39 protein-coding genes and 1 pseudogene are annotated in these 49004 nt (G+C 66.6%); 20 read left to right on the top strand and 20 right to left on the bottom strand.

Annotated features, from left to right (window positions below; translation table 11 throughout):
* Positions 1-328 precede the first annotated feature (328 nt).
* Positions 329-2695: a DNA polymerase II gene (locus DIE12_RS34505; protein ID WP_124487115.1), complete on the top strand. Its 2367-nt coding sequence runs from the start codon at positions 329-331 to the stop codon at positions 2693-2695.
* A 115-nt stretch (positions 2696-2810) separates the two neighbouring features.
* Entirely contained in the window at positions 2811-3938 is a 1128-nt protein-coding gene (locus DIE12_RS34500; protein WP_124487116.1) for a molecular chaperone DnaJ, read from the top strand.
* Between the two features lie 45 nt (positions 3939-3983).
* Here the strand turns inward: DIE12_RS34500 and DIE12_RS34495 are convergent, their stop codons facing one another.
* The 6 genes from DIE12_RS34495 to DIE12_RS34470 all read right to left on the bottom strand — a co-directional run bounded on the left by DIE12_RS34495 (position 3984) and on the right by DIE12_RS34470 (position 9567).
* The gene (locus DIE12_RS34495; protein WP_044848816.1) at positions 3984-4889 is read right to left on the bottom strand and encodes a LysR family transcriptional regulator; all 906 of its coding nucleotides are present in this window, start codon (positions 4887-4889) and stop codon (positions 3984-3986) included.
* Positions 4890-4968: 79 nt separating this feature from the next.
* Positions 4969-6213, bottom strand: coding sequence for an acyl-CoA dehydrogenase family protein (locus DIE12_RS34490; protein WP_044848815.1), 1245 nt, complete (start codon positions 6211-6213; stop codon positions 4969-4971).
* Between the two features lie 38 nt (positions 6214-6251).
* Entirely contained in the window at positions 6252-7010 is a 759-nt protein-coding gene (locus DIE12_RS34485; protein ID WP_124487117.1) for an SDR family NAD(P)-dependent oxidoreductase, read from the bottom strand.
* A 7-nt stretch (positions 7011-7017) separates the two neighbouring features.
* On the bottom strand, positions 7018-7782 hold the full coding sequence (locus tag DIE12_RS34480; protein ID WP_044848813.1) for an SDR family oxidoreductase: 765 nt from the start codon (positions 7780-7782) through the stop codon (positions 7018-7020).
* Between the two features lie 58 nt (positions 7783-7840).
* Positions 7841-8872 (bottom strand): phosphotransferase, encoded by a 1032-nt coding sequence (locus DIE12_RS34475; RefSeq protein ID WP_124523748.1) that lies wholly within the window; start codon positions 8870-8872, stop codon positions 7841-7843.
* 20 nt (positions 8873-8892) lie between these two features.
* Positions 8893-9567: a histidine phosphatase family protein gene (locus DIE12_RS34470; protein ID WP_124523746.1), complete on the bottom strand. Its 675-nt coding sequence runs from the start codon at positions 9565-9567 to the stop codon at positions 8893-8895.
* 210 nt (positions 9568-9777) lie between these two features.
* Between DIE12_RS34470 and DIE12_RS34465 the strand changes: the two genes are divergently transcribed.
* On the top strand, positions 9778-9933 hold the full coding sequence (locus DIE12_RS34465) for a DUF3309 family protein (RefSeq protein ID WP_124520972.1): 156 nt from the start codon (positions 9778-9780) through the stop codon (positions 9931-9933).
* A gap of 110 nt (positions 9934-10043) precedes the next feature.
* Here DIE12_RS34465 and DIE12_RS34460 read toward each other — a convergent pair.
* Positions 10044-10352 (bottom strand): annotated as a pseudogene (locus DIE12_RS34460) (hypothetical protein); the annotation flags it as partial.
* A 306-nt stretch (positions 10353-10658) separates the two neighbouring features.
* Here DIE12_RS34460 and DIE12_RS34455 point away from each other — a divergent pair.
* Entirely contained in the window at positions 10659-11942 is a 1284-nt protein-coding gene (locus DIE12_RS34455; protein WP_124487120.1) for an MFS transporter, read from the top strand.
* Between the two features lie 146 nt (positions 11943-12088).
* Here DIE12_RS34455 and DIE12_RS34450 read toward each other — a convergent pair whose 3' ends face one another.
* Positions 12089-13033 carry a LysR family transcriptional regulator gene (locus tag DIE12_RS34450; protein WP_124487121.1) on the bottom strand — a complete coding sequence of 315 codons (945 nt, stop codon included), beginning with the start codon at positions 13031-13033 and terminating at the stop codon, positions 12089-12091.
* 155 nt (positions 13034-13188) lie between these two features.
* Here DIE12_RS34450 and DIE12_RS34445 point away from each other — a divergent pair, with 155 nt between their 5' ends.
* The 8 genes from DIE12_RS34445 (at position 13189) to DIE12_RS34410 (ending at position 21331) form a co-directional block, all read left to right on the top strand.
* Positions 13189-14265, top strand: coding sequence for a 4-hydroxythreonine-4-phosphate dehydrogenase PdxA (locus DIE12_RS34445; protein WP_124487122.1), 1077 nt, complete (start codon positions 13189-13191; stop codon positions 14263-14265).
* 61 nt (positions 14266-14326) lie between these two features.
* Positions 14327-15499 (top strand): L-rhamnonate dehydratase, encoded by a 1173-nt coding sequence (locus DIE12_RS34440; RefSeq protein ID WP_124487123.1) that lies wholly within the window; start codon positions 14327-14329, stop codon positions 15497-15499.
* Between the two features lie 8 nt (positions 15500-15507).
* Positions 15508-16425, top strand: a complete 918-nt coding sequence (locus tag DIE12_RS34435) for a dihydrodipicolinate synthase family protein (RefSeq protein ID WP_124487124.1) — start codon at positions 15508-15510, stop codon at positions 16423-16425.
* Positions 16426-16523: 98 nt separating this feature from the next.
* On the top strand, positions 16524-17816 hold the full coding sequence (locus DIE12_RS34430) for an MFS transporter (RefSeq protein WP_124487125.1): 1293 nt from the start codon (positions 16524-16526) through the stop codon (positions 17814-17816).
* 33 nt (positions 17817-17849) lie between these two features.
* Entirely contained in the window at positions 17850-18797 is a 948-nt protein-coding gene (locus DIE12_RS34425) for a YncE family protein (RefSeq protein ID WP_044847506.1), read from the top strand.
* A complete protein-coding gene (locus tag DIE12_RS34420; protein WP_124487126.1) occupies positions 18775-19731 on the top strand; it encodes an amidohydrolase in 957 nt (318 codons plus the stop codon). The genes DIE12_RS34425 and DIE12_RS34420 overlap by 23 nt, the downstream gene beginning before the upstream one ends.
* 126 nt (positions 19732-19857) lie before the next feature.
* Complete coding sequence (locus tag DIE12_RS34415; protein ID WP_124487127.1) at positions 19858-20814, top strand: hypothetical protein; 957 nt, start codon at positions 19858-19860, stop codon at positions 20812-20814.
* 67 nt (positions 20815-20881) lie between these two features.
* Complete coding sequence (locus DIE12_RS34410) at positions 20882-21331, top strand: N-acetyltransferase (RefSeq protein ID WP_124487151.1); 450 nt, start codon at positions 20882-20884, stop codon at positions 21329-21331.
* A gap of 132 nt (positions 21332-21463) precedes the next feature.
* On the opposite strand, the gene DIE12_RS34405 is transcribed toward DIE12_RS34410, so the two are convergent.
* From DIE12_RS34405 to DIE12_RS34390, 4 genes are all read right to left on the bottom strand, one after another.
* Positions 21464-24349 carry a bifunctional YncE family protein/alkaline phosphatase family protein gene (locus tag DIE12_RS34405; protein ID WP_124487128.1) on the bottom strand — a complete coding sequence of 962 codons (2886 nt, stop codon included), beginning with the start codon at positions 24347-24349 and terminating at the stop codon, positions 21464-21466.
* A 267-nt stretch (positions 24350-24616) separates the two neighbouring features.
* Positions 24617-26551: an SMP-30/gluconolactonase/LRE family protein gene (locus tag DIE12_RS34400; protein WP_124487129.1), complete on the bottom strand. Its 1935-nt coding sequence runs from the start codon at positions 26549-26551 to the stop codon at positions 24617-24619.
* A 456-nt stretch (positions 26552-27007) separates the two neighbouring features.
* Positions 27008-28315 (bottom strand): dicarboxylate/amino acid:cation symporter, encoded by a 1308-nt coding sequence (locus DIE12_RS34395; protein WP_124487130.1) that lies wholly within the window; start codon positions 28313-28315, stop codon positions 27008-27010.
* 487 nt (positions 28316-28802) lie between these two features.
* A complete protein-coding gene (locus DIE12_RS34390; RefSeq protein WP_044847510.1) occupies positions 28803-30008 on the bottom strand; it encodes an MFS transporter in 1206 nt (401 codons plus the stop codon).
* Between the two features lie 618 nt (positions 30009-30626).
* Between DIE12_RS34390 and DIE12_RS34385 the strand changes: the two genes are divergently transcribed.
* Positions 30627-32774 carry a TonB-dependent siderophore receptor gene (locus tag DIE12_RS34385; protein WP_185641039.1) on the top strand — a complete coding sequence of 716 codons (2148 nt, stop codon included), beginning with the start codon at positions 30627-30629 and terminating at the stop codon, positions 32772-32774.
* 275 nt (positions 32775-33049) lie between these two features.
* Here the strand turns inward: DIE12_RS34385 and DIE12_RS34380 are convergent, their stop codons facing one another.
* From DIE12_RS34380 to DIE12_RS34370, 3 genes are read right to left on the bottom strand one after another with little or no spacing between them, the layout of a single operon-like run.
* The gene (locus DIE12_RS34380; RefSeq protein ID WP_185500436.1) at positions 33050-33226 is read right to left on the bottom strand and encodes a DUF1289 domain-containing protein; all 177 of its coding nucleotides are present in this window, start codon (positions 33224-33226) and stop codon (positions 33050-33052) included.
* Positions 33227-33228: 2 nt separating this feature from the next.
* Entirely contained in the window at positions 33229-34524 is a 1296-nt protein-coding gene (dmeF, locus tag DIE12_RS34375; RefSeq protein WP_124487131.1) for a CDF family Co(II)/Ni(II) efflux transporter DmeF, read from the bottom strand.
* Between the two features lie 11 nt (positions 34525-34535).
* Positions 34536-34808, bottom strand: a complete 273-nt coding sequence (locus DIE12_RS34370; RefSeq protein WP_044847515.1) for a metal/formaldehyde-sensitive transcriptional repressor — start codon at positions 34806-34808, stop codon at positions 34536-34538.
* A 183-nt stretch (positions 34809-34991) separates the two neighbouring features.
* Between DIE12_RS34370 and DIE12_RS34365 the strand changes: the two genes are divergently transcribed.
* The 5 genes from DIE12_RS34365 to DIE12_RS34345 all read left to right on the top strand — a co-directional run bounded on the left by DIE12_RS34365 (position 34992) and on the right by DIE12_RS34345 (position 40063).
* On the top strand, positions 34992-35969 hold the full coding sequence (locus tag DIE12_RS34365) for a chromate resistance protein ChrB domain-containing protein (RefSeq protein ID WP_185641038.1): 978 nt from the start codon (positions 34992-34994) through the stop codon (positions 35967-35969).
* Complete coding sequence (locus DIE12_RS34360; protein WP_044847517.1) at positions 35966-37144, top strand: chromate transporter; 1179 nt, start codon at positions 35966-35968, stop codon at positions 37142-37144. The genes DIE12_RS34365 and DIE12_RS34360 overlap by 4 nt, the downstream gene beginning before the upstream one ends.
* A 66-nt stretch (positions 37145-37210) precedes the next feature.
* On the top strand, positions 37211-37639 hold the full coding sequence (locus tag DIE12_RS34355; RefSeq protein ID WP_044847518.1) for a chromate resistance protein ChrB domain-containing protein: 429 nt from the start codon (positions 37211-37213) through the stop codon (positions 37637-37639).
* A complete protein-coding gene (locus tag DIE12_RS34350) occupies positions 37626-38882 on the top strand; it encodes an MFS transporter (protein WP_124487133.1) in 1257 nt (418 codons plus the stop codon). The genes DIE12_RS34355 and DIE12_RS34350 overlap by 14 nt, the downstream gene beginning before the upstream one ends.
* 95 nt (positions 38883-38977) lie before the next feature.
* Complete coding sequence (locus tag DIE12_RS34345; RefSeq protein WP_124487134.1) at positions 38978-40063, top strand: YncE family protein; 1086 nt, start codon at positions 38978-38980, stop codon at positions 40061-40063.
* 267 nt (positions 40064-40330) lie between these two features.
* Here the strand turns inward: DIE12_RS34345 and DIE12_RS34335 are convergent, their stop codons facing one another.
* The gene (locus DIE12_RS34335; RefSeq protein WP_124487135.1) at positions 40331-42412 is read right to left on the bottom strand and encodes a hypothetical protein; all 2082 of its coding nucleotides are present in this window, start codon (positions 42410-42412) and stop codon (positions 40331-40333) included.
* Positions 42413-42651: 239 nt separating this feature from the next.
* Here DIE12_RS34335 and DIE12_RS34330 point away from each other — a divergent pair, with 239 nt between their 5' ends.
* Positions 42652-43770, top strand: a complete 1119-nt coding sequence (locus DIE12_RS34330; RefSeq protein ID WP_124487136.1) for a helix-turn-helix transcriptional regulator — start codon at positions 42652-42654, stop codon at positions 43768-43770.
* An 846-nt stretch (positions 43771-44616) separates the two neighbouring features.
* Here DIE12_RS34330 and fabF read toward each other — a convergent pair.
* Both fabF and DIE12_RS34315 read right to left on the bottom strand, forming a co-directional pair.
* Positions 44617-45909, bottom strand: a complete 1293-nt coding sequence (gene fabF, locus DIE12_RS34320; protein ID WP_124523744.1) for a beta-ketoacyl-ACP synthase II — start codon at positions 45907-45909, stop codon at positions 44617-44619.
* Between the two features lie 177 nt (positions 45910-46086).
* Positions 46087-46728 carry an acyl-homoserine-lactone synthase gene (locus DIE12_RS34315; protein ID WP_124487138.1) on the bottom strand — a complete coding sequence of 214 codons (642 nt, stop codon included), beginning with the start codon at positions 46726-46728 and terminating at the stop codon, positions 46087-46089.
* Between the two features lie 325 nt (positions 46729-47053).
* Between DIE12_RS34315 and DIE12_RS34310 the strand changes: the two genes are divergently transcribed.
* The gene (locus tag DIE12_RS34310; RefSeq protein ID WP_260427288.1) at positions 47054-47716 is read left to right on the top strand and encodes a LuxR family transcriptional regulator; all 663 of its coding nucleotides are present in this window, start codon (positions 47054-47056) and stop codon (positions 47714-47716) included.
* 44 nt (positions 47717-47760) lie between these two features.
* Here the strand turns inward: DIE12_RS34310 and DIE12_RS34305 are convergent, their stop codons facing one another.
* Positions 47761-48564 (bottom strand): transglutaminase family protein, encoded by an 804-nt coding sequence (locus tag DIE12_RS34305; RefSeq protein WP_124487140.1) that lies wholly within the window; start codon positions 48562-48564, stop codon positions 47761-47763.
* Positions 48565-48572: 8 nt separating this feature from the next.
* Positions 48573-49004: alpha-E domain-containing protein (locus DIE12_RS34300; protein WP_148092729.1), on the bottom strand; the 432-nt coding region annotated here is incomplete at its 5' end.

Genomic DNA, 49004 nt, shown 5'->3' with positions numbered 1-49004 from the left:
AGCAGCCAATCGCATACGAAACCCCTTTAAACAGTGCCCCGATCGTCGGAACGAGGCGCTTTTCAACAGCCTGCTAGGGCCTGCGCCGCGGCAACGCTGCCGCAGCTGCCGGCCGACGCGCTCGCGCACTCGACAGACGAATGCGTGCCGCCCGAACGTCATCCGGCCTGCGCGCGACGCCGACTGCTTCACGCGGTCGATGCAACGCGCACCACGTGGCGGATCCGGCGCCGCGTCCTGCCACCCGATGCCAGCGGCGCCGCTTCGGCGGGAACCGCGCGAGAAGCGCTAAAATCCGCCGCCTGGGCATCCACGACGAGCAAGTGTCTTGACTGCGTTCGAGCAGGGTTTCATCCTCACCCGCCACTGGCGGGACACCGCGTCCGGCATCGAGATCGAGTTCTGGCTGGCAACCGAACACGGTCCGCGCCGCGTGCGGCTGCGCCCGCAGGAAGCCGTCGCGTTCGTGCCGGCCGAGCAGCGTGCGCTCGCCGAACGCACGCTGGCCGGCGAGCGCGATGCCGAACTGCGCCCGCTCGCGCTGCGCGACTTCCGCCAGCGCGCGGTGGCCGGCCTCTACTGCCGCCGCTACCGCCATTTGTCCGGACTCCAGAAACGCCTCGCCGCGGCCGGCGTCGACGTCTACGAAGCCGACGTGCAGCCGCCCGACCGCTATACGATGGAGCGCTTCATCACGGCGCCCGTGCAGTTTCGCGGCACGGCCGGCCGCGACGGCACGCTGACCGACGGCGAACTGAAGCCCGCGACCGGCTATCGTCCCGCGCTGCGCTGCGTATCGCTCGACATCGAGACGAGCGTCCACGGCGAGCTGTATTCGATCGCGCTCGAAGGCTGCGGGCAGCGGCAGGTCTACATGCTCGGCCCGCCGAACGGCGACGCGCGCGCCGCGGACTTCAAGCTCGACTACTGCGACAGCCGGCCCGACATGCTCGCGCGGCTCAACGACTGGTTCGACGAACACGATCCCGATGCGGTAATCGGCTGGAACCTCGTGCAGTTCGACCTGCGCATCCTGCATGCGCACGCGGAGCAATACGGCGTGCCGCTGAAGCTCGGGCGCGGCGGCAGCGTGCTCGAGTGGCGCGCGCACGGGCAGCAGCCCGACCATTTCTTCGCGGGCGCGGCCGGCCGCCTGATCCTCGACGGCATCGACATGCTGAAATCGGCGACGTGGACGTTCCCGTCGTTCAGCCTCGAATACGTATCGCAGTCGCTGCTCGGCGAAGGCAAGTCGATCGACAATCCGTATCAGCGGATGGACGAGATCCAGCGCCGCTTCGACCACGACAAGCCCGCGCTCGCGCACTACAACCTGAAGGACTGCGAACTCGTCACGCGCATCTTCGACAAGGCCGACCTGCTGTCCTTCGCGCTCGAACGCGCGACCGTCACGGGCCTCGCGGCCGATCGCACCGGCGGCTCGGTCGCCGCGTTCACGCACCTGTACCTGCCGCGCATGCACCGGCTCGGCTACGTCGCACCGAACCTCGGCGACGTGACCGGCCAGAACAGCCCCGGCGGCTTCGTGATGGATTCGCGACCCGGCCTGTACGACTCGGTGCTCGTGTTCGACTACAAGAGCCTTTATCCGTCGATCATCCGCACGTTCCTGATCGATCCGGCCGGGCTGATCGAAGGGCTCGCGCATCCGGGCGACGACACGTCGGTGCCCGGCTTTCTCGGCGCGCGCTTCTCGCGCACCGCGCATTGCCTGCCCGACATCGTGCGGCGCGTGTCGGAAGGCCGCGACGAAGCGAAACGCCAGCGCAACGCGCCGTTGTCGCAGGCGCTGAAGATCATCATGAATTCGTTCTACGGCGTGCTCGGCTCGACGGGCTGCCGGTTCTTCGATCCGCGCCTCGCGTCGTCGATCACGATGCGCGGCCACGAGATCATGCACCGCACGCGCGAGCTGATCGAGGCGCAGGGTTACGAAGTCATCTACGGCGATACCGATTCGACCTTCGTGTGGCTCGGGCGCGAACACGACGACGACGCGGCCGGGGCGAAGGGTCGCGCGCTCGTCGAGCACGTGAACCGCTGGTGGCAGGCGCACCTGCGCGACCGCTTCGGGCTCGAAAGCGCGCTCGAACTGCAGTACGAGCGGCATTACCGGCGCTTCCTGATGCCGACCGTGCGCGGCGCGGAAGAAGGCAGCAAGAAGCGCTATGCGGGCCTCGCGCGCGCGGCGGACGGCGGCGAGGACCTCGTGTTCAAGGGGCTCGAAACGGTGCGCACCGACTGGACGCCGCTCGCGCAGGCATTCCAGCGCGAACTGTACCGGCGGGTGTTCAAGCGCGAGCCGTACCAGGATTTCATTCGCGACTACGTGCGGCGCACGCTCGCCGGCGAATACGATGCGCAACTGATCTATCGCAAGCGCGTGCGCCGGCCGTTGAGCGAATATCAGCGCAACGTGCCGCCGCACGTGCGTGCCGCGCGGATCGCCGACGAATTCAACCAGGCGCGCGGCAGGCCGCTGCAGTATCAGCGCGGCGGCTGGATCAGCTACGTGATGACGACGGCCGGCCCCGAACCGCTCGAAACGATGCGCTCGCCGATCGACTACGCGTTCTACGTGAGCCGCCAGCTGCAGCCGGTCGCCGATGCGATCCTGCCGTTCCTGCGCGACGATTTCGAACGCGTGATTTCCGGGCAGGGGCAATTGTTCTGAGCGCGATGCGCGGCGAGCGCGGCTGCCCGCGCCGACCGTCTCGCCACCGGACCCGGCGATGCCGGCTAAAATACCGGCCTGCCGCGCCTCCCGCCGCGGCCGGAGGACCTTCATCATGACCGCACGTCGCGGTGCCGCGGTCGCCATCGCGCCCGGTCACGAGACAGCCAGCCTGTCCAAAGCCCAGCAAACCTTCAATACGCTCGTCAAGCACATCGAAAAGCGGCGCGAGCGTCTGGGCGCATGGGAAGCCGTCACGCCGGCCTTCCAGAAGAAATTCGTCGACGGGCTGCTGCCGCTCGAACAGGAAGCGACCGCGCTGCGGATCAGGCTGATCCATCTGCTCGACGATGCGTTCCTGCAGAAGGGCCTGAGCAAGGCCGAGCAGCGCATGCTGTCCGACCTGATCGCCGACATGGCGCGCGACTTGCTGAACGTCAGCGACGACGCGGCGCTGAAGATCATTTACAACCGCCATCGCGCATCCGACGACGCCGGCAATGCCGTGGCCGATCCCGAGCCGATGAAGCGGGAGCCGCAGCCGATGCCCGCCACGGAGCCGGCCGACGATCTCGACACGCTGTCACCCGACGAGCTCGCCGAGCGGATGCAGGCCGAACTCGACGCCCAGTTCGAGCGCGACATGGCCGCTCACGCGGCCCGCGAGGCCCAGCGCGCGAAGCGCAAGAAGGCGCCGAAGCAGTCGGCCGCGCAGGCGAAGCGCGAGGCCGAGCAGGCCGAATCGAGCAAGTCGATCCGTGAGATCTATCGCAAGCTGGCCAGCGCGCTGCATCCCGATCGCGAAACCGATCCGCAGGAACAGCAGCGCAAGACCGTGCTGATGCAGCGGGTCAACCACGCGTATGCGAAGGGCAATCTGCTGCAACTGCTGGAACTGCAGCTGGAGATCGAACAGATCGACCGACGCGCGATCGACGGCCTGAGCGAAGCACGGCTCACGCGCTACAACGGCATCCTCGAGGAACAGCTGCGCGAGCTCGATCAGGAGATCCGGCACGTCGAGAACGATTTCCGGCGTACTTACGGCATCGCGTCGTCCGTCAAGATCGCGCCCGATACCGTGATCCGCATGCTCGCGCGCGACATCGCCGCCATGCAGCGCGGCAACCAGGACCTGACCATCGCGCTGCGCGAGTTCGAGGATCCGGACTACGTCAGGGACTGGTTGAAGGACATGAAACGCCGGCCGGTATCGTCGCGCTTCGACGACGATTCGTTTTGAGCGAAGCCGGCGTGGGCCGGCGCGCGGCGCGCACGCGCCGTCACATCACGGCGACTCGCCGATCCCGCCCATCAGCGTCATCAGCTGCTCTCGCAGCCACTGGCTGCCCTGATCCTGATCGGCGCTGCGATGCCAGTAGCAGAAATATTCGAGCCCCGGCATCTCGAACGGCAGTTCGAGAATCCGCGCGGGGTAGCGCTGCAGCAGCCGCAGCGGCGCCGTCAGCGCGAGGTCGCCGCGCATCGCGATCAGCGGCGCGACCATGTAGTGCTGCACGCGCATCTGGATGTTGCGGCGCAGCCCGAGCCGCGTCAGTTCGGCATCGACGTGCCCGCTGCCCTTGCGGCGGCTCGACACGTGGATGTGCCCCATCGACAGGTAGTCGTCCAGGGTCAGCGTGTCGCCCTTGAACGGGTGGTCGTCGCGGATCATGCACGCGTAGCGGTCGCGCACGAGCAGCGCCTGGTGCAGGTGCGGGTCGCCGATCAGCGGCGCGTCGATCGCGATGTCGACGGAGCCGTTCGCGAGCGCGGTCGCCACTTCGCGGCGGTCCATCGTGTAGCTGCGCACGTGCATGCCGGGCGCATGCGTCTGCAGCAGTTCGCCGAGGGCCGGCAGCAGCAGCGCTTCGGTCAGGTCGCTCATGCTCAACCGGAACACGCGCTCGGACGACGCCGGATCGAATACGTCGCCTTCGTGCGCGCTCGAATCGAGCAGCTGCAGCGCTTCGCGCACGCGGCCGACGATGTTCTCGGCCAGCGGCGTCGGCATCATCCCGGCCGGCGTGCTGACGAACAGCGGATCGTTCAGCGTCTTGCGCAGCCGCGCCAGCGCGTTGCTGACGGCCGGCTGCGTGAGGTTCAGCACCTCGGCCGCGCGCGTCAGGTTGCGCTTGTTGTAGATCGCCTCGAATACGACGAACAGGTTCAGATCAATCTTCGAAAGGCGCATCGCCGGATCTCCTTGCCGGCATCTTAATACGGCGTGCGTCTCCCGTTCGCCCACGTCGCTGGCTCGCGCGGTGCGCCGCTCAGCCGCGCGGCGGCCGCGTCAGGTACGGTTCGGTCGAGCCGCGCACGGCGTCCTTGATCTCCATGCGCGCGATCGCCTGCAGGTGCACCTCGTCCGGACCGTCGGCGAAGCGCAGCGCGCGGCCCCAGGTCCACAGGTCGGCGAGCGGCGTGTCGGGGCTCAGGCCCGCCGCGCCGAACACCTGCATCGCGCGGTCGCACACGTTCGTGTAGACGGTCGGCACGAGCGCCTTGATCATCGAGATTTCCTTGCGCGCCGCCTTCGCGCCGACCTTGTCGATCATCCACGCGGCCTTCAGCACCAGGAGGCGCGCCTGGTCGATCTCGATGCGCGAACGCGCGATCCATTCGCCGATCGTGCCGTGCCGGTTCAGCGGCTTGCCGAACGCCTCGCGCGACTGCGCGCGGTCGATCATCAGTTCCAGCGCGAGCTCGGCCGCGCCGATCGAACGCATGCAGTGGTGGATGCGGCCCGGCCCGAGGCGCGCCTGCGCGAGCGCGAAGCCGCTGCCTTCCTCGCCGAGCAGGTTGCGCGCCGGCACGCGCACGTTGTCGAACGTGATCTCGCAGTGCCCTTCGGGCGCGTAGTGATTGACCACCGTGATGTTGCGCACGATCGTCACGCCCGGCGTGTCGCGCGGCACGAGGATCATGCTCTGCTGCTGGTGCGATTCCGCTTCGGGATCGGTCTTGCCCATCACGATGAAGATCTTGCAGTTCGGGTGCGCGGCGTTCGTGATGAACCACTTGCGGCCGTTGATCACGTACTCGTCGCCCACGCGCTCGATGCGTGTCGTGATGTTGGTCGCGTCCGACGATGCGACGTCGGGCTCCGTCATCGCGAACGCCGAACGGATCTCGCCGCGCAAGAGCGGCAGCAGCCACTGTTCGCGCTGCTCGGGCGTCGCGAACATGTGCAGCAATTCCATGTTGCCGGTGTCCGGCGCGTTGCAGTTGAACACCTCCGACGCCCAGCTCACGCGCCCCATGATCTCGGCGAGCGGCGCGTATTCGAGGTTCGTCAGGGCCGTGCCCGGCTCGTCGGCCTTCAGGTGCGGCAGGAACAGGTTCCACAGGCCTTCGGCCTTCGCGCGCTCCTTCAGCGCCTCCATGAACGACACGGGATACTGCCCCGCATGCACTTCTTCGTTCCACTGACGAATGCGCGGCACGATGTGCGCGTCCATGAACGCGCGCACGCGTTCGCGCAGTTCTTCCACTTTCGGGGTGTAGCCAAAGTCCATGATCGACTCCTCGAGATTCCGGTTTCCGTTCGTTCGGTTCAGAAGGCCGAGACACCGCCGTCGACGGCGACGGCCTGCCCGGTCAGATAGCTGTTTTCCTTCGCGCACAGCGTGAGCATCGTCGCGACGATTTCCTCGGGCCGGCCGAGCCGCTTCATCGGCGAGCCCTGCGCGAGAAAGTCCTGGCGCTCGCCGAGGTCGCTGTCGGTGACCATCGGCGTCGCGCTGTAGAACGGGCACACCGCGTTCACGCGAATGCCGTGGCGCGCGTATTCGAGCGCGGCCGTCTTCGTGAGCCCGACCACCGCGTGCTTCGACGCCGCATAGGCGGCCAGCTTCGGCGCGCCGCCGAGCCCGGCCATCGACGCGACGTTCAGGATCACGCCTTCGCGCTGCGCGAGCATCTGGCGAATCTGGTGCTTCATCGCGAAGAACACGCCCTTCGCGTTCACCGCGAAGCTCAGGTCGAGATCGGCTTCGTCGGTATCGATCAGCGCCTTCATCGGCGGGGCGATGCCGGCATTGTTGATGCCGACGTCGAGCCGTTCGAAGCCCGCGACCGCCGCCTGGACCAGCAACGCGACGTCGGCTTCGACGCGCACGTCGCAGCGCTGCGCGATCACGTCGGCGCCGGCTGCGCGCAGCCCCGCGGCCACGCGCTCGAGCGCCGCTTCGTTCAGGTCGCCGAGCGCGAGCCGCGCGCCCATCGCGGCCAGTTCGCTCGCGAGCAGCGCACCGAAGCCGCTCGCGGCGCCGGTGATCATCACGGCCTGCCCGGCATAGCTGTCGATTTTCATCGCGCGCTCAGATCGTCAGGCCGCCGTCGACGACGATGCATTCGCCGTTCGTGTAGCTCGCCGCATCGGACACGAGATACAGCACGGTGCCGGCCATCTCGCGCGGCTCCGCGTGGCGGCGCAGCGGGATCTTCGTCATCCAGGTTTCGTAGATGTCCTTGTCGGCGAACAGCGCGCCCGCGAACTTCGTCTTGGTGAGGCCCGGCAGCAGCGCGTTCACGCGGATGCCGAACGGCCCGCACTCCTTCGCGAACGCCTTCGTCATGTTGACGACCGCGGCCTTCGTGATCGAGTAGATGCCTTGCCGGTCGCCCGGCTGCAGCGCATTCACCGACGCGGTGTTGACGATCGCGCCGCCGCCCTGCGCCTTCATCAGCTTGCCGGCCTCGACCGACATGAAGAAGTAGCCGCGGATGTTCACGTCGACCGTCTTTTCGTACGCGGCGAGATCGGTGTCGAGGATGTGCCCGAAATACGGATTCGCGGCCGCGTTGTTCACGAGGATGTCGAGCCGGCCGTGCTTGCCGCGGATCGTCTCGAACGTCGCGGCGATGTCCTCCAGCCGCCCGACGTGGCACGCCAGCGCTTCCGCGCGGCCGCCCGCCGCGACGATTTCGTCCGCCACCGCCTGGCAGTCGTCGAGCTTGCGGCTCGACACGATCACGTGCGCGCCCTGCTGCGCGAGCAGCTTCGCGATTTCCTCGCCGATGCCGCGGCTCGCGCCCGTCACCAGCGCGATCTTGCCCGTCAGGTCGAACAGATTCGTTGCCATGTTGCTGTGCTCCTCCATTGATGTGTTGTCGTGCCGCCGCGCGGCGCTTCCGTCGCGGTCAGCGCTGCGCGTCGATCAAGTCGACGGCCATCTCGGCCAGCCGGCCGGCCATCGCGCCGACGCGCAGCGCCTGCTCGCTCGACGCGTTGCCCTGCAGCGCGCGCGCCTTCACGCCCTGCGCGATCGCCGCGAGCCGGAAGAAACTGAACGCGAGATAGAAATGCCAGTCGCGGATCGGCTCGATGCCGCGCAGCTCGCAATAGCGCGCGACGATCGCCGCTTCGTCAGGAATGCCGAGTTCCGCACGATCCTGGCCAGCGAGCCCGCGCACCTGGCCGCCCGACGGCAGGCGCAGGCACATGCAGAAATACGCGAGATCGGCGAGCGGGTTGCCGAGCGTCGACAGTTCCCAGTCGAGCACGGCCTGCACGCGATAGCCGTCGCGCGCGAACATCAGGTTGTCGATCCGGAAATCGCCGTGCACCAGCGCGGGCCGGCCGGTGTCCGCCGGGCACGCCTTCGGCAGCCAGTCGATCAGCGTCTCCATCGCGTCGAGGCGCTCGGTTTCCGCCGCGCGATACTGCTTCGTCCAGACGCCGATCTGGCGCTCGAAGTAGTTGCCGGGGCGGCCGTAGTCGGCGAGGCCCACCGCGTCGACGTCCACGTCGTGCAGCGCGGCCATCGTGCGCAGCAGCGCGTCGTAGCAGGTCGCGCGCTCGGCCTTCGGCAGCTCCGGCAGCGCCGGATCCCAGAAGATCCGGCCGTCCTCGAAGCTCATCACGTAGAACAGGCTGCCGAACACGTCGCGGTCTTCGCAGAGGTGATATGGATGCGCGACCGGCACCGCGGTGCCCGACAGCGCACTCAGCACGCGGAATTCGCGGTCGACCGCATGCGCGGATTTCAGCAGCTCGCCGGGCGGCTGGCGGCGCAGCACGTAACGGCCGCTCTTCGCATGCAGCAGGAAGGTCGGGTTCGACTGGCCGCCGGCAAACTTCTCCATGTCGAGCGGGCCTTCGAAACCCGGCACGTGCGCTTCCAGATAGCGCGTGAGGCGGGCTACGTCGAGGGGCTGGGAAGGATTCGTCATCGTCGCGATCGTTCGTGGGGTCAGCCGTAGGTGCGCCACGCATGCCGTTCGGGATCCTCGAGATGCGGGATGCCGTTGAACGACGCGAGGTGGAACGCTTCGGCGTTGAAGAAAAACTGCGAAAGACTGCTGTTGCGGATCTGCAGGTTCAGCGCGATCGCGCTCGACGGCGGTGCGGCAAGCACCTGCTGCACGGTCACCGCGATCGGGCCGCCGGAGCTCACCGCGAGCACGCGCTGGCTGCCGCCGCCGCGGATCGCAGCGCGCGCGTCGGCGACGCGCTGCTGGAAATGCGCCCAGGTTTCGGGGGCGGTGTCGCCGAGCCTGTCGTCGGCCCACAGGTGCAGCACCTGCCGCAGCGCGCGAAAGTGCTCCTTCATCGAGCCGGCTGCGAGCCGCGCGATCTCGGGATAGTCGTTCGCCGCCGCCGCGAACAGCCCGTGGAAGTCGTATTCGTTCAGGCCGGGATGGCGGTCGACCGCCACGCCGTCGCGGCCCATTCCGCGCAGGATCGCGGCGACCGTCTGCGCATGCCGGTTCATCGTGCCGCAGATCACGCGATCGAACGTCAGGCCCTGCCCCGCGAAGTATTCGCCGAGCCAGACGCCCTGCTGCTCGCCGGCCGCGGATAGCCGGTCGTAGTCGTCCGTGCCGAACGACGCCTGCCCGTGCCGTACCAGAAAGAGTTCAGCCATTGCCTGCCCGCCTGAGGGGAAACCGAAGGGTCAGCATAGCGACCGGGTCTGCATTTTTGAAATTTATTTTCTGAATCGGACGCTATTCATTTCATGAATTCCCGGTATCCAAACAGTGCGCTTTCGCCGGCTTGCGCCGATGGCCCTGACCGCGGCACGGGAATTGCGCAAGCAGGCACCGTCATGTCGAACAAATTCAGGAGGGGTGCGATGCTCGGTACAATCCTTATCATCGTTCTGATTCTGCTGCTGATCGGGGCATTTCCAGCGTGGCCGCACAGCCGAAGCTGGGGCTACTGGCCATCGGGCTCTCTCGGGCTGATCGTCGTCGTCGTCGTGATACTCGTGCTGCTGGGCCACATCTGAGTGTGACGACGCGTGCCGGTTCAACAGGCACGCGTCGTTCGGTCCGCGCGCCGTGGCTTCTTTACAAACGCCCGCGATGAACGCCAAGCCGGCAATGGCGAGCCGATAGATCGCTGGGCCGCCTGCTTGGTACGCGCCTTCACGAGCGCGCGCGCCGGCGCGGACGGCACCAGCCATTCGCGCTTCGCGCCGTAATACCCGGCGATCCCGAGGAACAGCGTCATCGCACCGCTCACGATGAGCGCGCTGAACAGCGCGTCGAGCATCACGCACACGAACTCGAGCACGAACACGGCAAGCAGCGGAATCAGCAGCAGCCGGAACGAATAGCCGTCGCGGCCGTGCCCCTGGATCCACCATTTCACCGGCTGGAGTTGCCAGAAGCGGTTGTCCCGGTGGCGTGAAAGTCGTTGTTCCATGTCCGTCCATTCCCGACTGTGCGATTGCGCCGCGTCACTGCATCATGACCGCACCGGCGTCGAAACGCGTTCGACCCATGCCGTGCGTCGTGTCCGTGCGCGGCCATCCCGCATCATGCCGCAACCGTTCGTGGAAAACCCGCACGGCGCCCCGAGCCGGCACCCGAATGCGGCGAAACCGAACACCGCAGGTTATCAATTGATCCAAAAGATTCAGTAGACGATGCCTCCTCCGGCGCGCGATGCTGGCCCCGCCAGTGAACGCGGCGTCATTGCAACGACGCGCACAAGAATGGAGTGAGACACATGCCGACCGATCACCGTCAACGACGCCACACGCTGTGGCTGCTGTGCGCGCTTTCGTTCATCCTCTACGTCGACCGCGTGAACCTCGCGACCGCGGCCGGCGCGATCAAGGCCGAACTCGGGCTGTCGAACACCGAACTCGGCATCGCGTTCTCCGCGTTCGCGTATTCGTACGCGATCTGCCAGATCTTCGGCGGCTGGATCGCCGACCGCTTCGGCGCCCGCATCACGCTGATCGGCTGCGGGCTGATCTGGGTCGCGTCGACCTTCATGACCGGGCTCGTGCACAGCCTCGCGCTGCTGTTCGCCGCGCGCCTGCTGCTCGGGATCGGCGAAGGCGCGACGCTGCCCGCGCAGGCCCGCGCGATCACGCACTGGTTCTCGCGCGAACGGCGCGGCGTCGTGCAGGGCTTCACGCATTCGTTCTCGCGCCTCGGCAACGCGGTCACGCCGCCGATCGTCGCCGCGCTGATGACGTGGCTGTCGTGGCGCGCGGCGTTCTTCGTGATCGGCGCGGTGACGCTGGTGTGGCTCGTGTGGTGGATCGCCGGCTTTCGCGAGTATCCGGTCGGCGACGGCGGCGACAACCGTACGCGCACCGCTGCCGCCGCCCGGCCGGCACCGGCGCCGGGCCCGACGCCGTGGGGCCCGCTGTTCCGCCGGATGGCGCCGACGATCTTCGTGTACTTCTGCTACGGCTGGACCGCCTGGCTGTTCTTCACGTGGCTGCCGACGTTCTTCCTGAACGGCAAGGGCCTCGACCTGAAGTCTACCGCGCTGTTCGCATCCGGCGTGTTCTTCGCGGGCGTCGTCGGCGACACGCTCGGCGGCTGGCTGTGCGACCGCATCTACCGCAAGACCGGCAACCTCGCGCTGTCGCGCCAGAGCGTGATCGTCGCGAGTTTCACCGGCGCGCTCGCCTGCATGCTGCCGCTCGCGTTCGTGCATTCGACGGCCGGCATCGCGCTGTGCCTGTCCGGGTCGTTCCTGTGCCTCGAACTGACGATCGGGCCGATCTGGGCCGTGCCGAGCGATATCGCGCCGACGCACGCGGGCATCGCGAGCGGGATGATGAATGCGGGTTCCGCGATCGCGGGGATCCTGTCGCCGATCCTGTTCGGCTATCTCGTCGACCACACCGGAAGCTGGACGGTGCCGTTCGTCGGGTCGGTCGCGATGCTGCTGATCGGCATCGTCGCCGCGCTGCGGATCCGGCCGGATCGCGCTCTGTCGGCATCGACGCCGTCGCTCGCCGAAGCGCCGGCCGCGCCGTCGGCACGCTGACGCGGTGTGGCGGCGGTTCGCCGCGCGGTATCGGGCTTGGTCCTGCTCGGCGCGGATTGTCCCGACCTGCCCTGATCGCCGTCATCACGCACCGCGAGCGAAGCTCGCCGGTGCGTGATGCCGCAACGTAGCCGCCCCGCCTTCCATCAATCGCCCGCGCCCTGCCCGCCTTCCCGATGGAACAGCGCCAGAAACTGCTGCGCCGGAATGCTCAGCGGCCGATCACGCCGCACGAGGCTGCCATACGACGGCAGCTTCTGGTCGAGTTCGTAATCGATAATCGCAACCAGCCCGTGCGCCGCGTTGCGCTGCGCGACGGTCAACGGAATCACGCCGAGCATCCGCGAACGGTCGACGAGATTCATCGTCGTCAGGATCGACCCCGTTTCGACGAGCCCGCGCGGCATCGGCTGGTGACGCGCGCGGAACTCGCGCTCGACCACCTCGCGCGCCGGGCTGCCGGCCGGCTGCAAGATCCACGTGTAATCGAGCAGCGCGTCGAATTCGACCGGCCCCGCGCCCGCGAGCGGATGGTCGCGGCCCGCGATGATCGCGAGCGCCTCGTCGTCCACCACGCGGAAGTCGCAATCGGTGCCGACGTTGCGGCCGATCACCACCTCGAGCACGCCCTCGCGCAACTGCGGCATCAGCCGGTCGCTGGTATCGACCGCGATGTCGATCGCCAGCAGCGGATAGCGCGCCTTCAGCTGCACCAGCGCCTCGGTGAGCCGCCCCGGCGACGCCGCCATGATGCTGCCGATCGCGAGCCGCCCCGCGCTGCCGAGCTGCAGCTCGCCGAGCTCGCGATTGAGCGCCTCCATGCTGCCGCGAATCCCGCGGAAATAGCCGAGCACGCGCTCGCCGGCCGGGTTCAGCACGAGCCCGCGCCCGACACGATCGAAGAGGCGCTGGCCGAGCGCGCTTTCCAGTTCGGCCAGCATCTTCGTCGCGGCCGGCTGCGTGAGGCCGAGCTGCCCGGCCGCCGCGCGCAGCGTCGAGCATTCATCCACCGCGAGCAGCAGCGCGATCTGCCGCATCCGCAGCCGGTTCAGCAATTGGGGAGTCGAGTCTCGTCGATCGATCGAGCCCATTTCGATTACTCCAGGTTATCGATTCATCAAGAGTTTTCAATTTACCGACTCATTCCGTCTACCTAGCATGAACCCCATACACCAACGGCCACACGCCGCCACCGGAGACACCGCATGAACATGCAATCGCCCGCCGCCCGCCACGGAGACGCCGCATGACGACCGCCGCCGCCGTGCCCGCCGCTGCACTGCCCGCCGCTTCACTGCCCGTCGTCGCGCTGACCCTCGGCGACCCCGCCGGCATCGGCGCCGAACTGATCGCGAAGCTGCTCGCGCGGCCCGACGCGACGTCCCGCGCGAACCTCGTGCTGATCGGCGACCGCTGGCTGTGGGAAGCCGGCCAGCGCGTCGCCGGCGTGACGGTCGACATCGAGCCCGTCGCGTCGCTCGCCGCCGTGCGCGGCCGGCCGTCCACCGCGCGCGCCGCGTTCGTCGCGCTCGACACGATCGATCGCGCGCAGGTCACCGTCGGCCAGCCCGGCGCGGCCGGCGGCCGCTCGACGCTGACCGTGCTCGACCGGTGCCTCGACGCCGCGCTCGCCGGCGACATCGACGCGATCTGCTTCGCGCCGCTGAACAAGTACGCGATGAAGCTCGGCGGGCTCCGGCACGACGACGAGCTGCACCACTTCGCCGCCGCGCTCGGCGTGACCGGCTACTTCTGCGAATTCAACACGCTCGGCGAGCTGTGGACCGCGCGCATCTCGTCGCATATTCCGCTGAAGGATGCGGCGGCCCAGCTGAGCGTCGCGCGAATCGAACAGGCATCCGAACTGATCTACCGGTCGCTGCTCGCGAACGGCGTCGCGGCGCCGAAGATCGCGATCGCCGCGTTCAACCCGCACGGCGGCGACGGCGGCAGCTGCGGCCGCGAGGAAGTCGACATCATCGAGCCGGCCGTGCGCAAGCTGCAGTCGCGCGACTGGCCGACCGAAGCGCCGTTCCACGGCCCGTTCCCCGCCGACACGATCTTCCTGAAGGCGCAGGCCGGCGACTACCAGGCGATCGTCACGATGTACCACGACCAGGGGCAGATCGCGATCAAGCTGCTCGGCTTCTCGCGCGGCGTGACCGTGCAGGGCGGGTTGCCCGTGCCGATCACGACGCCCGCGCACGGCACCGCGTACGACATCGCGGGCCGCGGCACGGCCGACGTCGGCGCGACCTGGCAGGCGCTGCAGATCGCCTGCCGCATGGGCGCCGCGCGCCGCACCCGCACCGTTTCGGCGTGACGCTCGCGCGCCAGCCGCACACGACACACACACGACAACATCGATTCCAGGAGACACCAACATGAAGATCCGCTCCGTGCGCGCCCGCGTATTCCAGTGGAAAGGCAAGACCGTTCCGCCGCAGGGCAACTTCTGCTCGAACGCGATGGACCTGCTGTACGCGCCGCAGGAAACCATGAGCACGTTCCGCTTCCATGCGTGGACGGTCGTGGAAGTCGAGACCGACGACGGCATCGTCGGCCTCGGCAACGTCGCGCTCGCGCCGCACGTCGCGAAGGCGATCATCGACCAGTACCTCGCGCCGCTCGTGATCGGCCAGGACCCGTGGGACTACGAGTACCTGAACCAGCGGATGTACCGCGCGACCCACGCATGGGGCCGCAAGGGCATCGGCATGGCGGCGATCTCGGCGGTCGACATCGCGATCTGGGACATCCTCGGCAAGAGCGTCGGCAAGCCGGTGTTCAAGCTGCTCGGCGGCCGCACCAAGGAGAAGATCCCCTGCTACTACTCGAAGCTCTACCGCACCGACCTGAAGGCGATGCAGGAGGAAGCGCAGCAATACCTGAAGGAAGGCTTCCGCGCGTTCAAGATGCGCTTCGGCTACGGGCCCGCGCACGGCCAGCAGGGCGTGGTGGAGAACCTGAAGTCGGTCGCGGCGATCCGCGAGGTGATCGGCTACGACAACGACCTGATGCTCGAGTGCTACATGGGCTGGAACCTCGAGTATGCGAAGCGCATCCTGCCGAAGCTCGAGAAGTACCAGCCGCGCTGGCTCGAGGAACCGGTGATCGCCGACGACATCGACGGCTACGCGGAGCTGAACCGGCTGACGAGCATTCCAATCTCGGGCGGCGAGCACGAGTTTTCGCTGTACGGCTTCAAGCAGCTGCTCGACCGCAAGGCCGTGTCGGTCGTGCAGTACGACACGAACCGCGTCGGCGGGATCACGATGGCGCACAAGATCAACGCGCTGTGCGAGGCGTACAGCGTGCCGGTGATTCCGCATGCGGGCCAGATGCACAACTATCACCTGACGATGAGCACGCTCGCATCGCCGATGAGCGAGTACTTCCCGATGTTCGACGTGGAAGTCGGCAATGAGCTGTTCTATTACATCTTCGACGGCGAGCCGGTGGCCGAGAACGGCTTCCTGCAGCTGCGCGACGACGTCCCGGGCCTCGGTCTCACGCTGAAGACCGAATTCCTCGACCAGTTCGACATCGTCGAGTGAGGCCGGCCATGCACGCACGCTACCAGGGCGTCTTTCCGGTCGCGCCGACGATCTTCGACGCGCACGGCGCGCTCGACCTCGACGGCCAGCGCCGTTGCCTCGACTTCATGATCGATGCCGGCTCGCAAGGCATCTGCATTCACGCGAACTACTCGGAGCAGTTCGCGCTCGGCGACGACGAACGCGACCTCATCACGCGCACGACGCTCGAGCACGTCGCCGGCCGCGTGCCGGTGATCGTCACGACATCGCACTTCAGCGCGCGGATCTGCGCGGAACGCAACCGTCGGGCGCAGGCACTCGGTGCCGCGATGGTGATGGTGATGCCGCCGTACCACGGCGCGACGTTCCGCGTGCCCGACGCATCGATCCGCGCGTTCTTCCGCGAAGTCGCCGACGGCCTCGACATTCCGCTGATGATCCAGGACGCGCCCGCGAGCGGCGTCGCGCTGCCGGCGTCGCTGCTCGCGACGCTCGCGCGCGAGATCGACGCCGTGTCGTACTTCAAGATCGAGACGCCCGGCGCCGCGTCGAAGCTGCGCGAGCTGATCGCGCTCGGCGGCGACGCGATCGAAGGGCCGTGGGACGGCGAGGAAGGCATCACGCTGCTCGCCGACCTCGATGCCGGCGCGACCGGCGCGATGACGGGCGGCGGTTATCCGGACGGCATCCGCCGCATCACCGACGCGTATTTCGCCGGACGCCGCGACGAAGCGTGCGAGCAATACGCGCGCTGGCTGCCGCTGATCAACTACGAGAACCGCCAGTCGGGCTTCCTGACCGCGAAGGCGCTGCTGAAGGAAGGCGGCGTGATCGCGTGCGACCGGCCGCGCGCCCCCTGGCCCGAACTGCATCCGCAGGTGCGTGCAGGCCTGCTCGACGCGGCACGGCGGCTCGATCCGCTCGTGCTGCGCTGGGGACGCTAGACATCGTTTCGTACCCGCAACGCGCGTTGCGTTGCGCATCGGCGTGACGGCGGCCCGACAGAAGGCCGCCGCCGCTCATCACATGGATCGGAGACACCATGACTCTGCTGAACCCCGCCACCCCGGCCTATGAAGCCGGCGATGCCATCCCGCGCCGCCGCTGGCTGCGCGTGATTCCGCCGCTGCTGCTCGCGTGCATCGTTTCGTACATGGACCGCGTGAACATCGCGTTCGCGATGCCAGGCGGGATGAACGCCGAACTCGGCATGAACGCGACGATGGCCGGCCTCGCCGGCGGCATCTTCTTCTTCGGCTACCTGTTCCTGCAGATTCCGGGCGGCCGGCGCGCCGCGCTCGGCAGCGGCAAGAAGTTCATCGCGTGGTCGCTCGTGAGCTGGGCCGTGCTGTCGGTGCTGACCGGGCTCGTCACCCATACGTGGCAACTTTTGACGCTGCGCTTCCTGCTCGGCGTGGCGGAAGGCGGGATGCTGCCGGTCGTGCTGACGATGGTCAGCCACTGGTTTCCCGACCGCGAACGCGGCCGCGCGAACGCGATGGTCATCATGTTCGTGCCGCTCGCCGGCATGATCACCGCGCCGCTGTCCGGCTTCATCCTCGCTGCATACGACTGGCGTCACCTGTTCTACAGCGCCGGCGCGCTGTCGCTGCTTTGCCTGTTCGCGTGGCTGATGTTCGCCGACGACAGCCCGGAAACCGCGCGCTGGGTGTCGCCGCGCGAGAAGGCGTACATCCTCGACGCGCTGCGCGACGAACAGGCGCGCAAGCAGGCCGCCGGCACGCCGGCCGCCGCGTCGTTCGGCGCGATACTGCGCAACCCGACGATCTGGCTGCTGATCGCGATCAACTTCTGCTATCAGGTCGGCATCTACGGCTATACGATGTGGTTGCCGACGCTGCTGAAAAACCTCACGCACGGCGGGATGGGCAAGGTCGGCCTGCTCGCGATGCTGCCGTATGTCGCGATGGTGATCGGGATGTTCGCCACGTCGTATTTGTCGGACCGGACCGGCAAGCGGCGCCTGTTCGTGCTGCTGCCGCTCGTCGGCTTTGCCGCGTGCCTCGCGCTGTCGGTGCTCACGCATGCGTCGATGATCGTGTCGTTCGCGTTCCTGATCGGCTGCGGCTTCTTCCTGCAGGCGGCGGCCGGCGTGTTCTGGGCGATTCCGCCGAAGCTGTGCAGCGTCGAGACGGCCGGCAGCGCGCGCGGCCTGATCAACGCGCTCGGCAACCTCGGCGGCTTCTGCGGCCCGTATGCGGTCGGCGTGCTGACCCAGCACGTGAGCGCGGCCGCCGGCGTGTACAGCCTCGCCGTCACGCTCGCGGTGGCCGGCCTGCTCGCGCTGACGCTGCCCAGGCGCTGCGAGGACTGACCGGACACGCGAACGAATCAACGGAGACACACCATGAACGACATCCTGTTGCTGGTGCAGAAATGCGCCCACACCTTCAGCTTCTACGACCTCGAGACGAAAGCCGCGCTCAAGCACATCGTGCTGCCGAACTTCCCGCACGAGTTCACCGTCGACGTGAACGACCGCTTCGCGTACGTCGGCATCTTCGGGATCGAGACCGCGTGGTCGCGCGGCCATGAAGGCGATCACCGGATCGCCGAGATCGACCTCGTCGAGCGCACGCACACGCGCATGCTCGACCTGTGGCCGTACTACCGGCCGCACGGGATGGCGGCCGATCGCGACGGCCGGCTGTACGCGATGAGCGAGGCGCACGACATGCTGCTCGTGTTCGACGCGCCGACCCGGCAGGCCGTGCCGAACATGGCCGTACCGTCCGGCGGCGTGAAGACGCACCTCGTGACGCTCACGCGCGATGCGAGCCGCGCCTACGGCGTGCACCTGCTGTCGAACACGGTCACGCAATTCCATCCGCGCGACGCGACCGTCGCGCCGCGTGCGGTAATGCCCGGCCCGCGTCCCGAAGGCAATGCGCTGTCGAGCGACGAGCGCACGCTGTTCGTCGCGAATCGCGGCGACGACACGCTCGTCGAGATCGACACCGACACGATGACCTGCGGCCGCCGCGTGAAGACCCGCAGCGATCCCAACCGCATCTACCGCACCACCGCGCCGGACGGCCGCGACCTGCTGCTGCTGACCAATTCCGGCGAGCGGTCGATCTCGGTGTTCGATGCGCGGCAGCTGGAGGAAATCGAACGCGTCGCGCTGCCCGCGAACCCGACCGCGCTGTCGTTCCATCCGTCGCGGCGCGTCGCGTACGTGTCGTTCCAGGACGACTACGTGCGCGAACTCGATCTCGATGCGTGGCGGTTCGTCGGTGCATTGCCGACGCTGCGTGAACCGGATGCGTCGTATGTGCTCGCCGGCACGCGCTGAGCGGCGCGACGACGCACCGCCGCCCGACGCGATGCCGGCGGCGCTCGTCGACGCGCATCACCACCTTTGGCGGCTCGGCGCGGGTGCGCACTACCCGTGGCTGCAGGACCGGTACGATCCGGCGCACTTCATGTTCGGCGGCTACGCGGCGCTGTGCCGCGATTTCGGCGTGGACGACTACCGGCACGCCGCGCAACGCGCGCCGCTCGTCGCGAGCGTGCACGTCGAGGCCGAACGGGCGCGCGACGAGGCGCTCGCGGAGACGCGCTGGCTGCACGAGGTCGCGGCCGCGCACGGGTTGCCGTCGGCCGTCGTCGCGTGGGTCGACCTGCTGGCCGACGACGCGCACGAGCGGCTCGCCGAACAGGCCGCGTGGCCGCGCGTGCGCGGCGTGCGGTTCAAGCCGCGCACCGCTGCGTCGCCGGACGCGGCCGTCGACGGACCCGGCACGCTGCGCGACCCGCGCTGGCCGGCCGCGCTGGAACGCCTGGCCGCGCATGGCCTGAGCTGGGACCTGCGCGTGCCGTTCTGGCATCTCGGCGACGCGGCCGCGCTGCTGGCCGATGCACCCGGCGTCGACGTCGTGCTCGAACATGCCGGGCTGCCGTGGGACCGCTCGAGCGCGGGGCTCGCGCGCTGGCGCAGCGGCATGGAGGCGCTCGCCGCCTCGCCGCGCGTGAACGTCAAGATCTCCGAACTCGGCTTGCGCGATGCGGCGTGGAACGACGCGGACAACGCGCGGATCATCCGCGACACGATCGCGATATTCGGCTGGCCGCGCTGCCTGTTCGCGAGCAATTTTCCGGTGGCGGGGTTGCGGGTGTCGTATCCGGCGCTGCTGCGCACGTTCGCCCGCGCGATGGCGGACCTCGACGATGCGGCGCGCCGCGCGATCTGGCATGACAACGCGATGCGTGTGTACCGGATCGCGTGAGCGGGCTTGACGCATCGGCCGGATGGCCGGAATCGTACGTATCCGGTTGACCGCAGGATGATTCGAAAGGTATACGAAAGCATTGCGCTTCGCGCGTCGATGGCCTTTCGAGTCAACCCATCCGGCATGATCAACCGCAACGGAAACACGGCCGGCTTCGCCGCGGCCGGTACACTTGGCGACATGAGCCACTTTCGCATTACCTATGACGGGCCGGCACTCGAATCGTCCGAAATGGACGTGCGGGAACTCGCCCCCGCCCTTCTCGCCGTCGGCGACTTGCTCGAGGCCTCGGCCAAGGCGCTCTGCGGAGACCAGGTTCGGCCACAGGTGAACGTCCGGGGCAGCTTCAAGACCGGCAGCTTCGGCATCGACTTCACGCTCGCGACCTCGCTCCTCGGCAGAATGCGCGACATGCTGAGCGGCAGCGAAGGCGCGGCACTCGCCAATGCCGTCACGATTCTGACCGCGCTCGGCATTGCCGGTCCGAAAGTCGGAAAGGGCCTGTTCGCGGTACTCAAGTGGTTACGCGGCCGCCCGATCCAGCGCGTTCGGATGAACGAACGCAGCGCCGTGCTGCACGTCGATGGCGAAACGCTCGAGATCGAACTGTCCGTCCTCACCCTGCTGCGGGACGTGAGTGTCCGCGAGGCGACCACCCGTGCGCTCATGCCGCTTTCGCGCGACGGCGTGACGATTTTCTCGGCCGGCACCGACACGGACGTGTTCGAGACCGTCACCCGGAACGAGGTCGACTGGTTCCGCGTACCCGAGCAAGCCGATGTACCGATCCTCGACGAGCATCGCAAGATGGCGTTTTCGATCGTGCCGCTCGCGTTCAAGGACGACAACAAATGGCGTCTCTACGACGGTGCCGCCACGATCCACGCCGCGATCACCGATGCGAATTTCCTGACGCGCGTGGACAACAACCAGATCAGCTTCAGCAAGGGCGACGTACTCGTCTGCAGCGTGCGCGTACAGCAGTGGCAGACCGCCGACGGAGCCAAGACCGAATACGAGGTCACGAACGTCCTCGAGCATCGTCCGGCCGCGCGGCAAATCCAGTTGCCCGGCCTTTGACCGGCATGCCGCGCTCGTGAATCATGCGCTGCATGCCATCGAACCCGCTCTCGAACGCGCTCCGACCATGCCCCCTGCGATCCGCCTGCGCCCGGCGTCTGCCGCCGACCTGCCGTTCCTGCTGAGGCTCCGCCGGCTCACGATGACCGAGCATCTGCAACGCGTCGGCGCACCCACCGACGACGCAGCGCACCACCAGCGCATCGCGACGCATTTCGACGATGCGTTGATCGTCTGCGAAGGCACGAACGCCGATGCCGACTCGATCGGCTTGCTGAAGGTGACGCGCGCCGCCGGGGAATGGCACGTCCACCAGATCCAGATCCTCCCGTCGCGACAGGGCCGAGGCATCGGCGAAGCCGTGCTGCGCGAACTGCTGAGCGAAGCCGCGCGCGAGCCCGTGCCCGTATCGCTCAGCGTTCTGCACGGCAACCCGGCGCGGCGCCTCTACGAGCGGCTCGGGTTCCGGCTCCTTTCCGAAACGGACAGCAGCGCGAACCTGATATGGCACGCATGACGCCGCGCGGCCCGGCCGGCCGCACACGAGGCGCACCGAATGCCGCCGACGCAGCCCCCCGCCGCACACCTCGCAAAAAAACACGGGCCCTCCCGCCGGGAGGGCCCGCTTGCAGACCGTCCAGCCGGACGATCAGTCGTCGTCGCGGCTCGCCACCTTCTGCGTCACGCCCCTGAGCTTCGGATACGGCTGCGATCCCATCATGCCCTTCCACAACACGCGGTTGAACTGATCCGCCGGCACCTCGTCGGCATCGTCGAAGTCGAACTTCGCCGTCACCTTCGCCCAGTACGCCGCGTCATGCTTCGGCGTGACGTCCGGCCCGGCCGCGTAATGCAGGAGATTCTCGCCCGCCCCGTCGGCCAGGCGCAGCCCGGTGCCCTTCAGCGCCGTCGACGCGACGGCCGTGTAGGTCCACGACGCCGGGCCGTGCACGTCGAACACGTCGGTCATCGGCCGCTGGTACGCGGTATTCAGGTTCATGTGCTGCGTGCCGAGCACGTCCTCGATGGTGCGCAGCGCATTGACCTGGCTGTAGCGCGTCCGGATCACCGCGCCCTGCTTCACGTACGGCCCGACGATGTACGCGGGCCCGCGATGCGAATCCACGTGGTCGGGGCCGTCCTGCACGTCGTCCTCGGTCACGACGATCAGCGTGTCGTTCGCATACGGGCTCTTCGCGACGGCTTCGACCAGCCGGCCGACCGCCAGGTCGTTGTCCGCCTGCTGCGTCTCCGGCGTGTTCACGCCGGCGAGCGCCGTGCCGAACGCCCCCATGTGATCGTGCGACAGGCGCACCAGCGACAGCGTCGGCAGGTTGCCGCCCACGACGTACTGGTCGAACTCGCGTTTCCACTCGTCGAGGCGCCACTGGTCCGGATAGTTCTGGTCGAACCCGCGGAAATACACGTCCGTCATCGACGCGAGCCGCGGGTCGAGCGCCGCGGCCTGGACGACGCCGGCCGCGTGCGGATCGACGATCGGGTTCGCGGCCGTGCCGATGCTGCCGACGTTGTTCACGAGGAAACCGTAGTTGCGTACCGTGCCGCCGCCGGCCAGCACCGCGTCGAAGATGTAGCCGCGCTGGCGGCCGAACGGCGCATCGGACGACGCATGGTTGCCGGTGCCCGGAAGCAGGTTCGCCGCGCCGCCCGGCAGGGTGGCGGCCGCGTTGCTGTAGTTCGTGGTGCCGGCAGGGCCGGCCGCCGCATCGCGCTGCTGCACCGTCTCCCAGTTCACCGGCACGTTGCGGTTCGTGCCCTCGCTCTCGTACGACAGGCCGCGATTGACCGCCGCGTAGTTGATCTGCTGGGTGATCGTCTCGGTGTTGGTGACGCGCCCCTGCAGCGCCCACGACCAGCCGTCCATGCTGCCGTCGCCCGGGTTCATGAAGTTGTCGAGCGTCACGAACTGGCTCGCCAGGCGATGGAAGTTCGGCGTGATGTTCCGGCCGAACTGGGCGAGCTTCGGATCGCCGTTGGCGCCGTTGCCGATGTCGCCGAGCACCTGGTCGAACGTGCGGTTTTCCTTCACGACGTAGATCACGTGCTTGATGTGGCGGCGCAGGAAGCCCATCACTTCGTTGTCCCTGTCGTTGTCTTCCGGGCGATAGAAGTTGTTGCGCGCGGCCTGCTGCGTCAGCGTCGGCAACTCGTGGGCCGCCGGCACCGGCGCGCTCACGAGCGACGCGCGCTCGAGCTGGAACTGGTATTCGTTCGACGCGCGCGACGCGGCGGCCTGCGCGGGCGTCGCGCCGAACAGGTGGTCCGGGTTCGGGCCGGTGGTGCTCTTGCCGTTCACCACGTACATCCACGTGCCGTCGGCGCTGAACGTCACGTCGTGCGGCTCGAACGCGGTCGGAATCAGGCCGGTGACGCGATACGCGCGCTCCCCGACGAGCGGGATCACGGCGATTTCGTTCGCGCCGGCATTGGTCGCATACAGCGTGCGGCCATCGCGCGACAGCGTGACCGCGTACGTCGCCGCGCCCGTGTGCGCCTGGCCGTGCGCCAGCACGCCGGCCGGCGCGCGCGCGTCGATCCGGGTCACGACCGCGTTGGTGTTCGTGTCGATCACCGCGACCTGGTCGGCGTTGTCCTGCGCGACGAACAGCCTCGATTGCGACGCGTCGAGCGTCATGCCGAGCGCATTGCCGTCCAGCTTGATGCGCTTGAGCAGGCGGCCGCGGGACGGCGACGACACGTCGATCGCGACGATCTCGCGATCGCGATCCGACGACACGTACGCGATGCCGTTGCCCTTCATCGCGACCGCGAACGGGAACGTGCCGCCGGCATCGCCGCTGCGGCCTTCGTTGCCGGAGAAGAACGGCCGCAGGTCGTGCTCGTAACGCACGTTGCGGGTCGCGGTATCGATCACGCTGATCGAGTCGTTGTAGTTGTTCGCGACGACGAGCGTCTTGCCGTCGGCCGACAGCGCGAGCCCGGCCGCGTTCGGCTGCACGCGGATGCCGACGCCCTTGCCGGCATGGCCGAGCGCGATCGTCGTCGACAGCGCCCACGCGCCGCCCTGCTGCGCGTAGACGTAGACCGCATCGTCGCTGCCGCCGGTCGCATAGAGCGTGCTCCCGTCATGCGAAAACGCCAGGCCGACGAACGCGTTGGTCTGCTGAAGCACCTGCCTGAGCACCGGGCGCGTCTTGTTCGCGCCCGCGACGTCGTACAGGAAGATGAATTGCGTCGAGGCCGCGGTGTCGACCGAACCGTCCGGCTTGTACAGCGAGTTCTGGCCGGCGGTGATGATCGCCAGCGTCTTGCCGTCCGGGCTCAGTTGCGAGCGCACGGCTTCTCCCGCGACGAAATGCGGATAGGCCGGCAGTCCGGGATTCAGGAATTGCTGGACTGCACCGCGCACGGCGAGCGGCGTGACGAACTGACCGCTCGGCACGCGGGCGGCATCGGCGGCGTCGAAACCGTCCGCATGCGCGTGCGACGCAAGCAACACGGCCGACATGACGGCTCCGAGTCGGAGCGCGCGCTTGACCTGGCTATTTTTCATAGGAATCCTCTGTACTGATGGGGCGATTACCGTCTGACGTGTCCGGCATGATCCTGGCGTTGTCTGCCCGTGTCGCACGGCGGCGAGGGCCCTTGCCAGTCGATCGAGTGCATTGCGTCGACGATCGCCGACGTGCCGGCATTACATCGCCGCCCAATGTCAAGCGGATGACCGGCTCCGTTGCGGGCCGGCTTCTTACACATCGTTACAGCGAAGGCATTTCGATGACAGCCATCGCGGTGTCTTCGTGGCCGTGAGGGCTCGCTCTCAAGGCGTCCACCGGTAAACGGTGATGCTGTTTCCCTTCACGTTGTTCTTCGTCACCACGTACTCGCCGTTCGCACGACGGTATGCACGCACGCTGTACATCGCATCGATCGCGCTGCTGGTATCCACGGTCGCCGGGCTCGCGTTGACGAGCGTCGTGTCGAGATTGCCGGTGTCGAGATTGAATGCGTCGATGTTCGGCCACAGCGGCCCGCTGCTGCTGAACCAGTAGCCGACGAACAGGTGGTTGCCGGCCGCATCGATCGACTTCGCGCCGCTGTGCGGCAGCGTGATCACCGGGTTCGGCTTCGTCGTGTTGCCCGCGCGCCAGCCGTGATACACCTCGATGCGCGTGCCGATCGACGTCCAGTCGGTACTGCCGACGACGCCCTGCGCGAGCACCATCGTGTCGCTGTCGGCGAGATAGACGATGCGCGTGAGCGGCTGGATGCTGGCCGGCACCGGCGTCGGCACGCCGGGCCCCCACGACGGCTTGCCGCTCGCATCGAAACCGGTCAGCGGATAGTGATAAATGGCGCCGGTCTTGTCGAGGCCGGCCCATACGCCGCCGTTGCTGTCGAGGCTGAAGCCGGCCGACACGCGCCGGGTCGTGTTGAACGCGGGCCCGGGGATCGATCCGTCCGGAATCGCGACGTAGCCGCTGGCCGCGTTGAAGTGGAAGAAATAATAGACCGGCGGATTCTGCCCCGCCGCGACGAGGATCCGGTTCGCGCCGACCGACGTCAGCAGCCCGAAGTGCTCGTCGCGCTGCGTGTCGCCCATATTGATGCGCGGGTCCGACGGATACGTGAACGGATCGACGGTGTTCGCGACGAAGGTGCCGCCCGCGGTGCCGCTGTAGACGTGCGTGCCGCTGTAGAACAGCGCGCCGTCGGTGACCGGGTCCGGCGCGGCGATGCCTTCGAAGTTCAGCGACTGCAGCGTCCACCGCAGGCTGCCGGTGCTGCCGTACGCGTGAATGTCGGTCGCGCCGTTGCGGCCGAGATCCCAGCTGCCGCCCCACGGGTTGTTGAGCACGTACAGGTTGCCGGCCGTGTCCTTGCCGATGCCGGCCACGCGGGTGAAGCGCTGCGCGCCGACTTGCCCCTTGGTGCCCGTCGTCGTGTCGAGATAGCCGCCGCGCACGCCGAACGTGCCGGCCAGCGCGGGCCGGCCCGCGACGGTATAGCGCTTGATGTTCATGTCGGGGCCTTCGTCGCCGACCATCAGCTGCCCCGTCGCCGCATCGAAACAGAGCGCAGACGGCTGCGACCCGGCGGCCAGCCGGATCGTGTTCAGCAGCGCACCGGCCGGGCTGAATTCGACGACCGCGCCCGCGCTCTTCTGCGCGACCCAGATGTTGCCCGCACCGTCGACGGCGAGCGCGCCCGGCGCCGATACGCCGATGTCGCGCTGCCACACGCCGTCGGTCGTAAACACCCGCACGCGATTGCCATAGAAGTCGCTCGCATAGAGCAGCGAGCCGGCCGTGGCGAGCCCGGTGACGACGTCGATGCGCGGCTGGTCGGTCGCCGCCGTGACCTGAATCAGCTTGTCGCGGAACCGCGTCGCGCGGTTGTAGCGCCCGACCGCGCCGCTGCCGTACCCGTTGCCGGGCTGCAGCGCGACGAACAGCGACGTCGCGTTGCCCGTGATCGCGCTGCCCTGGAATTCCGAGTGCGTGCCGATCGAGCCGACGCTCTTGCCGTTCTGGTAGATCGCGACGCCGCCCTCGTCCTCGTCCCACATCGACGCGGTGTAGATCACGCCTTCGGGCGCGACCCACATCGAACGCGCGACGTTGCCGACGTGCGCGGCGAGCGTGCCGTAGGTGTTCGCCAGCCAGTCGGTGGTGTTGGCCGCGTATCCGGCCGGCGCAATCGTGGCGATCGCGGCGGCGAGCAGCACGGCCTGAATCGGTTTTCCGGCGACCATGGCTGATGCTCTCCTGAATGGTGGAGTCATTCACATGAGGGGGACGGCCGGATGGTTTGAAATCGGCAGTGCGTAAATACTGCCGCCTAAATCATCCGGTGCAGTCGGTATTACATCGCGCGCGCATTCGATAATCGGCTGCAGCGAGAATAGCGTTATATAAATCGAAAAAAATTGTGGACCGCTGGCGCAGACGGCGCGCGCGATTGCGCGAGAGTGAATGACCACTTACGCGCGTACCTTGATATCGAGGAAATCCGGCGTTCACCGACGGGAATATCACCACGGGTCGGAATGCGGCGTATCGGGAATGGGAAGGTTTTTCGGCGGATCGGGAAAATCGCCGGAGGCAGGTAAAGGAACAACTGCCGGCGGGTATTGCCGGCAGACATTGCACCGGCCTGTATCCAGGTCGAATCCAGGCCGGTGCAGATCATTTCATTTGAAACGGGGAAATCACGCGGACGTTGCCGTCTCCCGCACTTCCGCCTGCCTGATCTCGCCGCCGCCGTCCGGATCCGTGTCGTCGCGCGAATCGCCGAGCTGGCCTTCCCACTTCGCGACCACCGCAGCCGCGATCGAGTTGCCGACCGCGTTGGTCGCCGAGCGCCCCATGTCGAGGAACATGTCGACGCCCATGATCAGCAGCAGTCCGGCTTCCGGCAGATGGAACTGGCCGAGCGTCGCCGCGATCACGACCAGCGATGCGCGCGGCACGCCCGCCATCCCCTTCGACGTCACCATCAGCATCAACAGCATCGTGATCTGCGTGCCGAGCGGCAGGTCGATCCCGTACACCTGCGAGATGAACAGCACCGCGAACGTGCAGTACATCATCGAGCCGTCGAGGTTGAACGAGTACCCGATCGGCAGCACGAAGCTCGAGATCCTGCGATTCACGCCGAACCGGTCGAGCGCGTCGAGCAGCTTCGGATACGCGGCCTCGGAGCTCGCCGTCGCGAACGACAGCAGGAACGGCTCGCGGATCAGGCGGATCAGCGTGAACGCGCGCTTGCCGAGGAACGCCACGCCGGCGAGCGTCAGCACGCCCCACAGCAGCGCCAGCGCCAGGTAGAAGCTCGCCATGAACTTCGCGAACGTGAGCAGGATGCCGAGCCCCTCCGTCGTGATCGTCGACGCCAGCGCCGCGAACACCGCGACCGGCGCGAACCACATCACCGCGCCCGTCACCTTGAGCATGACCTGCGCGAGATCGTCGATCACGCCGGTCAGGCGCTTGCCGGCGTCGCCGAGCGCGGACAGCGCGGTGCCGAAGAAGATCGAGAACACGACGATCTGCAGGATCTCGTTGTTCGCCATCGCCTCGGCGATCGATTTCGGCACCAGGTGGACGACGAAATCCTTCAGCGTGAATGCGCCCGTCTTCAGGTTGAGCGCCGCATCGGCGGCCGGCAGCGGCAGGCTCAGGTGACTGCCCGGCTTCAGGATCGTCGCGGTGATCAGGCCGAGCAGCAGCGACGTGAACGACGCGATGAAGAACCAGCCGAACGCCTTCACGCCGACGCGGCCGACCGACCCGCTGTCGCCCATCTGCGCGATGCCGACGGTCAGCGTCGCGAACACCAGCGGCGCGATGATCATCTTGATCAGGCGCAGGAACACGTCGGACAGCAGCGACACATAGCCGGCGACTTCCCTGGCCATTTTCGGGTCGGGAAACGCGCTATGACAGGCGTAGCCCACGGCAATGCCAAGCACCATCGCGATGACGATGTACTTGGTGATGTTGTGCTTCTTCTTCATTAGCAATCCAAATTACAGAATGGGTGTTTCCAACGGCAGGTCGATCGCCGGCATTGAAACGGGGATGGAATTCCGCGAGCGCGGCGCGCCGTTTTCGAATGCCGGAGCCCGTCCGTGGGCATGGCCACGGCGAACAGGGGAGGCATTCTATCGCAAACGCCGGACAATCTTTCAAATCTGAAAGCTAAGGGCGGAATGCGACGCGCGGAACTAGGCGGAGTGGGCCTTCGCCGGTCTGGAGCTTTGGGCTTCGGGCTTCGGGCTTTGGGCTTCGGGCTTCGGGCTTCGGGCTTCGGGCTTCGGGCTTCGGGCCTCGGGCCTCGGGCCTCGGGCCTCGGGCCTCGGGCCTCGGGCCTCGGGCCTCGGGCTTCAGGCTTCAGACTTCAGGCTTCAGGCTTCGGGCCTCGAGCCTCGGGCGTCAGGCTTCGGGCACCTGCGCGCCCGTTCGGCCTTGAGCGGGGCGTCGGCGAGCCCGCGGCGTGACGCATCACGCCGGCGACGTACCGGGTCGCGGCATGAACCGGCACAGGCACAGCGGCACCACGACCAGCGCCGCGCCGGCGAGAAACGTGGCCGACGCGCCGAAACGCGCCCACAGCGCGCCGGCGATGCTGCTCGCGAGCAGCATGCAGATGCCGCTCACCAGGTTGAACACGCCGAACGCGGTCCCGCGCAGCGTGGCCGGCGAGGTTTCCGACACCATCGCGGCGAGGATGCCCTGCGTGAAGCCCATGTGCAGCCCCCACACGGCCACGCCGGCGAACATCGAGAGCGTCGACGTGCCGATGCCGAGCAGCAGGTCGGCCGCGATCAGCAGCACCATGCCGGCCGCGAGCAGCACGCGGCGATCGAGCCGGTCCGACAGGATGCCGACCGGCCAGGCGGACGCCGAATAAGCGACGCTCATCGCGACCATCACGCCCGGAATCCACGCCGCATCGAGCCCCGTCTGCTGCGCACGCAGCACCAGGAATGCCTCGCTGAAGCGCGCGAGCGTAAACGTCGCGCCGGCCGCGACGACGAACCAGTAACCGCGGGGAAACTCGCGCAGCGCGTTCCAGCGCAACGGCGAGCGAAAGCGCCGGTCCGGTTTCGACTGCTCCGGCTCACGTACGCCGAAGACGATCAATGCGATCGCGACGAACGCCGGCACCACGGCGAACCACAGCACGGTCCGGATGCGGTCCTCGAACCAGAGCATCAGCACGATCGCGAGCATCGGCCCGAGAAACGCGCCCACGGTATCCATCGACTGACGCAGGCCGAAGCAGGCGCCGCGGATTTCGGGCGGCGCGACGTCGGCCACCAGCGCGTCGCGCGGCGCGCCGCGAATTCCCTTGCCGACGCGGTCGAGCAGACGGGCCGTCACGACCACGGCCGGCGTGGACGCCAGCGGAAACAACGGCTTGGTCAGCGCCGCGAGGCCATAGCCGATCAGCAGCAGCCCCTTGCGGCGCCCGAGCCAGTCGCTGATCGCGCCGGAGAACACCTTGACGATCATCGCCGTCGCTTCGGCCGCCCCTTCGAGCACGCCGAGCGCGGCGACGCTCATGCCCATCGTCGACACCAGATAGATCGGCAACAGCGCATGGATCAGCTCGGACGACAGGTCCATGAAGAGGCTCACGAGGCCCAGGGCCCACACGGTCCGTGGAATCGCAGGCTTGCCGGCAATCGGGGTTGGAGCGCTCATGATCGACCTGCATCGAGGTTGCGGGCGGTGCGACTTGCCACGGGGTTCCCTGTCCCGACAGGACAGGCGCGCCGCGGCGCGGGAACACGTCAGCGCCGGTAATCGGCACACCGCGCGGCAGGACTCGCGTGACTGTGCCGATTGCCCGGCCGTCCGCCACCTCGACACGCGGCGCGGCCGCTGCCCGTTCCGTCAGGCCGCGCACGCCGGCAGTATCCGACCGCTTCGTGACACCGACCGTGACGAGATGCCACGGCCGCCGGAAGATTTCAGGATACAGCGCGCCATGCCAGACCGGCACGCGCGCCGCCCCGCCGGTCACCACCTCGTAGTCGGATCGACAGACTCGCAACACCGAACGGTTCAATGACCGTGCCGGATCAATCCCGACGAACCTCCCCGCGCGACGCGCCCCGCTGGCGCTTCACTCGCCGTCATTGCCTGGCCGCACGCCGTGCTCGTCCGGATCCGGCACGAACGCATCCTTCGGCGTCAGCAAACATCAGACAAAAACAAGAATCCCGGTTATCGCGCAACACTTGTTGACCCTTACTTCCTTTCAAATGATAATGCGTCGCGTTTCGAGATTACGAATCATTACACATGGCAGGTTGGGAAATGAAACACATGTTGCACCCGGCGCGACGGGCCATTCTGGCCGCCATCGCGTGCCAGCCGATCATGGTCGGCGCGGCCTTCGCACAGGAAAACGCAAGTGCGCCGACCGGCACGGCCACCGACGTGTTGCCGGCCGTATCGGTGAGCGCCAGCGCGCTCCGCGATCCGGGGGAAGGCTACAACCCGACGAACGCGGTCAGCGCCACCAGGATCGACGCGCCGCTGCGCGATATCCCGCAGACGGTGAACGTGGTCACGGCCGAAGTGATGCGCGACCAGCATGCGAACTCGCTGCAGGACGTGCTGAAGAACGTCGCGGGCGTCGGGTTCTCGACCGGCGACGGCCAGCGCGACCAGGTCACCATTCGCGGCTTCTCCGCGATTGCCGACCAGTTCGTCGACGGCATTCGCGACGATGCCCTGTATTTCCGGGATCTCTCGAACGTCGACCGGGTGGAAGTGGTCAAGGGCCCGGCTGCCGTTCTTTACGGCCGCGGATCGTCAGGTGGACTGATCAATCGCGTGACGAAAAAACCCGGGGTCGACGTGACCAACTTCGGGATCAGCTACGGTTCGTGGGCCGATCGCCGAGTTGAAGCCGACGTCGGGCGCGTCCTCGCGAACGGCGCGGCCGCCTTCCGGATCACCGGGGCACACGAGGAAGCGAAGAGCTATCGCTCGCAACAGTTCCTGAATCGCACGGCGGTCGCGCCGTCGTTCGAGTTTCGCATCGCGCCGAAGACGACGGTCCTGCTGCAGGCGGACTACCTCGAAGATCGTCGCGTGACGGACTTCGGCATTCCGGCCTATCACGGACGACCGGTCGACGTGCCGGCATCCGCGTATTACGGCGCGGCGAACGCCGGCGACGTGGACTATACGCGATCGCGGGTCTATTCGAGTACCGCGACGATCAAGCACGAGTTCAACGACCAATGGTCGATCCGGAACGCCACCCGCTACTATCACTACTCGCTCGACCGGAACAACACGCTGGTCGGCAGCGTCAACGAGGCGGCCCGGACGTTCACGCTGAATCACGGCAACGTCTATCGCGAGGAACACGGCTGGTTCAACCAGACCGATCTCACGCAGAAGGCCACGCTGTTCGGCATGAAGCACGAGTTGCTGTACGGGATGGAATTCGGCCAGCAGAACAAGGATCTCGTCAGCTACTCGGCGCCCGTCACCGGCGCGAACGGCAAGCCGATGAATTTCGACCTGTTCGCGCCCGCCCTTCCGACGCTGCCGCTGCACACGTCGACCACGCCGACGGCCAACAACCTCGGCATCTTCAAGACCCTCGGGTTCTACACGCAGGACCTGATCAGCTTGAACGAGCAGTGGAAGGCGCTGCTCGGCATCCGCTACGATCGCTTCGAGCAGGAGACGCTCGACCGCCGTCCGAAGCAGCCGGGCCTGTCGCGCACCGATACGGCGTGGAGCCCGCGCGTGGGTCTCGTCTGGCAGCCCACCCGAACGCAGTCGTACTACGTGTCGTGGAGCCGCTCGTTCCAGCCTTCCGGCGAAGCGTTCTCGCTGGCGGCCAACAATGCCGAACTCGCTCCGGAAACCACGACCAACACCGAGATCGGCGCGAAGTACGACTGGCTCGGCGGCAAGGCCACCACGACGATCTCGGTGTTCCGGCTCGACCGCAGCAACATCAAGGTCGCCAATGCAAGCAACACGGCGCTGATTCCGATCGGCGAGCAGCGGACCGACGGCGTGGAACTCAGCGGGGCTGCGGAACTCGGCCACGGCTGGCGCGTGCTCGCGGGCTATGCCTACCTCGATGCCACCGTCACCCAGTCGACGGCCGCGTTGCAGGGCAAGCGCGCCACCCTGACCCCGCGCCACTCCGGCAACCTGTGGCTCACCAAGAATCTCGGCAGCGGCTTCGGCGTTGGCGGCGGCCTGAACCTCGTCGGCGCGCGCATGGCCGATCCGCAGAACACGGTGACGCTGCCGGGTTACGTGACGGCCGACATGATGGCCTGGTATGCGCACGGGCCGATGTCGCTCCAGTTGAACCTCTACAACCTGTTCAACAAGGGCTACATCGTGTCGGCCCACGGCTCGAACCCGAACCTCAACATGCCGGGGGCGCCGCGCAGCGTCATGGCGACGTTGCGATACGAGATGTAGAAGCGGCGCAGTCCCGACGAGGCGTGCCGGGCGGATCGACGACCGTCACCGACCGCCGCCTCGGCAATACCGGATCACGAGCGTCCTGATCCGCGTGACGGCACGCGGACGACGCACATCGTCCGGTGAACGTGTTCGTCGGGCATGCACCGGCGTGGCGGGACCGGTTGATGCAAGCGACGCGGTCGGCACGCGCATCGCCCCGATCCTTCGTCCCGTCCGCCGCGCGTTCGATCTGCTGCAGCCGTACGCGCGACTTCGCGCATACCTCGACCTCAAGCCCGCGTCAGCTTCGCATGCCGCCGCGCGCGGTCGTTCACGATCTGATGGCGCCGGTGATCCGTCATCTTCTTCCAGTCGCGCGCTTCGTCGCGCGTTCGCAGGCATGCCACGCAATAGCCGGTGCGACCGTCGAACGAACACACGTCGACGCAAGGGGACTTGACCGCCATGCTCATCGCCCTCGCGTCGCGGGCACGACTTCGACGGTCACGTGCGACAGGTTCCTGAACCGCTGCAGCACGCCGTGATAGAAGCGCGCATCGCGCTTCGGATCGTCCGTCACCACCGACACGACCGCGCTCATGTGTCCCGGCCCGAGCCGCCACACATGCAGGTCGCCGACCCGGTCGCCCGTGCCTTCGATCGCACCGCGCACGTTGTCCGTCAGGCGGCGATCCGAATTCATGTCGAGCAGGATCCCGCCCGTATCGCGCATCAGGCCGTACGACCAGTTCGCGATCACCAGCGCGCCGATGATGCCGGCCAGCGGATCCATCCAGACCCAGCCGAACGCCCGCGCGAGCAGCAGCCCGACGATCGTCAGGACGGACACGGCCGCGTCGGCGATCACGTGGATGTACGCGGAGCGGATGTTGTGATCGCGCGCCGCCGCCGCGGACGTGCCGTGGTCGTGCTCCTCGAACGCCAGTTCGTGCTCGCGGCCGTTCAGCCGGACGATCGCGTTGAATTCATGCGGCTCGGGAATGGCTTCGGTCGACTCCAGATAGCCGCCGCGACTTTGCATCGCGAACGCCTGACGGCTGCCGTCCGGGCGGATCGTCGTCACCGACACCGCGCTCGCATCGACGAGCTTCGTCTCGTGCGTCGCAGGCGCGACGCGGAACACCGGCGGGACGCCTTCCTCGAACACCGACACGACGAATACGCCCTGCCGATCGAAGATCTGGCGCGCTTCCGCTTCGTGGTCGTGCGCGTGATCGTCGTGATCGTCATGACCATGCCCGTGATGATGCCCGTGATGATGACCATGACCGTGGCCATGATGGTCGCCGCTCAGCAGCCACACGCTCGCGATGTTGACGAGCAAGCCGGCAACCGCGATCGGAATCGCCTCGCCGAAATGAATCGGGACCGGTGCGAGCAGGCGTGCGACCGCCTCGTACCCGATCAGCAGCGCGATCATCGCGAGCACGATCGCGCTCGTGAAACCCGCGAGATCGCCGAGCTTGCCCGTGCCGAACACGAAGCGCGGGTCGCGCGCATGCTTGCGCGCATAGGTATAGGCGAGCGCGGCGATCAGCATCGCGCCCGCGTGCGTCGACATGTGCAGGCCGTCCGCGATCAGTGCCAGCGAACCGAACAGTGACCCGCCGACGATCTCCGCCACCATCATCGCCGCGCACAGCGCGATGACCATCCAGGTCCGGCGTTCGTTCTGCTCGTGCGCGGCGCCGAGAAAGATGTGGTCGTGCCCTGCGCCGAATGCGTCGTTGCTGAAGCTGTTCATTCCGCCTCCGGTTACTTGAAGTAGCTGTGCACGACTTCGATCAGCTGTTCGGTCGCGCTGCCTTCGTCGTCGTGACCTTCGGCGTCGACCAGATGGCTGCGGATGTGATCCTCGAGCACGACCGCGAGCAGGCCGTTCATTGCGCCGCGACCGCTCGTGATGAGGCGGAGGATTTCGTTGCAACCGCGCTCGTCCTCGAGCGCGCGTTCGATCGCTTCGACCTGTCCTTTGATCCGGCGGACACGGTTCAGCAGCTTCTGCTTTTCCTGGATGGTGTGGCTCATGGTGGTCCCTTCATATACCGGGGGGGACTATATATCAAATCGCGTTTCCATATAGGGGGAGGGGTATTTTCCGGAAAAACCAGACGAATGACGCGCGCCTCGCAGGCCGCCCGGCCGCCAGTCACCGCAGCCGCCGCCAAAGTTAACTTGTAGAACTCGTAACGTATGAGTAGCATTTGCTACATGAATTCACTCACGACATGGTCGCTCCTCGTGCTGACCCTTCCCACGCAGAACGCGACGGCTCGCATGCGGTTCTGGCGCGCGCTCAAGGCAAAAGGCTGCGCGGTGCTGCGCGACGGCGTCTACCTGCTGCCCCACTCGGAAGCGCATGAACGGATGCTGCGCGAGCTCGCGGACGCGATTGCCGACAGCGGCGGCAGCGCTCACCTGTTGCGCGCGCCGAGTCTCGATGCGTCGCAGGAGCGGGAATTCCGCGCGCTCTTCGATCGCGGGGAAGACGACGCCGCCTTTATCCAGGCCCTTGCGGACGCCCGCAAGACCCTCGCCGGACAGTCGGCCTCGGAACTGACGCGCTTGCTGCGCCGCATGCGCAAGGATTTCGACGCCATCCGTGCGATCGACTATTTCCCGGGCGACTCGGCCACCCGCGCCGAAGTCGCGCTGCAGGATTTCGTCGCGCTGGTCGACACCGTGCTGTCGCCGGGCGAACCGCACGCCGCGGACCGCGCGATCCGGCCGCTGGCGATCGGCGAATTTCAGGGCCGCACCTGGGCGACGCGGCAGCGAATGTGGATCGATCGCGTCGCCAGTGCCTGGCTGATCCGCCGCTTCATCGACGCACGCGCCCGCTTCGTCTGGCTCGCGTCGCCGGCGGATTGCCCGGCCGACGCGCTGGGCTTCGATTTCGACGGCGCGACGTTTACGCATGTCGGCGAGCGCGTGACGTTCGAGGTGCTGCTGGCGAGTTTCGGGCTCGACAACGACCCCGCGCTGATGCGGCTCGGCGACATCGTGCATGCGCTCGACGTGGGCGGCCCCACGGCGCCCGAAGCGATCGGCTTCGAGGCCGTGATGGCCGGCACGCGCCAGCAGGCAGAGAACGACGACCGGTTGCTCGAGCAGATGGGCGCCGTGCTCGACGCCCTGTACGCACACTTCACGTCGAACGGCAAAAACCAAACCGCGGCCAGATCATGACCACCTCCATCGCCACCACCGAACCGACCTACTCACTTGGCCAGCTGGTCGCCTACATGCTGCGTCTCGGCACGTTCGGCTTCGGCGGGCCGGTCGCGCTCGCAGGCTACATGCGTCGCGACCTGGTCGAACGTCGCGGCTGGATCACGGAAGCCGACTACAAGGAAGGGCTCACGCTGGCCCAGCTCGCACCGGGGCCGATGGCGGCCCAGCTCGCGATCTATCTGGGCTTCGTGCACTACCGCCTGCTCGGCGCGACGCTCGTCGGCTTCGCGTTCGTGCTGCCGTCGTTCCTGATGGTGGTCGCGCTCGGCTTCGCGTACTCACATTTCGGCGGGCTGTCCTGGATGCAGGCCGTCTTCTACGGCGTCGGCGCCGCGGTGGTCGGCATCATCGCGATGAGCGCCTACAAGCTCACGACGAAAACCGTCGGCCACGACAAGCTGCTCTGGGCGATCTTCGTCACGCTTGCCGCCGTGACCTTCATCACGGAATCGGAAATCGCGTGGCTGTTCGTGGTCGCGGGCCTGGTCGGCTGGCTGTGGCGTGCCCCGCCCAAGTGGCTGCAGCGCGGCGGGCTGAACGCGGTTGCTGCCGCCAACCTGCCGGCAGCCAGCGGAATATTGAGCGGCATCGACCTGCCGCAGCTCGTTCAGATCGGCGCGTTCTTCATGAAGGCCGGCGCGTTCGTGTTCGGCTCCGGGCTGGCGATCGTGCCGTTCCTTTATGGCGGCGTCGTCACCGAACATCACTGGCTGAACGACAAGCAGTTCGTGGATGCCGTGGCGGTCGCGATGATCACGCCCGGCCCGGTCGTGATCACGGTCGGCTTCATCGGGTATCTCGTGGCGGGCTTCCCGGGCGCACTCGTCGCCGCACTCGGCACGTTCCTGCCTTGCTATCTGTTCACGGTCATCCCCGCACCTTACGTGAAGAAGTACGGGCACCGTCCGGGCGTCAAGGCGTTCGTCGACGGCATCACCGCCGCAGCCGTCGGGGCGATCACCGGCTCCGTCCTCGTCATCGCGAAACGCTCGATCGTCGACCTGCCGACCGCGCTGCTCGCGGTCGCGACCGTGCTGCTGTTGTGGCGTTTCAAGAAGTTGCAGGAGCCGGTCGTCGTCACGGCTGCCGCGCTCGTCGGGCTCGTGGCCTACCCGCTGCTCCATCATTGAGCCGCATTGCCGGGAGGCGGCCGTGACGCATCGGACGACGTTCGTCCGCCATACAGGAGGCGTGCCGTGAAATGGATTACGCGCGAACGGCCGAAGGTCGACCGCATCGCATGTCCGTGGCTGATTGCGCGGTTCATCGACGATGCGCCGGAATTTCTCTACGTCCCGGGTCCGGACGTCCTGCGACTGGCGGACGAAACGGGCGCGGTGCCCTACGACGTGCCGGGCGTCGAGCTTGGCCACCATGGTGAACGCTGCAGCTTCGATGCGTTTCTCGACCGCTACCGGCTCGACGCCCCGGCGCTGCTCAAGCTCGCCGCGATCGTGCGCGGCGCCGATACCGGACGGCTCGATCTCGCGCCGGAATCGGCCGGGCTGTACGCGATCTCGATCGGCCTGTCCGGACACTTCGCCGACGATCACGAGCAACTGCGGCACGGCATGGTGATGTACGACGCGCTCTACGCGTGGTGCCGGCGTGATGCACGTCCCTAGCAGCCGCCGCGCGTCGACGCTCGCCAGCCGGATGCTGCCGGCGGGCGCGGACAAGGCCGCATGGCTCATCCTCGCCAGCCGCGGCATGCGCGGTTTCTGCGATGGATTCATTGCCGTGCTCCTGCCCGCGTATCTGCTGTCGCTCGGGCTGTCGCAACTGGATGTCGGCCTGATCGGTACCACGACGTTGACGGGTTCCGCCATCGCGACGATCGCGGTCGGCATGCTCGCGAGCCGCTTCACGCAGCGCCGCATGCTGACGCTCGCGGCGGCATTGATGGCGGCGACGGGCATCGGCTTCGCGAGCGTCTCCACATTGTGGCCGCTGTTCGTCATCGCCTTCGCCGGCACGCTCAATCCGAGTTCCGGCGACGTCAGCCTGTTTCTGCCGCTCGAACAGTCGCGCCTGGCGCAAGCCGCCGACGGCGACGCTCGCACGGCGCTGTTCGCCCGCTACAGCCTCGTCGGCGCCGTATCGGCAGCGCTCGGATCCCTCGCGGCCGGCCTGCCGATCGCGGTTGCGTCACATACCGGAATCTCGACGCTGGGCGCGATGCGCGGCATGTTTCTGGTCTATGCGGCCACCGGTGTCGTCGTCTGCATGCTGTATCGGCGGCTGCCGCGCCAGGCAGTTCGCGCGGCGCAGGCAGCGCCGCCGCTCGGCCCGTCACGCCCGATCGTCGTGCGGCTGGCGATGCTGTTCAGCGTCGACGCATTCGCGGGCGGTCTCGTCGTCAACTCGCTGCTGTCGCTGTGGTTGATGCAGCGCTTCGGGCTCTCGATCGCCGCGGCCGGCCAGTTCTTCTTCTGGGCGGGCCTGCTCTCGGCCGGCTCGCAGCTCGCGGCCGCGCCGCTGTCGCGCAGGATCGGCCTGCTGAACACGATGGTGTTCACGCATATTCCGTCGAGCGTCTGCCTGATCGGCGCCGCGCTCGCGCCGTCGTTGCCGCTGACGTTGACACTGTTGCTGATGCGAAGCGCGCTGTCGCAAATGGATGTCCCGACCCGAACCGCCTATGTGATGGCGGTCGTCACGCCAGCGGAGCGACCGGCAGCGGCCAGCTTTACATCCGTCCCGCGCAGCCTCGCGGCCGCTGTCGCGCCGACCTTGGCCGGCGGCCTGTTCGGCCTCGGCTGGCTCGGTGCGCCGCTGGTCGCATGCGGCGCGCTGAAGATCGCGTACGACCTTTCGCTGCTGGCAGCGTTTCGCCACGTCGAACCGGACGACGGCCGGGCACGGTAATCGCGGCCACGGTCGAACAGCAGACGAGCGGGGGAACCATGCAAAGCGATGCCGCCGCCGTGCCAATGCGGTGGCGGCCGTCGCGGGAGGCAATCATGAAGGATCCTGGACGCTGGCGCTACGGCCTGCCGCTGCTCGTCGCGCTATTAGGCGGGCTCGGCACGTCGGGCCTGCCGATTCACCGGGTCTTCGCCGCGGGCGAAGGCGCCTCGACCGGCGCCCTGCCGCTGAAGCATGTCGCGGACATCGCGTTGCCGGGCCGCGCGACACGACTCGACTACGCAAGCCTGGACCCGAGCCGCAACCTGCTCTTCATCGCTCACCTCGGCGACGGCGAAGTGATCGCTTTCGATACGCATGCATCGCGCGTGACCGCCCGGATCGCGGACGTATCGTCGGTACATGGCGTGCTTGCCGTGCCGGCGCTGTCGCGCATCTACGCGTCTGCGACCGGCTCCGACGAGATCGTCGCGATCGACGCCGCGACGCTGAAAATCGTCGCACGCATGCCGGGCGGGCATTATCCCGACGGCATGGCCTATGCGGCCGACCTGCACAAGCTGTACGTATCCGACGAATACGGAAAAACGGAGACGGTCATCGATGTCCGCAGCAACCGGCGCGTCGCGACGATCCCGCTCGACGGCGAGGCCGGCAACACGCAGTACGACCCGGTTTCCCGACACATCTTCGTGAACGTTCAGACGCGGCGCCAGCTCGTCGAAATCGATCCGGCGACGGACCGTGTCGTCGACCGGTTCGACTTGCCGGGTGCGAAAGGCAATCACGGGTTGCTGATCGAGCCGCGCGCCGGCCTCGCCTTCATCGCGTGCGAGGACAACGACGCGCTCCTCGTCTTCGATATGCGCGCACGGCGCATCGTCCGCACGTTCGACCTCGGCGGCGGCCCGGATGTGCTGGCGTTCGATTCGGCGTCGGACGTGCTCTATGTTGCGGGTGAAGCCGGCATCGTTTCGATGTTCAGCGTCCGGGGCCGGAGCGTTGCCAAGATCGGCGAAGGCCGGCTCGGGCCGAACGCGCACGTCGTCGCTGTCGATCCGGGCACGCATCGCTCGTATTTCCCGCTGAAGGATGTCGGCGGCCGGCCGGTGCTGCGCGTGATGGAAGCCGCGAGCGCTGCAAAGCCGGCCGGCCCGGTGCCGCCCGGTGCAGGAACGTAACGGGCGAGCATGATCGGCGGCATCCGTCGTCACGCAGTATCTCGTCCGGTTCGATTTGACACGATCGGCAGCCTGTCGGTTGTCGGCGCCGCCGCCGCGCGTCAGGCCGAACCGATTCTCGCCGGCACGCCGCCCACGATCCGGTCGCGGCGTTCTCCGTCGAACGAAAACACGTCGCGCTCGGCCAGGTCGATCGTTGCCCGCCGACGGGACGACGAATCGCCCCGCCGGCCATGCGCTCGCCGGACGCATTCACCCGGCTGCCTGTTACCGGTCGTACTCGAAGGCCTCGGTGAAGAGCGTGTCGACCGGATCGGACCAGCTCAAGTTCACGAACGAGAAGTCCGCGCTGCCCGTCCAGCCGGCCACCGACGGGAACGCGACGCCCTGGTCGCCCGGCACGTTGAGCGTGACCGAGGCGCCCGGCTGGACCGGCGACGCCGATGCCGAACCGTTGACGAACGTCGCCGCCGGCTGCCCGGCCGCGGTTGCGCGAATCTGCACGTTGCCGCGTTTGACGAACGGCAGACCCGATTTCGACGTCCAGCCCAGCGGGAAGGTCGCGCCGCCCGCGAACGTGTTGGCGGAGCCCGGCGTCAGCTTGTCGCGCGTGGACTGCGCCAGATCGTGCCACGCGTACTGGCGCAGCGCGTCGGGCGACGGCGACGGCGTACGCAGCCGGACCGTGTAGTGCCGGGCCGGCGTCGACGTGTTGCCGTTCTGGTAGATGTCGATCGTATAGGCGCTGAACGGCTTGATGTCGGCCAGCTCCGCGGTGCTCAGTTGCGGCTTCGCCCATGCGGTATTGTTGCGCGGCGCGTCGCCGGGCCACGTGAACAGGCCCTGGTTGGCCGGATCCTGCGCGACGCCGGCCAGACGGAAGTTGTTGCGGCACTGCGGGTTCTTCGCCAGTGCGGCGAGTTGCGCCGGCGTCTGCCCGCTTGCGATCTGCGCGCGGATGTTCAGCGTGTCGCAGGTCCCGCTCGACGGCTGGAGAAACACGCCGTTGCGCAAGCCGGGGCCGTTGACGATCGCGAAGTCCACCGCGGTGCCGGCCGCGTCGACGGCACCCACCTGCAGGTTGAGCGAATCGACGAACGCGTTGGTCCCCGTCGACGGATTGGCCGGATTCAGCCAGTCCCACTTCTGTGCGTTCGCATTGACCTTGCTCAGCACCGCGCGCTGATTGCCGACCACGCGCCAGCCGGTATCGCCGTTCGCGAGACTGCCCGCCCGCACCGCGAGCTGTACATGCTGCTGCATGCCGTCGCGAATCCCGTCGCTGCGCGTCCACGCGAGCTTGACCCACATCGTGTCGCTGGCAACGACGCGGATGACTTCCGGCAAGCTGAAGCTCGCGTTGTTCATCGCATCGTCGGCCACGATGCCCGGCGTGCCGCCTGCCGGCGCGCCGAACTCCTGGTCGACCGACATCCCGTTGTTGAGGTACGCGGAAGGCACGCCTGCATTCAGCGCGCCGGACGCGACGTCGTCGACGAAGATCCGGCCGCATGCCGATACGCTGCCGCCCGTGCGCGCAGCGCCGGTCGAACCGGCGAAGCACTGGTTGAGCGCGCTCTGCAATGCCGCCAGATCGCTGGCGCTCGGCAGGTTCGACACCACCGCGCCATTGATGGTCGCGGCGGCCGGCAGGCTGGCCTTGTCGCTCGCCTGCGGCGCGACGCCGGGCGCGAGCTGAAGCTGCACCGGCGTATCGCTGGACGCGCCCGCCACCGAGCTGATCTGGACGCCGCCATCCGGCAGGACGTTGATCTTGATCTGGTCGAGCAGCCGGTCGAGACCCGGCGCGCCCGCCGTCAACGGGCCGGAAATCAGGTCGACGCCCGCATTGCCGGTGGCGGCCAGCAGGTCGGCCAGCGCCGACGAATAGGCTTGCACCGTGCTGGCGACGGCCTGGGCCGTGACCTTGCTTTGCAGCAAACCGGTGTCGGCCAGCAGCTTGGTCGGGTTGTCGCCGACGATCGTGGCGGCAATCGCGTTCGTGATCGGCGTGATGTTGATCGTCTGCGTGCCGGCCGTGGCGCTGAGTGCGATCAGCGTGGCCTGCGAGTCGGCGACGTTGCCGTATGCGGACAACGCGAAAGGCGCGGTCAGGCCGGTCACCGTGCATTGAAACGCGCCGGTCGACGCATCGGCCGGGCAGTCGACCGCTTTGCCGGTCGCATCGACCAGTTTCACGGTGGCGGCCTGCATCGCGGCGCCGGCGGCCGCGACCCCGCTGACCGTCTGCGCGGCGGGCGGTGCGGGTGGCGAGGAGGAATCGCTGCCGCCGCCACAAGCCGACAGGACAAGCACTGCAATACCGGATACGACAGGTGTGAGTTTCATTGCGTTTCCCCCGAGCCCCTTCTGGTTGATGCGTGTCACATACATTGCGCGTGCACGCTGAATGGCGAGGATTCTCGCAAAGACGATTTTCTCGATCATCATTCAGGTGGATGAAAATCGGGAAATAACAGGGCATGAAATGCAAATAACCTGTGTTAGCCTGAAAAAAATTCGGTATTCGAAGCAATATCGTCAGACAAAATCAGAATACGAAGATCGCGAAGCGACGGGGTGAACACATGCAACGAGACCAACTCATCGGGGACCTCTATGAGGCCGCGCTGCATCCGGACGGTTTTCTGGAAGTTTTTCACCGGGTATCCGAATCGCTCGGCGCAGACGTATTTCACATGTTCAGTTGGGACGTCGCGCGCAATGCCCCGAAATTCTCGATCTATTCGCCGCGCGCGGAATTCGACGAGATCATCGCGCTCTACGATCAGTATTACGGCGCGCTCGATCCGCGCCGCGGCTTCGTCGAGAACGCACCGCTCGGCGAATTCGTTTGTTGTCAGGATCACCTGACCGAGCGCGACGTCGAACGCAGCGAGTTCTTCCAGGACTATCAGATTCCGTCGGGATTTCGCTACCTGATGGGGATTCGCTTCGCGCGCCCCGGCAGCGACAACATTCTGCTCGGGTTACTGCGCGCGCACGGCCGCACACCCTATTCTTCAGAAGAACGCGCGACCCTGACCGGTATGGCCGGGCATCTGCAGCGCTCGATCAACCTGTGGCAAGACGCACGAGTGCTGCATCGCGACGCCACGCTCGGCGCCGAACTGATGGAGGAGCTGGGCCTTGCCGTCTTTGCGCTCGACCGGCACGCGCGCGTCCAGTTCGTCAACCAGGCGGCCGAGTCGATGCTGCGCGCCACCACCTGCCTCAAGCTCGAGAACGGGCACCTGAGCGCGACGAGCGCGCCCCAGAACGAGGCACTCAAGGCGGCGCTGGCGCGCGTCGCGAAGACCCGCAAGAGCGAGAGTCTTGCCCTTTCCGGCACGTTGGCCGCGGCGCACGAGATTTTTCTCGGCATCGCGGCATTGTCCGGACAGGCGCTCCATGCCACGTTCGGCGATGCGACGATACTGATCACGGTCAGGCGACGCAGCGGCGCCCCGCTCGTCGTCGCACAACAGCTGCGGCAATCGTTCGGCTTGTCGAGCGCCGAAGCCGCGGTCGCGGAAGCGTTGATCAGCGGCAAGACGCCCGACGAATGTGCGGCGAGCGCCGGCGTGTCGCTTGCGACGGTTCGCAGCCAGTTGCGTGCGATCTATGAAAAGACCCACTCGCGGAATCAGGCTGAAGCGGTCGGTCGGATGCTGTGGGTCCTACCGCAACACAAGCGCACGAATTGATACGTCGAAACGGCGAGCGGGGCAGCGGTCAAAACGCTTTGGCATTTTTTTAGCTTGTCGGTGGAGGACGTACGCGTTCCTTGAGCAGGATCTTGGCTGAACCCGATGAGAATTCGTCGGAACTCGGTGGTGCTGCTCAATCATTGGCGGCTATACGATGGACGCGATACTTCCTCGTCCCATGCAATTTGCATGGTTCGTTAGCCCCGGCAAGTTTCACGGCCATTGTCGGGGCCTTTTTTGATTTCAGTTCCTGTCCCATTCGCTCGCCGACGCGGCCATGCCGACCTGCGATCGGCTGTCGCGACGCGCGACGGCGAGACGGCTGGTGTGCACACTCGCTGCACACATGCCGGCCATATTCCCGGTGTTTCAGGGCCGCTCCAATTGCCCCAATGGCGTCCGTTCCAGCAGGACGGCGAACAGATGAGCGCTCGGCCACGGCCAGCACGGCGGCCGGGGTGATTTGGTATGGGAGGTATCCGGAATTTCGTGTGTGAGGCGGGTTAAAACTCAGACTCCGATGCTGAGTCGTTCCGGGCAAAGCAATGCAAGCTGCGGCATCACGCTTCTCCAGGCGTGCCGGGAGCCTGTCCACTTGGCAACGACGTTGCGCAAGGCCAACCGGATCGGCACGAGCGCGTGCCGACATTTGCGCCTGCGGCGGATCCAGGCGTGGTGCGCGAGGCTGAGGGGGCGGACAGCACGTCTGGCGCACGGCTGGATCGGCCCGCGACTCACCATCGAACCGATGGAGCGCTGGCGGCGCCATGGCATGGCGTCGAACGCCAACTATTCGCAATACTTACGAAATCAGAAGCGTGCGCAAACCCTGTTGGTGTGCAGTCAATGCGACCCTGCCGATCTATCCGGCGGGTAGCGTTTAAACAGCACCGATGCATTGACGCCGCCAAACCCGAACCCGTTGGACAGTGCGATCTCGACGGGAACGCGCCGTGCGGAAGGCCCGATCAGGTCAAGTCCGGCAGCGGCTTCGTCGGGGTTCTCGAGATTCAGCGTTCCGGGCAGCACGCCATCCCGGAGTGCGAGAATGGAAAACGCCGCTTCGATGGCGCCCGCCGCGCCGAGCAAATGCCCGGTTGCCGACTTGGTCGAGGAAATCGCCGGGCCGGCGCCCACGCCGAAGACAGCCTTCAGCGCCTCGATTTCGCCAGCGTCGCCGACCGGCGTCGATGTCGCATGCGCATTGACGTAGTCGACTTGCTCCGGGGCGATTTCGCCCATCGCCAGGGCCAGCTTCATCGCCCGCATGGCGCCGGATCCGTCGTCGGGACCGGCGGTCATGTGATAGGCGTCCGCCGTGGTTCCGTACCCGATGATTTCCGCGATCGGTCGGGCGCCGCGTGCGAGGGCATGGTCCAGAGACTCGACCACGAGCATGGCCGCTCCCTCGCCCATGACAAATCCGTCACGATCGCGGTCGAACGGGCGCGAAGCGCGAATCGGCTGATCGCCGAAGCCGGTCGACAACGCTCGCGCCGCCGCGAATCCGCCCAGGCTGATCTTGTCGAATGCCGCTTCTGCGCCGCCCGCCAGCACGACATCGGCCTCACCGGTCCGGATCATGCGCATTGCGTCGCCGATCGCCTGCACGCTCGCCGCACAGGCCGTCACCGGACAGCCGAGGGGCCCACGGAACTGATGCTTGATCGAAATCTGGCCGGCCGCCAGATTCGAGAGAAAGAACGGAATGGTGAATGGCGACAACCGCCGCACGCCACGCGTCTCGCCGATCCTGACCGCCTCCGCCAGCCCGGGAAACCCACCGATGCCCGACGCCACGACCGTCGCTGTCCGCTCGCGTTGATGCTCGGCTTGCGGAGCCCATCCGGCTTCCGTCAGCGCCTCGTCTGCCGCAACCATCGCCATCTGGATGAAGCGGTCCATCTTCCTCAGTTCCTTGTTCGGCACCGAGAGTTCCGGATCGAAACCGCCGTCGGGATCGTCGGCCTTCCCCTGTACGGTCCCGCCGACCTTGGCGGACAGTTCACCGACGATGTCGTCACCGAGCCGGCGAAGCCCGGAGCCGCCTCCGATCAGGCGCTGCCACACCAATTCCTTACCGCAACCCAGCGGGGACACAATGCCAATACCGGTTACCACCACTCGAAGCGTCATTTCACCTTCCCCTCACGGACCAGGACCAGCTGACCCACATCGTTAAAGCCGTTCATCTTCAGGCACACCTTTAGTAGTGCTGTATTGCGCCGAGCCACTTCAGGAGAGAGCCGGAGCCGCCCGACTCGCGGCGGACCCTGGACCTTCCCGATGCGCGTCGCGAATTCGCTGCGCTCGTCAGAACGCGTGCGACACATGCGCACTGCGCGACATGTTGAGCGGCACGCCGTACTCCAACGCGTCGAGGTTCAGCGCTGCGCGCGTTTGTTGATCTATCTCGATCCAGAACGGCAAGGTCGGCTTGCCTTCGATCATTTGCGGCGGCGCAGCGCGATGCACATTGACCCCCATGCGCTTCAGAAGCCGTTCGTTGCCGAGCACGGAGAATGCAATGAGACGGTCGGCGCCATGCGCGTGCGCGACACGGACGATTTCGGACATCAGGGAGCGCGTGTTTTGCCACGATTCTTCCGCCGTCAACGACTCGCCGCTCCGCATGCTCATCGCGAAGCGGGACAGTTCCCACACATTGCGCGTACTGGGAAGGGAAGCACCGCCCATCAAATCCGGAAAAACTTCACCCAGCAGATAAGGCTCGTCGGTCGGCAACAACCGGCCGCAACCGACGATTTCGCCGCTGCGGTCGAAAGCGACGACATAAAGGGGGGCCGCGTGATCGAAGTCGTCAAATTCGATGCCATCGTCCGTAGGCAATGACCAGCCGAGTTCCTGTATGAAGACCTTATGCCGAAACTTCGCAAGTCGATACATCGTCTCGTGACTCAAATCAGCGCTGTTTCCCGACAATAAAGTCAGCATCGCGAATGCCCTCTCTCTTATCTTCAGAATTGTTAGGCGCGATTGGACCCGAAATTGAAAAGACAAGAAAGCTGCCCGAATGGGCAGGTGGCAGGCGTCTGGACGCCACTTCAACACCCGCCGCCAGATAACAATTCAGTATCCGACACCATGTTTGCCGATCGATATTTCAAATATTGACGACGATCCTTGAATAATTTATAAAAAATCGATCAGCGCACCAACCACGAAATACAGCCCCTTTAGGGACAAGATTGACCAAAAAGGTAATGATATGCAGGCCTGGACAGAGAAGTATCTGAATGGATACGCTGGGGCAAAATCCGTGGCTGACGTGTTTCTGGAGTTCACGGCAGACGTGCGAGCACTTGGATTCGAGTACTGTTCGTTCGGTCTGCGCGTTCCGTTGCCGGTCAGTCATCCGCGGTTCATGCTGCAGTCCAACTATCCGGAGACCTGGGTCGAGCGCTATGTGAGCCAAAACTATTTTGCCGTCGATCCGACGGTCCGGCATGGGCTCAGTCGGCTGACACCCCTGATCTGGCGCGCCGACAGCCAGACACAAAATGTCGAATTCTGGGACGAAGCGGAGCACTTCGGCTTGCGCCACGGCTGGTGCATGCCATCCATCAGCCGCACCGGGGCGATCGGACTCGTGACCATGGTGCGATCGGACGAGCCGATCGAGGAGCGTGAACTCGCGGAAAAGGGATACCAGATGTCATGGCTCGCGAACACCGCCAACTGCGCGATGAGCATGCATCTGCTTGCGCAGCTTGCGCCCGAATATGCCGTCGAGTTGACGGCACGCGAGCGCGAAGCGTTGCAATGGTCCGCCGCGGGGAAAACCTACTCCGAGATTGGCAAGATCATGTCTGTCGACGAGCGGACCGTGAAATTTCACCTCGTCAATGCAATGCGCAAATTGAATTCGGCCAACAAGACCGAGGCCGCGGTCAAGGCGGCAATGCTGGGGCTCTTGTTCTGACGTCATTTGCTTCGTCGCTCACTCGCTGAATAGCGAAGATCGACTCAGCGAGCCGACAGTGTGACCGCAATCTCCGCGGTCAGCGTTTCAGCGCCCGAGTTCGACTGGATGCAGGTGACCGGCGCGGCGCCGCAAGCGTCGATGCCAGTCGCCAGTTTCACGTAGTGTTCGTCGGGACAGAGATTGTTCGCCGGATCGAAGCCGATCCAACCGAGATGGTCGACATAGACTTCAGCCCACGCATGATCGATTGCCTGGATTCCGTCGTCGCCTATCAGATAGCCCGAAGCGAAGCGCGCGGGAATGCCGAGCCGACGCGCCACGGCGATGAATACATGAGCATGATCGCGACAGGTCCCGTGGGAACTGATCCACGCAGCTTCTGCATCGGTGGCGTCGTCGCAATTCTCCGCCCCGGATGCAAGGCGATCGTGCACGATGTCCATCAACTCGTGTAGTTGCAGAAGACGGTTTTGCGTGCTCTTCAGGGCAGAGGCAAGCTCCATCAGCGAGTCTCCGGGACGCGTGAGAGGCGACTCGCGCAGGAACAGCCACGGATTCGTACGATCGTCTGCAGAACCGAGCACCCCATCCTTGTTGTGCGTCGTCACTTCGCCGCGTGAAACGATGACGATCTCCTTGTGGTCGTTTGAGTGACACACAAGGTCGACATGGTTGCCGAATCCGTCGATGTACGACAATGCCGGCTGCATGTCGTTTGCAAGCAATTCCCAGTGCCCGACCGTCTGACCGGGATTCGACGACGGTCGCAGTCGAAGGCGCTGCAATACCTGCTGCAACGGCTCGTCGAGGGCATAACGCAGGGTATGGGTGATCCCGATATGCATTGCAGTGCTCAATCGAAGTTGTAGGCCTGGGCGATTTCGAGCCCCAGTCGCTGGTTGCGCCGAATGAAGCCGGTCAGGAACTCGTGCAGGCCGTTCTTGAAGACTCGTTCGATCGTACTGTCGGAAAGCATCGTGAGCGTCTGTGCGGCGGTGCCGTGGCACGCGTGAGCGATGCCATGTTCTTTCACGAGCAAGTTGAGACTCGACATGACGCGTCCGTAGCAATAGCGCAGCGAGCGCGGCATGCGGCCGTTCAGGACCAGGTAGTCCGCGATGTTCAGCGGCTTGTACTGCACACCGTACACCCAGCGGTACGAGTTGTTTGCCTCGACCGACCGCAGGATCGATTCCCAGTGGTTGGTATCGAGGATCGTGCCCACGTGCGACACCGACGGCAGCAGCAGGTGGTATTTCACGTCGAGGATCCGCGCGGTGTTGTC

The organism is Burkholderia sp. Bp9015 (genome assembly GCF_003853505.1).
Taxonomy (GTDB): Bacteria; Pseudomonadota; Gammaproteobacteria; order Burkholderiales; family Burkholderiaceae; genus Burkholderia.
This window is presented reverse-complemented; position numbering and strand designations above follow the sequence as displayed.

What these genes read in the sequence shown, in the direction of transcription:
- DIE12_RS34420 (WP_124487126.1), top strand. Translation starts at nt 18,775, where the DNA reads ATGTGCTCGCCGGCACGCGCTGAGCGGCGCGACGACGCACCGCCGCCC.
- DIE12_RS34410 (WP_124487151.1), top strand. Translation starts at nt 20,882, where the DNA reads ATGCCCCCTGCGATCCGCCTGCGCCCGGCGTCTGCCGCCGACCTGCCG.
- DIE12_RS34450 (WP_124487121.1), bottom strand. Translation starts at nt 13,033, where the DNA reads ATGGGCTCGATCGATCGACGAGACTCGACTCCCCAATTGCTGAACCGG.
- DIE12_RS34395 (WP_124487130.1), bottom strand. Translation starts at nt 28,315, where the DNA reads ATGAAGAAGAAGCACAACATCACCAAGTACATCGTCATCGCGATGGTG.
- DIE12_RS34350 (WP_124487133.1), top strand. Translation starts at nt 37,626, where the DNA reads ATGCACGTCCCTAGCAGCCGCCGCGCGTCGACGCTCGCCAGCCGGATG.
- DIE12_RS34305 (WP_124487140.1), bottom strand. Translation starts at nt 48,564, where the DNA reads ATGCATATCGGGATCACCCATACCCTGCGTTATGCCCTCGACGAGCCG.
- DIE12_RS34315 (WP_124487138.1), bottom strand. Translation starts at nt 46,728, where the DNA reads ATGCTGACTTTATTGTCGGGAAACAGCGCTGATTTGAGTCACGAGACG.
- DIE12_RS34405 (WP_124487128.1), bottom strand. Translation starts at nt 24,349, where the DNA reads ATGAAAAATAGCCAGGTCAAGCGCGCGCTCCGACTCGGAGCCGTCATG.
- dmeF (WP_124487131.1), bottom strand. Translation starts at nt 34,524, where the DNA reads ATGAACAGCTTCAGCAACGACGCATTCGGCGCAGGGCACGACCACATC.
- DIE12_RS34445 (WP_124487122.1), top strand. Translation starts at nt 13,189, where the DNA reads ATGACGACCGCCGCCGCCGTGCCCGCCGCTGCACTGCCCGCCGCTTCA.
- DIE12_RS34330 (WP_124487136.1), top strand. Translation starts at nt 42,652, where the DNA reads ATGCAACGAGACCAACTCATCGGGGACCTCTATGAGGCCGCGCTGCAT.
- DIE12_RS34500 (WP_124487116.1), top strand. Translation starts at nt 2,811, where the DNA reads ATGACCGCACGTCGCGGTGCCGCGGTCGCCATCGCGCCCGGTCACGAG.
- DIE12_RS34365 (WP_185641038.1), top strand. Translation starts at nt 34,992, where the DNA reads ATGAATTCACTCACGACATGGTCGCTCCTCGTGCTGACCCTTCCCACG.
- DIE12_RS34335 (WP_124487135.1), bottom strand. Translation starts at nt 42,412, where the DNA reads ATGAAACTCACACCTGTCGTATCCGGTATTGCAGTGCTTGTCCTGTCG.
- DIE12_RS34480 (WP_044848813.1), bottom strand. Translation starts at nt 7,782, where the DNA reads ATGGCAACGAATCTGTTCGACCTGACGGGCAAGATCGCGCTGGTGACG.
- DIE12_RS34415 (WP_124487127.1), top strand. Translation starts at nt 19,858, where the DNA reads ATGATCAACCGCAACGGAAACACGGCCGGCTTCGCCGCGGCCGGTACA.
- DIE12_RS34465 (WP_124520972.1), top strand. Translation starts at nt 9,778, where the DNA reads ATGCTCGGTACAATCCTTATCATCGTTCTGATTCTGCTGCTGATCGGG.
- DIE12_RS34360 (WP_044847517.1), top strand. Translation starts at nt 35,966, where the DNA reads ATGACCACCTCCATCGCCACCACCGAACCGACCTACTCACTTGGCCAG.
- DIE12_RS34440 (WP_124487123.1), top strand. Translation starts at nt 14,327, where the DNA reads ATGAAGATCCGCTCCGTGCGCGCCCGCGTATTCCAGTGGAAAGGCAAG.
- DIE12_RS34430 (WP_124487125.1), top strand. Translation starts at nt 16,524, where the DNA reads ATGACTCTGCTGAACCCCGCCACCCCGGCCTATGAAGCCGGCGATGCC.
- DIE12_RS34425 (WP_044847506.1), top strand. Translation starts at nt 17,850, where the DNA reads ATGAACGACATCCTGTTGCTGGTGCAGAAATGCGCCCACACCTTCAGC.
- DIE12_RS34435 (WP_124487124.1), top strand. Translation starts at nt 15,508, where the DNA reads ATGCACGCACGCTACCAGGGCGTCTTTCCGGTCGCGCCGACGATCTTC.
- DIE12_RS34455 (WP_124487120.1), top strand. Translation starts at nt 10,659, where the DNA reads ATGCCGACCGATCACCGTCAACGACGCCACACGCTGTGGCTGCTGTGC.
- fabF (WP_124523744.1), bottom strand. Translation starts at nt 45,909, where the DNA reads ATGACGCTTCGAGTGGTGGTAACCGGTATTGGCATTGTGTCCCCGCTG.
- DIE12_RS34475 (WP_124523748.1), bottom strand. Translation starts at nt 8,872, where the DNA reads ATGACGAATCCTTCCCAGCCCCTCGACGTAGCCCGCCTCACGCGCTAT.
- DIE12_RS34490 (WP_044848815.1), bottom strand. Translation starts at nt 6,213, where the DNA reads ATGGACTTTGGCTACACCCCGAAAGTGGAAGAACTGCGCGAACGCGTG.
- DIE12_RS34485 (WP_124487117.1), bottom strand. Translation starts at nt 7,010, where the DNA reads ATGAAAATCGACAGCTATGCCGGGCAGGCCGTGATGATCACCGGCGCC.
- DIE12_RS34400 (WP_124487129.1), bottom strand. Translation starts at nt 26,551, where the DNA reads ATGGTCGCCGGAAAACCGATTCAGGCCGTGCTGCTCGCCGCCGCGATC.
- DIE12_RS34385 (WP_185641039.1), top strand. Translation starts at nt 30,627, where the DNA reads ATGAAACACATGTTGCACCCGGCGCGACGGGCCATTCTGGCCGCCATC.
- DIE12_RS34345 (WP_124487134.1), top strand. Translation starts at nt 38,978, where the DNA reads ATGAAGGATCCTGGACGCTGGCGCTACGGCCTGCCGCTGCTCGTCGCG.
- DIE12_RS34495 (WP_044848816.1), bottom strand. Translation starts at nt 4,889, where the DNA reads ATGCGCCTTTCGAAGATTGATCTGAACCTGTTCGTCGTATTCGAGGCG.
- DIE12_RS34370 (WP_044847515.1), bottom strand. Translation starts at nt 34,808, where the DNA reads ATGAGCCACACCATCCAGGAAAAGCAGAAGCTGCTGAACCGTGTCCGC.
- DIE12_RS34380 (WP_185500436.1), bottom strand. Translation starts at nt 33,226, where the DNA reads ATGGCGGTCAAGTCCCCTTGCGTCGACGTGTGTTCGTTCGACGGTCGC.
- DIE12_RS34390 (WP_044847510.1), bottom strand. Translation starts at nt 30,008, where the DNA reads ATGAGCGCTCCAACCCCGATTGCCGGCAAGCCTGCGATTCCACGGACC.
- DIE12_RS34470 (WP_124523746.1), bottom strand. Translation starts at nt 9,567, where the DNA reads ATGGCTGAACTCTTTCTGGTACGGCACGGGCAGGCGTCGTTCGGCACG.